General features: G+C 47.6%; 56 protein-coding genes (2 of these 56 running past the window's edge). 12 read left to right on the top strand and 44 right to left on the bottom strand.

All coding sequences use genetic code 11. The features are described 5' to 3' along the window. From secA to ABCW47_RS13160, 6 genes are all read right to left on the bottom strand, one after another. Nucleotides 1–231, bottom strand: the 5' end (the start) of a protein-coding gene (gene secA, locus ABCW47_RS13185) for a preprotein translocase subunit SecA (protein ID WP_343210403.1). It extends 2,337 nt beyond the left edge of the window; 231 of the gene's 2,568 nt are visible here — the first part of the coding sequence; its start codon is at nucleotides 229–231; the stop codon falls past the left edge of the window. Nucleotides 232–505: 274 nt separating this feature from the next. Beyond that, a complete protein-coding gene (gene hpf / locus ABCW47_RS13180) occupies nucleotides 506–1,033 on the bottom strand; it encodes a ribosome hibernation-promoting factor, HPF/YfiA family (protein ID WP_343210402.1) in 528 nt (175 codons plus the stop codon). A gap of 671 nt (nucleotides 1,034–1,704) precedes the next feature. After that, a complete protein-coding gene (locus ABCW47_RS13175) occupies nucleotides 1,705–3,177 on the bottom strand; it encodes a C40 family peptidase (RefSeq protein WP_343210401.1) in 1,473 nt (490 codons plus the stop codon). A 154-nt stretch (nucleotides 3,178–3,331) separates the two neighbouring features. Beyond that, nucleotides 3,332–4,255, bottom strand: a complete 924-nt coding sequence (gene trxB / locus ABCW47_RS13170; protein ID WP_425516087.1) for a thioredoxin-disulfide reductase — start codon at nucleotides 4,253–4,255, stop codon at nucleotides 3,332–3,334. Nucleotides 4,256–4,289: 34 nt separating this feature from the next. Continuing rightward, nucleotides 4,290–5,354: a CPBP family intramembrane glutamic endopeptidase gene (locus ABCW47_RS13165; protein ID WP_343210399.1), complete on the bottom strand. Its 1,065-nt coding sequence runs from the start codon at nucleotides 5,352–5,354 to the stop codon at nucleotides 4,290–4,292. Beyond that, on the bottom strand, nucleotides 5,351–5,731 hold the full coding sequence (locus tag ABCW47_RS13160; protein ID WP_343210398.1) for a RidA family protein: 381 nt from the start codon (nucleotides 5,729–5,731) through the stop codon (nucleotides 5,351–5,353). The genes ABCW47_RS13165 and ABCW47_RS13160 overlap by 4 nt, the downstream gene beginning before the upstream one ends. Nucleotides 5,732–5,950: 219 nt before the next feature. Here ABCW47_RS13160 and ABCW47_RS13155 point away from each other — a divergent pair, with 219 nt between their 5' ends. Both ABCW47_RS13155 and ABCW47_RS13150 read left to right on the top strand, forming a co-directional pair. Beyond that, on the top strand, nucleotides 5,951–6,673 hold the full coding sequence (locus ABCW47_RS13155; protein ID WP_343210397.1) for an acyl-[acyl-carrier-protein] thioesterase: 723 nt from the start codon (nucleotides 5,951–5,953) through the stop codon (nucleotides 6,671–6,673). 1 nt (nucleotide 6,674) lies between these two features. Then, entirely contained in the window at nucleotides 6,675–7,514 is an 840-nt protein-coding gene (locus tag ABCW47_RS13150; RefSeq protein ID WP_343210396.1) for a CvfB family protein, read from the top strand. Between the two features lie 68 nt (nucleotides 7,515–7,582). Here ABCW47_RS13150 and ABCW47_RS13145 read toward each other — a convergent pair whose 3' ends face one another. The 18 genes from ABCW47_RS13145 to ABCW47_RS13060 form a co-directional block, all read right to left on the bottom strand. Further along, nucleotides 7,583–8,029, bottom strand: coding sequence for a YaiI/YqxD family protein (locus ABCW47_RS13145; RefSeq protein ID WP_343210395.1), 447 nt, complete (start codon nucleotides 8,027–8,029; stop codon nucleotides 7,583–7,585). Between the two features lie 12 nt (nucleotides 8,030–8,041). Next, nucleotides 8,042–8,815, bottom strand: coding sequence for a glycerophosphodiester phosphodiesterase (locus tag ABCW47_RS13140; RefSeq protein ID WP_343210394.1), 774 nt, complete (start codon nucleotides 8,813–8,815; stop codon nucleotides 8,042–8,044). Nucleotides 8,816–8,831: 16 nt separating this feature from the next. Continuing rightward, the gene (locus ABCW47_RS13135) at nucleotides 8,832–9,566 is read right to left on the bottom strand and encodes a ComF family protein (protein ID WP_343210393.1); all 735 of its coding nucleotides are present in this window, start codon (nucleotides 9,564–9,566) and stop codon (nucleotides 8,832–8,834) included. A 76-nt stretch (nucleotides 9,567–9,642) separates the two neighbouring features. After that, complete coding sequence (locus ABCW47_RS13130) at nucleotides 9,643–10,569, bottom strand: nucleotidyltransferase family protein (RefSeq protein WP_343210392.1); 927 nt, start codon at nucleotides 10,567–10,569, stop codon at nucleotides 9,643–9,645. A gap of 17 nt (nucleotides 10,570–10,586) precedes the next feature. After that, the gene (gene recD2 / locus ABCW47_RS13125; protein ID WP_343210391.1) at nucleotides 10,587–12,815 is read right to left on the bottom strand and encodes an SF1B family DNA helicase RecD2; all 2,229 of its coding nucleotides are present in this window, start codon (nucleotides 12,813–12,815) and stop codon (nucleotides 10,587–10,589) included. Between the two features lie 256 nt (nucleotides 12,816–13,071). Then, nucleotides 13,072–14,061, bottom strand: coding sequence for a rod shape-determining protein (mreB, locus tag ABCW47_RS13120; RefSeq protein ID WP_343210390.1), 990 nt, complete (start codon nucleotides 14,059–14,061; stop codon nucleotides 13,072–13,074). A gap of 286 nt (nucleotides 14,062–14,347) precedes the next feature. After that, on the bottom strand, nucleotides 14,348–15,232 hold the full coding sequence (locus ABCW47_RS13115) for a ribokinase (RefSeq protein ID WP_343210389.1): 885 nt from the start codon (nucleotides 15,230–15,232) through the stop codon (nucleotides 14,348–14,350). Nucleotides 15,233–15,253: 21 nt separating this feature from the next. Then, on the bottom strand, nucleotides 15,254–15,838 hold the full coding sequence (locus ABCW47_RS13110) for a Maf family protein (RefSeq protein ID WP_343210388.1): 585 nt from the start codon (nucleotides 15,836–15,838) through the stop codon (nucleotides 15,254–15,256). A gap of 16 nt (nucleotides 15,839–15,854) precedes the next feature. Continuing rightward, complete coding sequence (locus ABCW47_RS13105; RefSeq protein WP_343210387.1) at nucleotides 15,855–16,517, bottom strand: histidine phosphatase family protein; 663 nt, start codon at nucleotides 16,515–16,517, stop codon at nucleotides 15,855–15,857. Between the two features lie 68 nt (nucleotides 16,518–16,585). Continuing rightward, nucleotides 16,586–17,530 (bottom strand): nucleoside hydrolase, encoded by a 945-nt coding sequence (locus ABCW47_RS13100; protein WP_343210386.1) that lies wholly within the window; start codon nucleotides 17,528–17,530, stop codon nucleotides 16,586–16,588. A 265-nt stretch (nucleotides 17,531–17,795) separates the two neighbouring features. Next, complete coding sequence (locus ABCW47_RS13095; protein ID WP_343210385.1) at nucleotides 17,796–17,975, bottom strand: hypothetical protein; 180 nt, start codon at nucleotides 17,973–17,975, stop codon at nucleotides 17,796–17,798. 12 nt (nucleotides 17,976–17,987) lie between these two features. After that, nucleotides 17,988–20,450 (bottom strand): InlB B-repeat-containing protein, encoded by a 2,463-nt coding sequence (locus tag ABCW47_RS13090; protein WP_343210384.1) that lies wholly within the window; start codon nucleotides 20,448–20,450, stop codon nucleotides 17,988–17,990. A gap of 179 nt (nucleotides 20,451–20,629) precedes the next feature. Next, nucleotides 20,630–21,181 (bottom strand): NUDIX hydrolase, encoded by a 552-nt coding sequence (locus ABCW47_RS13085; RefSeq protein ID WP_343210383.1) that lies wholly within the window; start codon nucleotides 21,179–21,181, stop codon nucleotides 20,630–20,632. Between the two features lie 13 nt (nucleotides 21,182–21,194). Beyond that, nucleotides 21,195–21,698, bottom strand: a complete 504-nt coding sequence (locus ABCW47_RS13080) for an HD domain-containing protein (RefSeq protein WP_343210382.1) — start codon at nucleotides 21,696–21,698, stop codon at nucleotides 21,195–21,197. Between the two features lie 67 nt (nucleotides 21,699–21,765). Then, nucleotides 21,766–22,452, bottom strand: a complete 687-nt coding sequence (locus ABCW47_RS13075) for a YjjG family noncanonical pyrimidine nucleotidase (protein ID WP_343210381.1) — start codon at nucleotides 22,450–22,452, stop codon at nucleotides 21,766–21,768. 20 nt (nucleotides 22,453–22,472) lie between these two features. After that, nucleotides 22,473–22,955: a 23S rRNA (pseudouridine(1915)-N(3))-methyltransferase RlmH gene (gene rlmH, locus ABCW47_RS13070; RefSeq protein WP_343210380.1), complete on the bottom strand. Its 483-nt coding sequence runs from the start codon at nucleotides 22,953–22,955 to the stop codon at nucleotides 22,473–22,475. A gap of 563 nt (nucleotides 22,956–23,518) precedes the next feature. Then, nucleotides 23,519–25,294 (bottom strand): adenine deaminase, encoded by a 1,776-nt coding sequence (locus ABCW47_RS13065; RefSeq protein WP_343210379.1) that lies wholly within the window; start codon nucleotides 25,292–25,294, stop codon nucleotides 23,519–23,521. Between the two features lie 74 nt (nucleotides 25,295–25,368). Continuing rightward, nucleotides 25,369–27,132 (bottom strand): adenine deaminase, encoded by a 1,764-nt coding sequence (locus ABCW47_RS13060; RefSeq protein WP_343210378.1) that lies wholly within the window; start codon nucleotides 27,130–27,132, stop codon nucleotides 25,369–25,371. Between the two features lie 244 nt (nucleotides 27,133–27,376). Between ABCW47_RS13060 and ABCW47_RS13055 the strand changes: the two genes are divergently transcribed. Beyond that, nucleotides 27,377–28,525 (top strand): immunoglobulin-like domain-containing protein, encoded by a 1,149-nt coding sequence (locus ABCW47_RS13055; protein ID WP_343210377.1) that lies wholly within the window; start codon nucleotides 27,377–27,379, stop codon nucleotides 28,523–28,525. A 618-nt stretch (nucleotides 28,526–29,143) separates the two neighbouring features. Here the strand turns inward: ABCW47_RS13055 and ABCW47_RS13050 are convergent. The 6 genes from ABCW47_RS13050 to ABCW47_RS13025 form a co-directional block, all read right to left on the bottom strand. After that, nucleotides 29,144–30,343 (bottom strand): hemolysin family protein, encoded by a 1,200-nt coding sequence (locus ABCW47_RS13050; protein WP_343210376.1) that lies wholly within the window; start codon nucleotides 30,341–30,343, stop codon nucleotides 29,144–29,146. 17 nt (nucleotides 30,344–30,360) lie between these two features. Next, entirely contained in the window at nucleotides 30,361–30,708 is a 348-nt protein-coding gene (locus ABCW47_RS13045) for a type II toxin-antitoxin system PemK/MazF family toxin (protein ID WP_343210375.1), read from the bottom strand. A gap of 99 nt (nucleotides 30,709–30,807) precedes the next feature. Continuing rightward, a complete protein-coding gene (gene alr, locus ABCW47_RS13040; RefSeq protein ID WP_343210374.1) occupies nucleotides 30,808–31,992 on the bottom strand; it encodes an alanine racemase in 1,185 nt (394 codons plus the stop codon). Beyond that, a complete protein-coding gene (locus ABCW47_RS13035; protein ID WP_343210373.1) occupies nucleotides 31,989–33,473 on the bottom strand; it encodes an NAD(P)H-hydrate dehydratase in 1,485 nt (494 codons plus the stop codon). The genes alr and ABCW47_RS13035 overlap by 4 nt, the downstream gene beginning before the upstream one ends. A gap of 44 nt (nucleotides 33,474–33,517) precedes the next feature. Then, a complete protein-coding gene (acpS, locus tag ABCW47_RS13030; RefSeq protein ID WP_343210372.1) occupies nucleotides 33,518–33,877 on the bottom strand; it encodes a holo-ACP synthase in 360 nt (119 codons plus the stop codon). Nucleotides 33,878–33,906: 29 nt separating this feature from the next. After that, nucleotides 33,907–34,551, bottom strand: coding sequence for a redox-sensing transcriptional repressor Rex (locus tag ABCW47_RS13025; protein WP_343210371.1), 645 nt, complete (start codon nucleotides 34,549–34,551; stop codon nucleotides 33,907–33,909). A gap of 243 nt (nucleotides 34,552–34,794) precedes the next feature. On the opposite strand from ABCW47_RS13025, the gene ABCW47_RS13020 reads away from it, so the two are divergent. Next, complete coding sequence (locus ABCW47_RS13020; protein ID WP_343210370.1) at nucleotides 34,795–36,705, top strand: ABC-F family ATP-binding cassette domain-containing protein; 1,911 nt, start codon at nucleotides 34,795–34,797, stop codon at nucleotides 36,703–36,705. A 37-nt stretch (nucleotides 36,706–36,742) separates the two neighbouring features. Here the strand turns inward: ABCW47_RS13020 and arcC are convergent, their stop codons facing one another. Beyond that, on the bottom strand, nucleotides 36,743–37,684 hold the full coding sequence (gene arcC / locus ABCW47_RS13015) for a carbamate kinase (RefSeq protein WP_343210369.1): 942 nt from the start codon (nucleotides 37,682–37,684) through the stop codon (nucleotides 36,743–36,745). Nucleotides 37,685–38,025: 341 nt separating this feature from the next. Here arcC and ABCW47_RS13010 point away from each other — a divergent pair, with 341 nt between their 5' ends. Further along, nucleotides 38,026–39,417: a beta/alpha barrel domain-containing protein gene (locus ABCW47_RS13010; RefSeq protein WP_343210438.1), complete on the top strand. Its 1,392-nt coding sequence runs from the start codon at nucleotides 38,026–38,028 to the stop codon at nucleotides 39,415–39,417. A gap of 18 nt (nucleotides 39,418–39,435) precedes the next feature. Beyond that, complete coding sequence (locus tag ABCW47_RS13005; protein WP_343210368.1) at nucleotides 39,436–40,131, top strand: GntR family transcriptional regulator; 696 nt, start codon at nucleotides 39,436–39,438, stop codon at nucleotides 40,129–40,131. A gap of 92 nt (nucleotides 40,132–40,223) precedes the next feature. On the opposite strand, the gene ABCW47_RS13000 is transcribed toward ABCW47_RS13005, so the two are convergent. Then, nucleotides 40,224–40,787 (bottom strand): DUF1653 domain-containing protein, encoded by a 564-nt coding sequence (locus tag ABCW47_RS13000; RefSeq protein WP_343210367.1) that lies wholly within the window; start codon nucleotides 40,785–40,787, stop codon nucleotides 40,224–40,226. 146 nt (nucleotides 40,788–40,933) lie between these two features. Between ABCW47_RS13000 and ABCW47_RS12995 the strand changes: the two genes are divergently transcribed. Next, nucleotides 40,934–41,968 (top strand): FAD:protein FMN transferase, encoded by a 1,035-nt coding sequence (locus ABCW47_RS12995; protein WP_343210366.1) that lies wholly within the window; start codon nucleotides 40,934–40,936, stop codon nucleotides 41,966–41,968. Here the strand turns inward: ABCW47_RS12995 and ABCW47_RS12990 are convergent, their stop codons facing one another. Further along, nucleotides 41,969–42,874, bottom strand: a complete 906-nt coding sequence (locus ABCW47_RS12990) for a S8 family peptidase (RefSeq protein ID WP_343210365.1) — start codon at nucleotides 42,872–42,874, stop codon at nucleotides 41,969–41,971. A 276-nt stretch (nucleotides 42,875–43,150) separates the two neighbouring features. Here ABCW47_RS12990 and ABCW47_RS12985 point away from each other — a divergent pair, with 276 nt between their 5' ends. Next, entirely contained in the window at nucleotides 43,151–44,662 is a 1,512-nt protein-coding gene (locus tag ABCW47_RS12985; protein WP_343210364.1) for an IMP dehydrogenase, read from the top strand. 64 nt (nucleotides 44,663–44,726) lie between these two features. On the opposite strand, the gene ABCW47_RS12980 is transcribed toward ABCW47_RS12985, so the two are convergent. Next, entirely contained in the window at nucleotides 44,727–46,181 is a 1,455-nt protein-coding gene (locus ABCW47_RS12980) for a flotillin family protein (protein WP_343210363.1), read from the bottom strand. An 18-nt stretch (nucleotides 46,182–46,199) separates the two neighbouring features. Continuing rightward, the gene (locus ABCW47_RS12975) at nucleotides 46,200–46,856 is read right to left on the bottom strand and encodes an NfeD family protein (protein ID WP_343210362.1); all 657 of its coding nucleotides are present in this window, start codon (nucleotides 46,854–46,856) and stop codon (nucleotides 46,200–46,202) included. A gap of 234 nt (nucleotides 46,857–47,090) precedes the next feature. Between ABCW47_RS12975 and ABCW47_RS12970 the strand changes: the two genes are divergently transcribed. Further along, nucleotides 47,091–47,627 (top strand): helix-turn-helix domain-containing protein, encoded by a 537-nt coding sequence (locus ABCW47_RS12970; RefSeq protein WP_343210361.1) that lies wholly within the window; start codon nucleotides 47,091–47,093, stop codon nucleotides 47,625–47,627. A gap of 93 nt (nucleotides 47,628–47,720) precedes the next feature. Here the strand turns inward: ABCW47_RS12970 and ABCW47_RS12965 are convergent, their stop codons facing one another. After that, a complete protein-coding gene (locus tag ABCW47_RS12965) occupies nucleotides 47,721–48,218 on the bottom strand; it encodes an L-2-amino-thiazoline-4-carboxylic acid hydrolase (RefSeq protein ID WP_343210360.1) in 498 nt (165 codons plus the stop codon). Nucleotides 48,219–48,488: 270 nt separating this feature from the next. Between ABCW47_RS12965 and ABCW47_RS12960 the strand changes: the two genes are divergently transcribed. Together ABCW47_RS12960 and ABCW47_RS12955 are read left to right on the top strand one after the other, a co-directional pair. Next, complete coding sequence (locus ABCW47_RS12960; RefSeq protein WP_343210359.1) at nucleotides 48,489–49,868, top strand: MATE family efflux transporter; 1,380 nt, start codon at nucleotides 48,489–48,491, stop codon at nucleotides 49,866–49,868. A 172-nt stretch (nucleotides 49,869–50,040) separates the two neighbouring features. Continuing rightward, nucleotides 50,041–50,253 (top strand): chorion class high-cysteine HCB protein 13, encoded by a 213-nt coding sequence (locus ABCW47_RS12955; RefSeq protein WP_343210358.1) that lies wholly within the window; start codon nucleotides 50,041–50,043, stop codon nucleotides 50,251–50,253. A gap of 48 nt (nucleotides 50,254–50,301) precedes the next feature. On the opposite strand, the gene ABCW47_RS12950 is transcribed toward ABCW47_RS12955, so the two are convergent. After that, a complete protein-coding gene (locus ABCW47_RS12950; protein WP_343210357.1) occupies nucleotides 50,302–50,478 on the bottom strand; it encodes a hypothetical protein in 177 nt (58 codons plus the stop codon). Nucleotides 50,479–50,643: 165 nt separating this feature from the next. Here ABCW47_RS12950 and aroC point away from each other — a divergent pair, with 165 nt between their 5' ends. Next, nucleotides 50,644–51,747, top strand: coding sequence for a chorismate synthase (gene aroC, locus ABCW47_RS12945; RefSeq protein ID WP_343210356.1), 1,104 nt, complete (start codon nucleotides 50,644–50,646; stop codon nucleotides 51,745–51,747). 56 nt (nucleotides 51,748–51,803) lie between these two features. On the opposite strand, the gene ABCW47_RS12940 is transcribed toward aroC, so the two are convergent. The 7 genes from ABCW47_RS12940 to ABCW47_RS12910 all read right to left on the bottom strand — a co-directional run. Beyond that, nucleotides 51,804–53,336 carry a M56 family metallopeptidase gene (locus ABCW47_RS12940; protein ID WP_343210355.1) on the bottom strand — a complete coding sequence of 511 codons (1,533 nt, stop codon included), beginning with the start codon at nucleotides 53,334–53,336 and terminating at the stop codon, nucleotides 51,804–51,806. Between the two features lie 54 nt (nucleotides 53,337–53,390). Then, nucleotides 53,391–53,750: a BlaI/MecI/CopY family transcriptional regulator gene (locus tag ABCW47_RS12935; protein WP_343210354.1), complete on the bottom strand. Its 360-nt coding sequence runs from the start codon at nucleotides 53,748–53,750 to the stop codon at nucleotides 53,391–53,393. 187 nt (nucleotides 53,751–53,937) lie between these two features. Further along, nucleotides 53,938–54,522 carry an ATP-binding cassette domain-containing protein gene (locus tag ABCW47_RS12930; RefSeq protein ID WP_343210353.1) on the bottom strand — a complete coding sequence of 195 codons (585 nt, stop codon included), beginning with the start codon at nucleotides 54,520–54,522 and terminating at the stop codon, nucleotides 53,938–53,940. 118 nt (nucleotides 54,523–54,640) lie between these two features. Then, the gene (locus ABCW47_RS12925; protein ID WP_343210352.1) at nucleotides 54,641–55,390 is read right to left on the bottom strand and encodes an ABC transporter permease; all 750 of its coding nucleotides are present in this window, start codon (nucleotides 55,388–55,390) and stop codon (nucleotides 54,641–54,643) included. A 39-nt stretch (nucleotides 55,391–55,429) separates the two neighbouring features. Then, the gene (locus ABCW47_RS12920; protein ID WP_343210351.1) at nucleotides 55,430–56,503 is read right to left on the bottom strand and encodes an ABC transporter substrate-binding protein; all 1,074 of its coding nucleotides are present in this window, start codon (nucleotides 56,501–56,503) and stop codon (nucleotides 55,430–55,432) included. Between the two features lie 198 nt (nucleotides 56,504–56,701). After that, the gene (locus ABCW47_RS12915; protein ID WP_343210437.1) at nucleotides 56,702–57,397 is read right to left on the bottom strand and encodes an RluA family pseudouridine synthase; all 696 of its coding nucleotides are present in this window, start codon (nucleotides 57,395–57,397) and stop codon (nucleotides 56,702–56,704) included. A gap of 51 nt (nucleotides 57,398–57,448) precedes the next feature. Beyond that, nucleotides 57,449–57,671, bottom strand: the final stretch of a protein-coding gene (locus ABCW47_RS12910; protein WP_343210350.1) for a response regulator transcription factor. 470 nt of this gene lie beyond the right edge of the window; the window shows 223 of its 693 coding nt (coding positions 471–693); its start codon lies beyond the right edge, outside the window; its stop codon occupies nucleotides 57,449–57,451.

Raw genomic sequence — 57,671 nt, 5'->3', positions numbered from 1 at the left:
CAGTGTACGCTTGGATGCTTCCCTCACGGTTGCAAAGGCTTCTACAAGCAGATCGTCTAATGTTTCTCCATTCTTCAGTCTATTTTTAAACTCAATCGTTTTGCCGCGCAGTTCTTCATCGGATAATTTCTCATATTCCGGCTCCAGTGCCTCAATTTTATCCACAAGAGGCATAATCAGCTTTAATTCTCTCTCGCTGTGCGTGCCAAATATTTTACTAAAAAAACCCATGATTTTTCTCCTATATTTCTCCTAACTGGTTTTTTTGCGTAGGTTCACAGGACTTATTGTATCATTTCTCATATGAGTAAGCAACGTTTTTTTGCCGCTTACAGCCCGCCGCAGGCTTTGGTACCTGCAATACAAGCTTCTCCCATTTGCCCGATTTTATGTTTTACAGTACGAAAAAAGAGGCACGCCTGCAAAGCAGCCGTGCCCCCTGTTATATACTGCCGACCGGCTTTTCTTCCTCTCAGATCGCCATCGGCACTCTTTCCTATACTCTCTAGAACTCCGATTCAATCAAACCGAACGTTCCGTCTTTCCTCTTATAAACCACACTGACCTCATCCGTCTCCGCATTTCTGAACACGTAGAAACTGTGTCCCAGCATGTCCATCTGCACACAGGCTTCCTCCGGGTCCATGGGTTTTACCGCGAATCGTTTGGTTCTGGTAATCCGAATCTCATCATCTGCATCATACTCTTCATCCACAAATGCCTGACTGAAGCTCAGGGCAGAACGCTTCCTCTCCACCAGTTTATTCTTATATTTCTTAATCTGACGTTCAATTATTTCTTCTACCAAATCAATTGTAACATACATATCATCGCTGGCCTGCTCGGCCCTGACAATGTTCCCCTTCATGGGAATCGTTACTTCAACCTTCTGTCTTCCCTTCTCAACAGACATGGTAACGATACACTCCGTTTCAGCTGTAAAGTACTTCTCCAGCTTACCCAGCTTGTTCTGTATCGCGTCCTTCAGGCCTTCTGTAATCTCCAGATTCTTACCACTGATAATAAAACGCATACTCGTCAACTCCTTTACGGGTTATTCTGCGTCCGCAGCACAAGCCGCCCGCAGCAAGCAGGATATGGAACACGGTTGTCACCGGGCCAAATCCATCCTGTCCGGTGTCTCCTGCTTATATAAAATAGTATACCATACATTTGTTATTATTCAATAACAGCACTTGTTTTTTTATACTATTTCCTGTCCATTCCCTATTTTGCTGTTTTCCAAGATAATTCACCCATATTATCTGATATAACTCAATATTATTTGACAACTTAAGAATCCATTTTAAAGTTAAATTTCAACAGAAACACAGGAAATTCTATCATTTATTACAAAACGAACATTCGCTTTGGTCGATTTTATTCGCCCTGTTTCGACTTTATTTTTTGTGGATAATGTGGACAACTCCGTGCATAACTCATTTTCGCTATAAAATCAGTCTTTGAAAATGTGGATAACTTTTCATCCTTTAAACTAAGAATGGTTACCAATTCTACTTTTTATGTCGATTTTGTGTAAAATATACAAGCAAATTTTTGTCAACTGTTTTTGCCAATTTTACTAAAGATTAACACCTTCTTAAATATTCTGAAAAATGTTATCATTTCTTATTACAGCTTTATCTTTACCCTTTGAAGCCAAAAAGGATGTACAGCACACCGTGCCGTACATCCTTAACTATTCTATATTACTCTTCTTGCCCATGCAGGGGTTCTGTAGTACATATTGGAAATCTTAATACCGCTTCGCGGAGAACTTGCATGTACTACCTGTCCGCCTCCGATATAGATTGCCACATGATTGATCCTTCCATTGCTGGAGTAGAATACCAGATCTCCAGGCGCCAGGCTGTTCAGGCTGACACTGCTGCCCGACTGCGACTGAGAACCAGATGTTCTCGGAAGGCCAATTCCAAAATTACTGAATACAGACTGTACAAAACCGGAGCAGTCCGCGCCATTTGTAAGGCTTGTCCCGCCGTACACATAAGCATTCCCGACAAACTTCTGGGCAAAAGCTGCTATCTTCGCACCAAGCGCTGATCCATTGCTGGAGGTATTGCCGGAGTTAGAAGCTGGTTTCGTCGGTGTAGTATCGCTGCTGCCAGAATTATTCTTAGCTGAATTTCCGCTGGAAGATGGCTTCTTGGAGGAAGTGGATGTTGTCTTCTGGCTGGACTGCTGTTTCTGTCTGGCCTCTTCTTCTTTCCTCTTCTTTTCTTCTTCCTGCTGTTTTCTGAGGGCCTCTTCCGCTTCCTTTTCCTGCTGAAGCTTCTTCTGCTCCTCCTCAATTGAAATTGCTTCCTCAAATTCTACGTCAATATCCACATATTCTTTGGAAACATATCCTTCGGTCGTTTCGTCAACTTTGATCTTAACCCAATCTTTATATTCCTTTACAACCTCATACTCTTCATCCAGAGGGATCAGGGTAAGTATCGTGGAGTCTGTACTCTTCTTCTCCCTTACCTTCAATGTTGTAGTATTGACGGTTGCAATCTTCGTACCATATTTATCTACCAGCTCTTCGGCATCGAAACCAATCGCCAGGTACTCAGAATTAATGTAACCCGTTACAGAACCGGATTTAATCTTAACCCATTCGTCCTTCCACTCCAGTATTTCAGCCGCACAGCCCTTATACAGTTTTCCTAAAATCTTAGAATCTGTATCCGGTTTTTTACGGATGTTAACGTAACTGGATGCTGTGGAGATACCGATATTCTCATATTCAGAAACCGGTTCCTTGGCCGGCTCTTCTTCCGGAGCATCTGCCTCCGGCTCTTCCGGTGCAGGTTCGCCGGCTGCTGGTTCATCCCCCGCCTGCTTTGCCGCGGGATCTGCTCCGTCCGTGGTGCCGGAATCCGGCTCAGTTCCTTCATCAACTGGTTCTATATTATCATTCAGGGACAGACCCGCTACGGAAACACCGCTTACGCTTCTTGGTCCGGAAGCCGCCGCGGAGATTCCCATCTCCTGTAAAATGTCTGTCGTGTGTGTGTCATTCTCAGCGAACCTCTCCAGGGATACGGATAACCCGGCAAGAGAAGTTTCCCCACATAGAGTTGCAGAAGATACGGAAGGTGCACATACCGCTCCCACCAGGACAGCAGAAACCGCCACATGCAGGAAAGTCTTCGTCATTTTGGTATTCATAGAACGCCTCCATCTATGTAAATGTTACAAATGTATTAACGATTACTTCATAAGTATAACAACTTATCCACTCTATGTCAATAGGAGAAAAATATACCAGAAATAATAAAACCGCCGATTTTCCTTGTAAATCAGCGGTTTTAAAGGATTTTTCCTATTCTAATTCATTCAAAAAATGTTCTACAGCTGTAATTGCATTTGCTCCATCCGCAGCAGCGGTTACAATCTGCTTTAACGGCTTCGTACGGATATCTCCCGCCACAAAAATGCCTTTTGTACTGGTTTCACAGCTTTCATCCGCGATAATATACCCGGATTGATCTGTTTTCACCCACTCCTTATACAAATCGGAACTGGGGGCTGTTCCCACCGCAATAAAGACTCCGGCTGCCGCAAGCTCTCTCTGTTCACCGGTTTTTATGTTTTTCACAACTAAGCCCGTAACTGCTTCGTCGCCCGTTATCTCCTCCACGACCGTATCCCAGAGAATTTCCACATTCTCCTGCTTCACGAGCTTGGAGCTGAGGCTCTTCGCAGCGCGGAATTCATCTCTCCGGTGAATCACATAGACCTTCTCGCATAATCTGGACAGAAATATGGCATCCTCCACCGCTACATCTCCGCCGCCGACCACAGCCGTCGTTTTACCTTTAAAGAAAGCGCCGTCACAGGTTGCACAGTAGGACACACCCTTGCCGGACAGTTCCTCTTCGCCCTTGACTCCCAGTTTCCGGTTCTTTGCCCCTGTGGCAATGATAACCGCTTTGCTCTCATAGACTTCTCCATTGTTCAGAACGATCTTCTTCGTTCCATCCTTCTCTACGGAAAAACTGGAGACATCACCCTCCACAAACTTTGTTCCCAGCTTATCGCAGTGTTCCCGGAACTTCATTGCCAGGTCGAAACCTCCGATTCCGGGAATTCCAGGATAATTATCCACTTCATACGTATTGATAATCTGACCGCCGCTGAAAGGATTTTTTTCCACTATGACCGTATTTATCTCAGCTCTGGCCGCATAGATTCCCGCGGTCAGTCCGGCCGGTCCGGACCCTACAATAATCAAATCATATAACATAATTTCCTCCATTCCGAAACGCAAACGCATCTTTTTATAAGTATAGCCCTATCTGGGAGAGAATAATCCAAACCGTACAGATGATGATACCCAGGGCCAGCGGCGCAGAGATCAGCTTCTTATCTTCCTGCTCCTTCACACGGCGTAGGGCATTAGAATTCTCTCTATTATAATAAGAAGCAAACATATCATCCCCGTTTGCAGTACCATACTGCGTCAGGCCATCTGCCTCCCAGGTCGTCGCCGGTTCCTGCTGCGGGTGGAATATAGAGTCAAGCTGTGCGCTTCTCCCCGCATTCCTCGCGATTACTTTCAGCACCTTCACCGCCAGGAAGCCGCATACCAGCGCAACCACTCCATAGTAGCCAATCAGCGGGAGCATATCTTCCGTCCCATAAGCAGCATCTGCCGCAGAAGTATCCATCCCCATCTCATTTATAAAACTACTAAGCTTCACCAGCAAAATGCTCAGCATAACAGATGAACCATTAATAAGAAAATGGGCAATCATCGAAGAAAAGAGGGAGCCTGTTGCTTCAATTAATATGCAGAAAACAAATCCCAGCAGGAAGGCATAAGAAAACTGGTTCAGATTCAGATGCAGCAGTCCAAACACCAGACCGCTCATCAGCGCTCCCTTTAAAATCCCCGCATGGCGGTATCCTCCATTATAAAGGACCCCTCTGAAAATAACTTCCTCCACGATAGCCGGAATCAGTGCAATCACAAGCACACTGATAATTGCGGAATTACCTCCTACAATATCTGTAACCGTCCCGCCGATCACATTTTTTGTAAACAGCAGGGAAACCATATTTACAAACGTCATGATGGGCGAAATTAATATGGTAAATCCAATGATCAGCATAATATTGGAAAAACTGATCTTGTTCAGACGCATCACCTGCTTCACAGGGAGGTTCTGTTTTGCCAAATAAATACAGGAAGGAAGCAGTAAAACTGCCTGGTTAACCGACAGCAGCACCGCCTCATTTGTCACATGAAGGTATTTCTCCACTGCCCGTATAACAAAACTGGCCCCAAAAGAGGCCAGTACGGTAAACAAATAGACGAAATTTACCTGTTTGATTCTGCTCATTCCATCACCGCAACCGCTTCAATCTCAATTAATACGTCCTTGGGCAGTCTGGCTACCTCCACGCAGGATCTGGAAGGATAGTTATCCGTAAAATATTTGGCATATACCTCATTGATCTTGGCAAAATCATTCATGTCTTTAATAAATACTGTGGTCTTAACAACATTCTCCAGTTTAGAGCCTGCTTCTTCAATCAAAATCTTCAAATTGCTGAGAGCCTGCTCTGCCTGAACCGTTACCCCTCCCTCAGGGATCTGGCCGTTTGCCGGATCTACCGGGATCATACCTGATGTATAAAGCATCCCGTTTACGATAGTTGCCTGTGAATAAGGTCCAATTGCAGCTGGTGCCTTTGGTGTACTTACAATTTTTTTCATATTTTCCTCCTATGTCTATAGCAATAAACAAAACAGTCCCATGCCATGAAATACAATTTGTAAATATTATATACCATTCCTTCCCATCTGAAAAGGGGTAAGTGTTTCTTCGGACGCCTCCCGCAGGCAGCTTGCTGCGTCAGGCTGAAATCCCTTGTAGTTTTTCCCCAAAACAGGTATACTGCTAATAGAAAAATCAGGAAAAAGGATTGAGTAGAAATGTATAGTATAAATTGTCGTGTACGTTATAGTGAGATTGATGAAAATAAACGCCTGGATCTGGGATCTGTTATTAATTATTTTCAGGACTGTTCCACCTTTCAGTCCGAGGATCTGGGGATTGGCTTGAACTGGCTGTCCTCCAGACATCTGGCCTGGCTGTTAAGTTCCTGGCAGATCGTCGTAAACCGTTTCCCCGGATTGGGAGAAGAGATCACTGTTTCCACCTGGGCCAACGATTTTAAAAGTCTGTATGGGACCAGAAACTTTATGCTGAAGGACAAGGATGGCAATGTATGTGCCTATGCGAATTCCTACTGGATTTACATGGATATGGAGAAACTGCGGCCGGTTCGTATCCCAGCCGAGATTGAGGCGCTTTATCAGCCGGAACCCCGTCTGGATATGGACTATGCCTCCAGAAAAATCACCCTGCCGGATACAGAGCCTGTGATTCAGTCTTCTTTCCCGGTTTCCCATGCCAATATTGATACGAATCATCATGTAAACAACGGGCAGTATATTAAAATGGCGGAAGGTTATCTTCCAAAAGACTTTTCTCTGCGCCAGATGCGGGCAGAATATAAAATGAGTGCGGTGCTGAATGATATTATCGTACCCTATACTTATGAAACTGACAAAGCGTTTTATGTATCGCTGGCCAATGAACAGGGCAAACCTTTTACTGTAGTGGAATTTACACGAAACGGAAATGGAGAATAAAATGTTTGAATTAGGAATCACACAGACACTGGCTGTAGATAAGTTTACTCCCCAGGGAGCCTACTTAAAAGAATCCGAAACCGCTTCGGAGGAACGGGTTCTGCTGCCGGCAAAGCAACTGCCGCAGGACTGTAAGGCAGGAGATCTGATCTCCGTCTTTCTTTATAAAGATTCTGAGGACAGGCTGATTGCCACCACAGCGGTCCCCCCTCTGGAACTTGGACAGACCGCGCTGCTGAAGGTTACGGATGTGACTAAGATCGGGGCTTTTCTGGACTGGGGTCTGGCAAAGGATCTGTTTCTGCCTTTTAAAGAACAATCCTACCGGGTATCGGCAGGCGATGAGGTGCTGGTAAGCCTCTATATTGATAAAAGCAGCCGGCTCTGCGCCACAATGAATGTATATGAGGCGCTCAGAACCGATGCTCCCTATCAGACCGGCGATCAGGTTACGGGGCTGGTCTACGCAGTGATCGACGCATTCGGCGCCTATGTTGCGGTGGACAATCGCTATTCCGCCCTGATCCCGAAGAAAGAATTATTCACCAGGCTGATACCGGGCACAAAGATTCAGGCCAGAGTCACAAAGGTGCTGGAGGACGGCCGTTTGAACTTAAGTCTCCGGGAGAAGGCCTACCTTCAGCTGGATACCGATGCAGAGCTGGTCTATCAAAAACTGGTTGAGGCCGGCGGCTCCCTTCCATTTCACGATAAATCGGATGCCGGAGAAATCAAAGACTATTTCCACCTGAGCAAAAATGCCTTCAAGCGTGCGCTCGGTCATCTGATGAAAGAGGGACGGATTCTCCTGGATGATACCCACTTTGAATGTAAAAAATAACAGGAAAAGCAGCTGTCAGAATGGCAGCTGCTTTTTTGCACCGCCCGCAGCGCGGTCAGATCTCTATATTATTCTGTTACGGACTTCTCCAGCAGAGCCCGCAGCGCCCGCTCAAATCTTCGGTCATCCTCTTCGGTCCGTTTCGCCGGTCCTCTGCCCCGATTTTTTCCGCTTCGTCTGGCCTTGCCCGAGAGATGACGTTCCAGCAGCAGCTGGTCTATCGTCCCATCTGTGTATATCATACCATTCTGATGAACCGCAGAGCATTTCTTGCCAAGGGCCATTGCCGCAAGCCCATAGTCCTGTGTAATCACAATATCACCCGCCGCGGCGTTTTGAAGCAGAGCAAAATCAACGGAGTCTCTCCCCCGCTCCACTGTGATCACCTCGCCATAGTCGGTCTGAATTTCATGGCTGGTATCACAGAATATTACAATCTTGATACTTTTTTCTTTGGCCGCTCTCACCGCAATCCGCACCACCGGGCATCCATCCGCATCCACCAGTATTCTCATAGGCTGACTTACCTACAGTTCCGGTCCGCCGATCATGTCGGCAGGAGCCAGATACTTCATAACCGTCTTTTTCGCAAGCTCCGGTTCATCCGTGATCAGACCGTCCACACCCAGCTCCAGCATCCTCATCATGGCTTCCTCATTATTTACCTCCCACACATTGATGGGCACTTCATGCTTTCTGCAGTTCTTTATAACCCGCTCCACCATATAGGTACTCTCCGGATGAAGATAATCCACTCCGCAGGCTTTTACATATTCCCCCACATTCACCAGCGGTTTCTTACACAGAATTCCCATCGGCACCTCCGGCAGCAGTTTCTTGAGCCGGGACAGGGAGACGTGATTAAAGGAAGAGAAGATAACCTTTTTCGTCAATCCAAACCGTTTCACCATACCGGCAGCCAGTTCCTCCAGGCCGCCATAGTAGGTTTTGTTATTTTTTAATTCTATATTGGTATAAATATTTTTATCTTTCGCCCACATCAGATATTCGCTCAGTGTGGGAATACCCGCATAATCCACACCGGTAAAGTTTGCCGCTGCGTTCAAATCTTTCAGCTCTGCCAGAGTGTGGGTGTTAATGGTACCTGTTCCGTCTGTTGTCCGGTCCAGGGATTCGTCATGAATGATAACCAGTTCTCCGTCCTTGGTCACATGGACGTCCAGCTCGATCCCGTCCGCTCCGGCCTCCAGTGCCTTTTCGAACGCAAGCATCGTGTTCTCCGGATATTTTGCCGAATACCCTCTGTGTGCCATAACTGTGATTGCTCTTTTCTTTGCCATAACCATTCCCTCTCCATCATATTCCGCTGCCGATACATAAACTGACATAATAGACATGAGCAACTCCGGCCTGCCGGAGTACTCTGGTACAGGCTTCGATTGTACTGCCTGTCGTATAGATATCATCCACCAGTATCACCCGTTTCAGATCCTTAAATCTCTTTTGTTTATCTCCATCCACAGCAAAAGCCTGCAGCAGGTTCCTCAGCCTTTCCCTGTCATTAAGCCCCTTCTGGGGTTCTGTCTTCTTCTGCCTGTACAGATAGTCACTGACCACAGGAATATCTAATCGCTTCCCCAGGGCGTCGGCCAGTAATCCGGCCTGATTATATCCGCGGCTCTTAAGTCTGGACGTATGAACCGGCACCGGAATAAAGGCCTGTGCGCCGGTCTTTCGAAGCTGCGGTCCAAACTGTCTTACCAGCTCATCGGCAAAGAACTCCGCAAATTCCTGCTTCCCCCTGTATTTGAATGCAGCGATTGCCTCTCTCGCAGTACAGTCATAGCGCCAAAGTGCAAATCCCCGCTCATAAGAGTGTCCTTTTCTCAGACAGTCATAGCAGTATTCCTGCTCCTGTCTTTCCAGCGGCTTGCCGCATTTGCAACAGCTGGGTTCGCCTACGGGAATAAGCCGTCCCTGACATTCCGTATGTATCCTGCCCTCCATAACCGGAACAATTTCACCGCATACCGGGCAGATTCTCGGATAGATCCAATTTATTATACTTAAATTCCGAAGCCTGTCAACCAAAGAAATCTTTATGGAATCCCCCGGAATCCGTAATACTTCATTATTTTGTCTTATATTGAACGTCTGCACCTCCCTGTTAAGGCTGTTTAAACAGCGGCACCGGATAAATCCCTTCCTGTGAAAGCCGCAGGAACTCCTGCGCCACATAGTCTTTATCCTCACGATACGTTACGCCAAACCACTGATCCTTCGACCGGAGTACCTCTACTCTGGCAGTTCCGGCTTTAATTAATTTATCAATCAAAGTCGGGAGCAGATATTCAGACTTCATAGCCCTGCCCTCCGGACCCATCAGGAATATCTTGAATTCCCGATCCAGCTCATCGAAAAAATCAGGGGTAAAGCCCCACATATTCATGGATACAGGCTGGTTAAGGGGCAGCGTGATCCGGGATACGCCTCCGTCCCTCGTTCCCGTCACCTGGCCGTTTTCCTCTTTTAATTCAAATGTCTCCACCACGTCGATAAGTTCATTCTGATCATTTACTTCACAGACACCTCTTGTCACAGTACCATTTTCGCTCAGAGTATTCCCCAGTTCAAATCCCACCATGCAGAAATTATATTTTTTATCTCCGGGTTCTGCGCGCATCAGAAACTCATGCGCCGTCTCAAATGCTTCCCTCCCGTAATAATCATCAGCATTGATAACCAGAAACGGGGTATTAACCGCCCCCCGGCAGCTAAGTACCGCCTGACCGGTTCCCCAGGGTTTCGTTCTCCCATCCGGGCACCGGTATCCTGCCGGCAGATCGTCAAGCTCCTGGAATACATACTCCACATCTGCGTACTGGGAAAGTCTGTCCCCTACAATTTCCCTGAAGTCTTTTTCCAGGTCTTTTCTTATTATAAATACCACTTTATCAAAACCGGCGCGGACAGCATCATATACCGAATAGTCCATAATGATTTCTCCGCCCGGTCCCACCGGCGTCAACTGCTTGATACCGCCGAAACGGCTTCCCAATCCCGCTGCCATAATCACTAATGTTGTCTTCATCATCCTGTTTTCCTTTCCTGCTAAAAGTTTTCCTTTTTCAGTTCCCGAATTCTAACATCCAGCCCGGAATAGCGGCTCTGGTCTCCTGCGTTGTGAATCATATCCAGCACTTTCTGCCGGCTTCCCACAATCGTCACACATTTCTTTGCCCGGGTCACCGCTGTATACAGCAGATTCCTGTAAAACAGCATGCGCGGACCGGTCAGGATAGGAATCACCACCGCGGGATACTCGCTGCCCTGCGCCTTGTGTATGGTGATAGCGTAGGCCAGCTCCAGTTCGTCTGCGCCGGCATAAGGATAATCTACCAGCTTTCCATCATCAAATTCTACCGTGATGCTTTCAGCAAATGTATTGATCTCCTTTACAATTCCCATATCTCCGTTGAAAATACCGGTTCCGGTGTCCACCGGTATGCCGAATGTACTTCTGACTTCCCATTCCAGCTGATAATTATTCTTGGTCTGCATTACCTTATCCCCCTCCCGGAGAATCATTTCCCCGAACAGGGCTTCCTTTTTATCCGTTGACGGAGGATTCAGGTAGTACTGCAGTACTTTATTTAAGGATTCTACGCCCAGTTCTCCCTTACGCATAGGGGTGAGAACCTGAATATCCTTCTGGTTCGCATCCACATATTTGGGCATCTTTTTCGTCACCAGCGTCACAATCACACCCAGTATATTGCGCACATTATCTCTTTGCAGCAGGAAGAAATCCCTGCTTTGATTATCCAGAGAAATCTCTTCCCCCCGATTAATCTTATGCGCATTGACGATAATATCACTCTGTGCAGACTGGCGGAATATTTTATTCAGCTTAACCACCGGAAATGCCTCAGAAGAAATAATATCCCCCAGCACACTGCCCGGCCCCACAGAGGGCAGCTGATTCACATCACCCACCAGGATCAGCCGGGTTCCCACGCTCACGGCCCGCAGCATGGAATGCATCAGGACAATATCTACCATGGACATCTCATCTACAATAATAACGTCGGCCTCCAGTGGATTTTCTTCATTTCTCTCGAAATGAAGTTTGCTTTCTTCCTCCATCACCGCGCCATTCAGTTCCAGAAGGCGGTGTATGGTCTGGGCTTCACAGCCGGTGGTTTCCGACATACGCTTAGCCGCTCTTCCGGTAGGAGCCGCCAGTAAAATATCCATTCCCTCCCGTTCAAAGAACCGGATGAGAGTATTGATCAAAGTTGTCTTTCCTGTACCCGGGCCGCCGGTTACTACCAAAAGGCCGTTTCTTACCGCCTCTCTCACGGCCTCACGCTGCATTTCATCCAGCACCAGACTGGCCGCATCCTCCACCTGTTTCAGCCGCCGCTCAATCTGATTATCTGTTACCTCATAGTGAATACTTAAATCCAGCAGCATTCTGGCCACATTTAATTCCATATAATAAAAATGACTGGAATAAATTATTTTCTTTCCATCTAGTTCCTTTATTACAATACGCCGGTCAACCGCCATATCCATGATCTGCTTTTCGATCGGTTCCCCAGTCAGCCCCAGCATAAGAGCCGTCTTGCCGACCAGCTCTTCCTCCGGCAGATACACATTGCCGTTGGAATTTTCCTGAGTGAGAGTATACAGAAGCCCTGCCTGGATGCGAAAGGCGGCATCCTGGCCAATCCCCACCCTTGCGGCAATTTCATCGGCGATCTTAAAGCCCACGCCAGTGATATCCTCCGCAAGCCGATAGGGATTTTCCCGAATCACCTCATACATTTTCTCTTTGTATTTCTCATATATCTTCACCGCAAGCCGGTTGGATATCCCGTACTCCTGCAAAAACAGCATGGCGTTGCGCATCTCCCGCTTTTCTTCAAACTGCAGGCCGATCTCTCTGGCCATACGCTCGCTGATGCCCTTGACTTCTGCAAGTCTCTCCGGCTCCTCTTCTATCACACGGAATGTATCATCCTTGAATTTTCTGATAATCCGTGAGGAGAGCGCCGCCCCGATTCCCTTAATCGCACCGGAGCCCAGATAACGCTCCATTGCCGCCATATCCTCCGGCTCCTTGATCTGGTGCTGTTCCACCTTGATCTGTTCCCCATACAGAGGATGCAGGGAAGTGGTTCCCTCTACTTCCAGATAAGTTCCTTCCTCCATCACTGGAAAAACGCCTACACAGGTAATCTCATCTTCCTCTGTGGAAAGACTGAGCACCGTATAGCCGTTCTCGCTGTTCCGATATACTATTTTTTCTACGTACCCTTCCCATTTATCTGCCATAACCGCTCCCGTACCGTATAAAATTCAAGTACGCCTCGGCGTACTTGCTGCAATCCGCCGGAGGCTTTATCTTGGAAGGAGACTGGGCTCCCACCATGACGAATTTATTATTTACTCATCACCTATTGAGGTGGCAGTCTTATCTACTTCCATGATAAAACGGTAAAACGAAAATTACCTGATCAAACAACGAAGAATGAACAATCTGGACATTACCCCAAATTATCCATTCTTCCGGTATTCGCATCTTTATAGGTCAGTCTTTTCTTCCGCCCAGAAATTCCACAAATTTGCCTGTGCCGATCGCTACGGCAGTCATCGGATCTTCTGCAGTCATTGTAGTAATTCCCGTCTTTTCCTCAATCAGACTGTCCAGGCCGTACAGGAGAGCTCCGCCGCCGGTCAGAACAATCCCTCTGTCCGCAATATCCGCAGCCAGTTCAGGCGGTGTTTTTTCCAGTACTGCGTGAACCGCTTCCACAATCTGCGAGGTAGTTTCCTTTAACGCTTCCAGCGTCTCATCCGATGTAACCGTTACCGTCTTGGGAAGTCCTGTTACCAGGTTACGCCCGCGGACGTCAATCGTGCCGACTTCCGGTCTCGCATAAGCACTGCCTATCTTGATTTTAATCTCTTCCGCGGTTCTCTCGCCGATTAAAAGACTGTGTTTCTTCCGCATATAGCGTACGATCGCCTCGTCAAAATCATCTCCTGCGACCTTAACGGAAGTGCTGACAACCGTCCCTCCCAGAGAGATTACGGCAATATCAGAAGTACCGCCTCCGATGTCTACGATCATATTGCCGCAGGGTCTGGAAATATCAATACCCGCTCCGATCGCCGCAGCAATGGGCTCCTCTATAATAGCAACCTCTCTGGCGCCTGCCTGATAAGTCGCATCCTCAACTGCTTTTTTCTCTACCTCAGTTACTCCGCTGGGGACACAAACAGCAACTCGGGGTTTCCGGAATGTTTTCTTTCCAACAGCCTTCTGTATAAAATATTTCAACATCTTCTCTGTAACGGTGTAATCGGAAATAACGCCCTGTCTCAGCGGACGGACTGCCACAATATTGCCCGGAGTCCTGCCCAGCATCAGCCTGGCCTCTTCTCCTATTTCCTTAATTTTATTCGTATCTCTGTCAATTGCAACGACAGAGGGCTCTTTTAAAATTACACCTTTGCCCCTTACATACACCAGGATGTTGGCTGTCCCCAAATCAATTCCAATATCACTACCTGACATAGTAGTTTCTCCTTTCCTTCTGTTCATGTCTGCCCTATACTCTCCTTCAATATATCTTTATCGGTATCACAGTACTTTATCCGGCAGTTTTCCAATATACCGGCATATTTCAGACAAAGTCCGCCATTTTGAGCTATCCAGTCCATTGATTATATTATAGTTTGGGAAAAATTTCAAGGTATTTCCCCGGTAAAATACCGCCTTGTGCCTTCTGCATACAAAGGGTACATCCGGCGAAGCATCTTTATGATATAGGGAATGCCGTTTCCTATATCAGGACGAATATTTAAAACTCGGCCTTCTCAACCTCTTCAAAGGTGGGAATCGAACTTGCCGCCCCTTCCCTGGTAACTGCGATTGCGGAGGCCTTACAGCTTCTTCTCAGAGCGGTAGGCACATCCTCACCCTTTAAGACGGCTCCCAGAAAATAACCGGTAAAGGTATCGCCTGCCGCGGTGGTATCCACTGCCTTAACGAGGAAACTGCTCTGTTCATAATATCCGTCTTTATCCTTATAAACCACGCCGTCCTTGCCCAGTGTTAACACAATGCGTGCCGCCGGGTACATCGCCAGAACTGCATCCAGAATTTCCGCCGGCTCTGTTTTGCCGGTTATCTGTCCGCCTTCGATCTCATTCATAAGGAAATAGGTCACCTTAGACAGATCACAGGCCTCCATAGCACTGTTATAGGGCGAAGGATTTAAGGCAATCACAAGTCCTTTTTCATAGGCCCTGTCAATAATGTAATCCATCAGGTTCACCTCATTCTGCAGAAGAATCAGGTCTCCCTCCTCAAACCGTCCAATCACCTGGTCAATATAGTCTTTGGTCAGGCTTGTATTGCTGCCGCCGAACAGTATAATACAGTTCTGCCCGTTTTTATCCACCTGAATAACAGAATGTCCCTGCCGAACCGCTGCCGTCTGAATCAGGCTGGTATCCACGCCATTTTCCGTAAATACGCTTAACAGCGGACCGCCGTCCTCGCCCATAATGCAGGCATGATAAACCTCCGCTCCGGCCCTGGCCAGTGAAATCGACTGGTTCAGTCCCTTGCCGCCAGGAAATACTTCCACCTGCAGGGAGGAAAGTGTCTCCCCCGGCTGTACCATATGGTCAACAGAATATACATTATCAAAGTTGACAGATCCCAGATTTAAAATTTTCATTATGCATTGACTCCCTTCTTATTATTTCAGTAAATCCACATCATATTCCAAAAGTTTCCGATATATTTTTGAAACCGGAAGCCCTACCACATTGTAATAGTCCCCCTCTATCTCGTCCACGAATATGCCGAAACGGCCCTGAATGGCATACGCCCCTGCCTTATCCATAGGCTCCCCTGTTTCCACATACGCTCTGATCTGACTCTCACTCACCGGCCCGACCTTCACCCTGGATGCCTCATAGAAGCTTATAATCTGTTCCTCGCCTGCTCTTCGCAGTACGACGGCAACTCCGGTGTAGACCTGGTGTTCCCTTCCCTGCAGACTTTCTAACATCCTGACTGCATCTTCCTGATCCACCGGTTTTCCAAGTATTTTTCCGTCCAGAGCCACGACCGTATCGGCTCCCAGCACAATCACATCCCCGGATGTTTTCTCTGCAATATCTTCCGCCTTCTGCAAAGCCAGCCGTCTCACTGCCTCGCAGGGCTCTTTTTCTGTTATTACTTCCTCCCGCGTGCTGGGCATTATCTCAAATGCAATCCCCATCCGCTCCAAGATCTCTCTTCTTCTGGGGGAAGCTGACGCCAGTATAATCCGTCTCATAGTAATCTCCATTTGCTCAGGTCTCTTTCAGATCCTTTCTCCAGCTTCTTCGAAGCAGCTCCGGCCTGCGTTCCAGATGTGCATAGTCGTTCAGCCGTTCCAGATAAAATACCTGATTCTCTTCATTGTAGCGCAGTTCTGTAATTCCAGTATTCTCCATATTCCTGCAGAATAACAGCTTGCGGTCTTCGTCTCCGAAAAAAATCCCGGCCAATACCGCCCGGATAGCACCGCCATGGGTAGCCACAGCTACATTTTGAAAGCCGCTTCGGGCGATCTCCAGCAGCACCGGATAGAAACGGTCAAATACATCCTGTCCGCTTTCGCCTCCCGGATAGGGGACATCCCGGAACAGTTCTCTCTCTTCCAGAAAGCCGCCGTACTTCTCCTGCTGTTCTTCGATCGTCAGCCCTTCCATATCGCCGCAGTAGTATTCTCTTATATCATGACGAATTTCAAAAGGAAGGTTCCTGCCGTAAACGGCCTCCAGTTCTCCTTTTATCAGCTCGGCAGTCTCCACGGCCCGCAGCATATCGCTTGTATAAATGCAGTCGATATCGTAAGCGGCCAGCCTTCTCCCAGCCAGTTTGGCCTGCTCCCTTCCCTCAGCGGAAAGAGAAACATCCACATTGCATAATGTCGATGACTGTCTGCCATGCCGCACCAGATATATGTTCATATCTTTGATCCTTTCTCCATCATTGTACGGGCAGTTCGATTCTGCCACTCCCGGCTTGTATTCCGGTATTAAAGAAATGCGGCCAGCAGTTCGGCCACTGCTTTATCCCCATCCACTTCTATGCAGAATTCCACAAACTCCGCCTTAAAGGTATGCTCCCTCCGGTCAGTGACAATCATGCCTCTGCACAGGCCGTCCGTACACTCCACTCTTGCCTTCCACTTCCGTGTCGTCACAAGCGCAGGGTTCACCGCAACCAGCATAGCCAGCGGGTCATGCATGGGGCAGCTCTCCAGGGTATTTACAGTATCTGTATAAAAACTCATATAAAAACCCAGGCAGTCTTTTAAATACCGGACAATGGGCTGATTTTCTTCCCGGCAGTGCCTCTCCAGTTTAAGTACATCATCATAAGTAAGTATTGTCTTCTTCGTGACATCTAATCCCACGATTGTCACATCCATACCGGATGTGAGAACCAGATCAGCAGCTTCCGGATCACCGTATATATTGGCTTCCGCTACCGGGCTTACATTACCCGGAGCAAATACAGTTCCTCCCATAATCACTGCTTTCTTCACATTTTTAACAAAGGACGCATCCTTCTGAATCGCCAGTGCCAGATTAGTAAGGCGGCCTGTTGCGACAATCACCAGCTCTCCGGCATACTTTCTGGCCTGTTCGATCATGAAGTCCACACCACCCCGCTCAATCGGTTTCTGCTCAGCCGGGGGCAGCTCCGCATCTCCGATGCCATTTTTGCCGTGTACGTGGGTATCTGACTTTGTTACAACACCTTTTAGCGTCTGCCCTGCGCCGATTGCCACCGGCACCTCATAATCCGGCTTCGCAAGAGCTATCAGCGCCAGACTGTTTTTCGCAGCCTGCACCGGGTCGGTATTGCCCAGTACGGTTGTCACTCCCACCAGCTGAACGTCAGGATTTTTCAGCGCATACAATAATGCAATCGAATCGTCCACTCCAGTATCCGCATCCAATAAAATTTTAATCATTTCCTACATTCCTTTCTCTGCAACGTTCTTTCGATCCGTTTTATTTTTTATACTACTTCCGCTTATCCTCCCGCTGCTAAGGAATTCCTGTAGTTTTTCCATTTATGCAGCCAACCATAGCTCTATCTTATAATATTTTACCATTAGTTGACAAGTTAATCCGCAGATCTTTATCTAAAACAAAAAGGCCGGGGCAGTAATCCGTAATCTGTCCCCGGCCTTTCGCTTATTTTCTATCAGGTTTTTAACTGCAGCTTAAATATATCTACTTATAGCTTTCATCCACCGCCTGATCCGCCATGTTTTGCGCGAGTAATTCGCTGAGTTCCTGTTCTTTCTTTTTCATCTGGCGATTGTATACGATAAATACGGTGATTGCCAGCAATAAAACAACGAGAGCCGGAATATCCCACATACAAAAACCAAGTGATACTATATTCAACATATGTCCATCCTCCTATCTGTTATATTCCATTGCTTTCAGCAGTTCTTCCAGCTTCTTTATCTTTTTTTCCCTGATGTGCAGATTCAATGAATTTGCACCAAGCACCAGAAAAGCGGCCAGAATCAGTATAAAATGCAGGATGCAGGCAGGTTGGCTCTCTTCCATTCCCTCCGGGCCCGCTCCGAGCGGTATCGGTCCATCCTCCAGTTTCTCCAGATTATTTACATTCAGATCATAGCCAGTGTTATTGGACTGGCCGGCGACCTGAAGTTCATCGGCTGCCGGAGAATTGCCAAGGGGCACTTCGTTATCCGGAATTGTCACTGTTTCCGGCAAAGCCGGTGTCTGATTGGTAACCGTCACACCTGCCACACCAACGGGACGAGTCACTGCCGGCTGATTAACAGGCTGATCCGCGCCTTCGATTATATCGGTTGCAGGAGTATCAATACTGACTGGATTCTCCTCGTTTGACGGTGTATCAGACGGCTCTCCGCCGGATGGCTCCTGCCCTGGCTGTTGCGGATCTGTTGGACTTGTGTCCGGTGTATCCGGCACATTCGGGATGTTTGGTGTATTTGGTGTGTCCGGCGTATTCGACGTATCTGGTCCGGGGACGACAGGAACCGGGCCTGCGGAACCGGAATCGTCTTCCTTATCTTCATAAACCGCATGAATATCCGTGTCCTTTAAGACCTTTTCATAATCTCTGGAATCCCAGTCTTTAAATTTCTTTCCCTCTTTCTCCGGTGCATCCGGTGCAGCAGCAGTACCGCCGTGGAGTACATTCTGAGACTTCAGAACCGTCTCTCCGTCATAAAACTTCACCGTATGGGAAACTGCTTTGACCAATATCTGAATTACAGTTCCCTCTTTAAAATATACATGGCCAAAATTAATATCATAGTTTACTTTTGCATCACCGCGTTCGTTATCTGCGTTAACCGATACAATCGTGCCTTTTTCATAGTGATACTCTTTCCCGTCCTTCGTTCCTGCCACATCATTTTGCAGCTCCATGGATACGGCAAAGAAATTCTTATCTGTTTCCTTATCCCTCAGAAATACATTGAATGAAGTGATTCTATCAGAGGTTTTCTTTTTCTGTGTGCAGGTTATTCCATCTGTTCCGGCAGAGAGAACATAGCGGTCCCTCAGCTCTTCATCCAGCACATATTCCACCTTATAAGCATTTGTATGAAGCGCGGTTACCATGATTCGGACGGTAGTTCCCTCTTCAAACAGAGTGTGGCCAAAGCCGGTAGTATAATCGACCATGGCGTCCTCCTGGGCATTTGATGCATTTACGGACAGTACCTGGCCCGCGTCAAACGTAATCGGGCTGCCGCTCTTCGTCCCGCTTACCGTTTCCAACAGAGTCATAGAGACGGCGTAGGTCGGGATCTTTTTCGTCTCTTTGTCAAAAAGCCAGACTCCAAAAGCCGTCATTCTGTCTCCGACCTTTTTCTGCTCCGCATATCTGGTACCTTCACTGCCCTTGGTCAGGACATACTCATCCGCCAGCTCCGGGTCCAGAATGTATTCGACAGTATAATAAGCCTCTTCTTTTTTACAGTCCGCCTCATTGTTGCCGTCGGCATCCTTATGATAAACCACCGTTCTGACTACATCTTCCGTTCCCATCTCTCCAATGACCATATTTTCCGGATCACTGATATATCCGTCAATGGACTGAACTGACACAAAATACCTCGAACCTTCTTTTTCATAGGAAATATGTTCGATTGGAAGGAGAGTTTCATCCCCTCTGCATTCCGGGCAGAATTCATATCGTATGGTCAGCTGATGGGTAGGCTTATTGCTGATAATCTCAAATACAGCCGTGAAGGTATAGTCCTGGTCAGCCGTCATTTCACGAAGTACTGCCAGAAGCTCATCATTGCTGCCTGCGATCCTGCTGCCTTCCAGATACCAGCCGGAAAATCCAAAAAACTCATCAGGGCTGGGCACCGGCACTGAAGTCACCGCTTCACTCAGCACAGAGCCCGGCTCTGCCTGATAGGATAATTCTTCCACCGATCCGCCCGCACCTGCCGCAAACCGGACCGTATAATAAACAGGGTCCGTCCCGCCTTCGTCATTGTCTTTTATAAATACCGGGTATAATGTCAGATTCCCGTACATTTCATACGATTCCCCCGGAACGTATTCCACATCCTGACTGCCAGGTGATGCGGTCCAGCCGGCAAACGAAAACTTATCATTCCCCTTATTGTGGACCAGGCCTCCTATATTATCCTGTATCACTGCCGATTCGCCCTCTGTATACAGGGTTTCATCAACAGGCGCCTCTCCATCTGCCGCAGTCCCCTGCTTATAGGTAACCGTATAGGTAACCTCAGGACCAGGTTCCGGCTCCAGTTCATCTGCCTTCGCAGAAACCGGCGGCAACACGGCCCCGCTGACCAGAAACAGGACAAGAAACAGGGATAATCCTTTCATAAATTTTCTCACAGCAATTCCTCCTCTTAGAAGAACGACGCAATCCGTCATATAACCATTTACAATTCTCTCTTTATAAATTAAGACGTCACTTATCTTCAAAAAGGCTCACTTTTTTAACGTTTGCATAAATAAAAAAAAGAACCTTCCGAGCATCACGCTCCGTAAAGGTTCCAGCTATAAGCATATAGTTATTTCAAATATTCCATCAGGCGGAAAAATTCTTCTTCAGAAACACAATAGTCCGGATTTCCCGTCTTAATCTCCCGCTCCAGTTCGGTGCAGGCCATCCATTTCACTGCGGAAACCTCTTCTTCCTGAAGCTTTAATTCCGCTGGATTCACATCCAGTTCCAACAGATAAACGTAGGACCATTCCAGATTTACGAACGGCTTTCCATGAAAAAAAGTATTGATATAGTCCTCATATACGAATACCAGCCGCAGTTCTTCCGGCGAAGCTACAATTCCCAGCTCTTCCTCAAGCTCTCTCAGGGCTGACGGCAGCGGTTCGTCTCCCGCCTGGATATGACCGGCAGATGAAATATCATAACATCCTGGGAATGCATCTTTCTCACTGCTTCGTTTCTGCAGCAGAAGTTCATGCCTTCCTGTATCCTGATTTCTCCGGGTTAACCAGATATGTACCGTACCATGCCGGTCTCCGTCCCGGTGCACCGCTTCCCGCTCCTTTTTATATCCTGTCTTAGCGCCACGCTCATCCAGCAGGTCAAACAATTCCATCAAAAGTCTCCCCTCAATTTGTACGAGGTTTCAGGTACATTTCATCCAGCAGAAAAATCCCGGCCTGCGTACGGAAAATGTTGCTTCTTACATTTCGTATCGTCGTTTCAGGCATTTCATCCTCATAAATATTTACCAGGAAGTCCGCTTCTACCAAAATCTGATAGTCCATTCCTTTGATATTGGAGTAAGTGTGATGGTGCCCGATCAGATAACATACTCTGCCAATGATCTCATCTCCATAACCCAGCCTTTCCAGCATAGGCCGTGCGGCAGGCGGACCTTCCAGCTCCTGATAGCTGCCCGTACTGCAGTGATATTTCTTTTCACTGATCCGGATTCCAATGTCATGAACGATCGCTGCTGTCTCCAGAATCTCCTGTTCTTCCTCCGGAATATTTTCCAGTATGCCGATGGTTCGGGCAAAGGAATACACCTTCATAAAATGCTGGATTCTCTTCGGATCACGGTTGTAATACATTATCATTTCCCGGATCAATTCTTCTTTTCTTGCCATCTTTATACCCATCCCTTCCGTCTCTTTCCTGACCGTTTCACAGGCAGCCCGGTTTATATACCCGCGGCTACAGGAATTCCATCAACTCTCTCAGATTCTTTATTTCAAAATCGGCCTTTATTCCATCTTCGATTGGCTGCCCCTCCGGATTCATCCAGCAGGTTGAAATCCCCGCCCGGTTTCCTCCCAGAATATCGGAAGAGAGCGAGTCTCCCACGATCAGGGCCCTGGAGCCGTCAAAGTCCGGAATACGCACAAAACAATAATCGAAATACTCTTTCTGCGGCTTTTGATAACCGGTATCGGAAGAAACAAACACCTCCTTCATATAGGGCATAAGGCCGGAGTCAGAAAGTCTCTGTATCTGGGTCTGTGTAACGCCGTTTGTTACCACATATAAATCATAACGCTTTGAGAGATAATCCACGACCTCCAGCGCTCCGTCCATCAGGACGTGGCTTTCGCCCAGCAGCTCCTGATAATCATCCTCAAAAGCAATACCGTCTCCGTCCACGCCGGTCAGTTCAAAAAGCCGGCCAAACCGGGTATAAATCACCGTATCACGGTCAATCTCTCCCTTTTCATATCTGCCCCAGAGTTCATTATTTATTTCATGATAGGTCTTCCTGACTTCCTCAGTAAGGGCAATGCCGTATTTTTTAAAAACCTGCTCCAGCGCCGCCTTTTCACAGGCTTTAAAATCCAGCAGTGTTCCATCCACATCCAACAGTAATGTTCTGAACTTATGCTCCACGATTTTCCTCCTCAATCTGTCTATTTATGGTAGGGCTCCCCTTTTATAATCCGATAGCCCCGATAGATCTGTTCCAGCAGAATCACCCGCATCAGCTGATGGGGAAATGTCATATTGGAAAAACTTAATTTCTCGTCCGCCCGTGCAAGCACCGCCTCGTCAAGCCCCAGCGAACCTCCTATGATAAACACCAGATGGCTGACACCTCTGATTCCCAGCTCATCTATAAGCCTTGCAAACTCCAGAGAATCCCTCTGTTTCCCCTCGATAGCAAGCGCTATCACATAGGCGTTCTCATCCTTAAGCTGCTTTAACAGGCGTTCTCCCTCTTTTCTTCTGATCGCAGTCTCCTGGGCCTCACTCGCTCCATCCGGAGTTTTCTCATCTGCTACCTCGATAATATCCAGTTTGCAGTAACGGCTCAGCCTCTTTTCATATTCCCGGATTCCTCCTGTAAAGTAAGCTTCTTTTATCTTCCCCACACACAATATGGTAATTTTCATCTGGCGCCGTCCTCCGGTTCTTTCTCTTGTCTGTCTTTTGAATTATCATACCCTAAACTGGTTCTGTCTGCAAGAATGAACCAGGAAAGAGGCATTTTCCAATAGGAACAGGGCGGCAAAAGCGCCTGCGGCGCTACGCTCTATACCATATGTTGATATATAATCTCGCTCACATATCAACATATGGTATGCTCCCAGTGCAAAGCTCTGTTTTTCCACCCTATTCCTATTGCGTCTATAGTACAATTTATGAACTCAATTGTTCACAAATTGTATTCAATGAAGTCATATTTTCCTCATATTTGTTGTTTACAATATAACTAGCTTGTTAGATAAGATGATTTTTTGTTTTTTATTTCTTCTCCCCATTTTAATACATTAATTTGGAAAAGGATTCTGCCGTATCCGCGGCAGAATCCTTTTTTCCCGTAACAAAGCGGGCAACATAGGAAAGTTTGGAGAACTTTCTATGTAATAAAAACAGGTTCCCGCAAAGCACAGTGTCTGTCTCCGGGAACCTGTCAGCTTCATTCATTATTCCGAATATTGTCGAATTCTATGTTTTATTGAAACAACTCATAGAATTTCTGGGTCCGACCATCGACTAATCCCCTGTCTGTAATAACCGCCATCGGGATACAGGCCAGGGAAAGAATGGCCGCCTTCATCAATTTTCCCTTTCGGTCGCACAGCTGATCTACCGCTGCCTCCGCCGCCCCGATCTCCGGAACCAGTTTCTCGCATGGAAGCGTACTCATCAGGCCGGCTACCGGAAGCTTCAGCAGACCCTTCACCTCACCCTGATGTACCGCGCAGATACCTCCTCCACATTCGGCCAGAGCTCTGGCGGCCAGATGCGCATCCTCCCTGTCCCGGTAAGCCAAGACCAGATTATGGCAGTCATGGGCTATTGTGCTGCCCATAGCTCCCTTTAAAAGTCCGAAGTTCCTGCAGAGAGTAATGGTGTGATCCGTACTTTTATGGCGGTTCCATACACTCATATAGTGCAGTTCATCTTTGCCGCTGATATCTACATATCCGTCCCGGACAGGCACTTCCTCATACACAACTTCTGTTTTCCCGGTGCCGTTATAATCATAGTCCATCACAGCTGCCCGTACGGTGCCATTTTCTACCGGCGCTTTCAGGCGGAACATGTCAGGCCCTGTAATGTAGTCTATATGCACCGTATTTTCCGGCTGGAACGCGGAACCTTCGTCTTCTTTGTATTCGCCGACAAGTACTCCATGCTCGGCAGCCAGTTTTCCTGCCACAAAGACTGCCTCCGGATTTCTTCCGTCCAGCTCCCCTAGCAGCTGGATATCCGCGACATACCCTGGCGCAATTGCTCCCAGATCCCTAAAGCCGGAATCCCGGCCCGAATTATAGGTAGCCCAGCGGATTGCTTCTACAGGATCAATTCCCTCCATAAGTACAGACTTGATCAGTCTGTTGACATGACCTGTCTCCATAAGGTCCTTGGCATGGACATCATCCGTACAGAGCGTTACATGATCGTGCCATCTGTGGTTTTTGATCCCCTTTAAAAGTTCCGGCATTCTTCTGGCAGAGAGGGAGCTTTCCTGGAAGTTGGCGTAGAGCCCCGCCCGCAGATCCTGGCAGGCTTCCTCCGCCGTGCTCAGACTGTGGTTATCGGTAGGCCCGGCCAGTATATAAGCCGCCAGTTCTTTGCCCAGCACGCCCGGCGCGTGGCCCTGGATCAGACAGTCTCTCTTAAGCCCTTCTTCCACGATATCATGCATTCTAGGCGCATCCTGCACCACATTGACAAAATCCATTACCTCCGCAATGCCGTAAACTCCATCCATACCCAGCAAATCAGCGATCTCTCCCGCATTAAATTCGGCCCCCGCCCCTTCTACTCCGGGAACAGAAGGCACACAGGATGGAGCCAAATTGAACTGGCGGACCGGAGATTTCCTTGCATTCTCCACCATAAATCTTACACCGGGAATACCCATTACATTGCCAATCTCGTGCGGATCAACAAACACACTTGTCGTTCCGCACAGAATTGCAGCCCGGCCAAAGTTTTCCGGTATCATCATTGTACTCTCAATATGCATATGAATATCAATAAATCCCGGCACCAGATAATTTCCTTTGCCGTCATAAATCTCGTTACTGGGCTTCTTCGTCATTTCCCCTTCTGTGCGCACCCGGATGACAATGCCGTCCAGGATATCCACGCTGGCGGGATAAATTTCACCCGTAATCACATTCACAAACTTTACGTTTTCAATGGTCAGATCACAGGGTATTTTCTGCATAGCCGCCGCAATCAGACGGCTTCGGTCTCTATTTTCAATTACTCTCATAGCGCAGTCCCCTCCTCCTTTGTATTTTTAAATAAATACAGGCACCGGCTCATAAGTCCGATGCCTGTTCTATTTTAAAACTGGCTGACAAATTCCTGGGTCAGACCGTCAACAATGCCTATATCCGTCATAATCAGGCCTGGTCTTACCGGCAGGGCAAGGCAGGCAATCATCAGAATAGAGGACTCGTCCGGACACAGAGACAGCATTGCCTTCTCCATCGTCTCAATCTCCTTTGCCAGAGGCTCACAGGGAAGGGTGGACATAAGCCCCGCTACCGGCAGAGGAAGGGTATATAAGATCTTGCCTTCCTTTACTGCGCACATACCGCCGCCGGTACGTTTCAGTTCCTGAGCCGCCGCAAGGGCATCCTCAGCGTCCTTATATATAACCGTAAAGTTATGGCTGTCATGGGATACGGTAGAAGCAACCGCCCCTTCTTTCAGCCCATAATTTCTCATTACAACTATACTCTTGGTTCCGGTACCATAACGATTTGCTATGCACACAAACTGCAGGTCATCATGATCTCCCAGAGTAACATAGCCATTGACAACAGGCAGTTCTTCCATGGAACCCTTCATTACAATACCCTTTGTCACCGGCTCCATAATCAGGGTCTTTACTTTATCCCCGCAGCCTTCCGGTGCTTTCAGGCGGAAATCATCCGCTGTCTGAAGCTGCTCCATATTGACCGTATTCGGGAAATCATATTTTTTCTCAGCAGGATCTTTTGCTATGTAGTTTCCGTTCTCAGCAACCAGCTGTCCTTTGATAAATACCGCGTTCGGACGGCGGCCGTCCAGCTCATCCACCAGCTGCATATCCGCAAGATAGCCAGGCGCAATTGCTCCCAGATCATCAAAACCATACTCTCTTGCCGCGTTCAGCGTTGCCATCTTGATAATATCCAGAGGTTCAATACCTTTCTTGATTGCCTTGCCGATCACACTGTTAAGATGCCCCTTCTCCAGGATATCCTTCGCATGGACATCATCGGTGCAGACCGATACGAAATCATAGAATTTGTGGTTTTTCAGGCCGCCCAGAAGAGTTCCCAGATTATCCACAATCGAACTTGCACGCAGGTTAACATGAATACCCATGCGCAGCTTCTCATTGATTTCCTCTGCCGTGTTGCTCTCGTGATCCGTTACAGGTCCGCCGATCCGGTACGCTGCCAGCTCTTTGCCTGTCACGCTGGGAGCATGTCCCTGAAGCAGAAGATTTCTCTTTATTCCTTCGTCGATAATGGTATGCATACGGTCCGTATCATTATATACACCAACATAATCCATAATTTCCGCGATACCAACCACGTCGTCCATATCCAGCAGTTCACCCACTTCTTTTGCAAAGAAATCGGCACCGGTGCTCTCAAGCCCCGGAACAGCAGGCACACAGGAAGGAGCCAGAACCAGATGACGAAGCGCCGCCTGACGGCCGCTCTCCAGCATAAATTTCACACCCGGAATTCCCATGACATTGCCGATTTCATGAGGATCTGTACACACCGTAGTTGTGCCCCAGGGAACCGCTACCCTTGCGAAATTCTCCGGTATCATCATTGTGCTTTCCACATGCATATGAGCGTCAATAAATCCGGGCATTAAATAAGCGCCCTTACCATCATAAACAGTCCTGGAAGGGACTTCAGTAGTCTCTCCCTCTTCTCTGACTCTTACAATGGTTCCATCCAGTACATCCACACTGGCCGGATAAATCTCTCCGGTAATCACGTTAACCAGCTTGACGTTTTCAACGGTTAAATCACATGGAATTTTCTGCATCGCTGCCGCAATCAGCCTGCTGCGGTCTGCTTTTTCTGAAACTCTCATCCTGTTTTCTCCTTTGATTGATCACATTTTTCGGGATTTTTCCCTCTATTTCATTGCTACTGTTCATTATAGACAAGGGTGGTGGTTTTTGCAAGATAATGTGGCGGAGGAAAAGGAGGGGAACAGGAGGATATTTAGAACTTTATTTGCTGTTTTTTCTGCTGTATTATAAAAGAAAAGGCCTTCGTACCTGAGTTAAAAGATTCCTGATTATCAATATTGAATTAGCGGGAGGCTGCAATTTATGAAGAAAACAAAAGTTATATCCGTGTTTATCTTATTCATGGTATTTATCTCCTCATGTTCTGTGTCTTATAACCAGCCAGGGGAAGCCTCTTTACCGGAGCCAGATCCAGACTTGCTGGGCCGGCTGCAGCAGACGTTTGACATGGCGCTTCAATCCTATGACAAATCCCATCCACTGGATGTGTCATACCCTGTTAAGGAAGAAAGCAGGTATCGGTATCCCCTCTCGGGTTCCTTTTCAGAAGAAGCCTATGGAATCCTGAGTCAGAACATTGCCATGCTCCCCATTCAGTACGAGGAAGCATCCGGACTCTATATTCTGCCGGTGTTCTCTCTGAATAAAGAACGTGAACAGTGGATAAAAGAAACTATACTTTCGGACGCCGTTTTCTCACATTCAGATTTTCAGATAAGACAGATCCCGGAGTCCGGGATACAGTATCCATTGTACGTAAGACAGAATCCGCCTTCTCCGGCCCTTATGTCTCTTTACGAAGGACTGCGCCGTTACGAATCGGAACATCCCGGCGCTGTCTCCCTCGCCTGGAATGGACCGGTACGTATCCAGACATTTGGTCTTGACGGGGTGGATGAAATTTCGGCTTATATCAATGATGCTCCTGACCACTGTACCTTAGCTGTTTGTTATATGAATGAGGAAATGGAGCGTTGGCTGAGTGAAACGATATGTAATCCAGGCAAAGATTTTTCCTATGAATGTCTGGGCATACCAGGTATCGCTTCCAGTATTGCCGATCCGGATCTTCACCTGGAGATCTCCGATATCCCGGCAGATGCGGCAGGCAATCCGAATATTTCCTGTCAGACAGATAAACAAGTGTATTCCATTGAGGATAAAGAAATAATCTTGTACCTGAAGAACCAAACCAGCAATACATATAATTACAGCAGAGAAATCATTCTGGATTATCGGAACGATGGCAGCTGGTACCGGGTTCCCAGGCGGTTTGCCAACGTGGAGTATGAGACTTCAAAAACTTTTATTCTCTATCCTTTGGAAGGGAATAAAAGGCAGACATTTTATCTGAACCTGGCGGAATACGCCAGGTTGGTACCCGGGACATATAGGGTATCAAAACATTTCTTTGGTGAAGAGACGGTCTCCATTGTAGTGAATTTTCAATAGGACAGTGCTGTAAGTCGCCATAGCAAGGCTTACCGCCCCGCTAAGCTACGCATCCCTGACGGGATGCTCGCTTCGTGGCTTCGCCAATGTTAAACGGGCTTCGCCTCTGTTTTGCGGGCTTTCCGCCTCGCTAAGCTACGCATCCCTGACGGGATGCTCGCTTCGTGGCTTCGCCACATATAATCAAAAGCGAAAGATGTCTGGAAAGCTAGCTTTCCGACCATCTTCCGCTTCCGATTATGCGGGGCTCAGTTTAGAAAATGTTCATATTTTAGTCACAGGGAGAACACATTTGGGGGCTATATTTAAGTTTAGATAGTGGATAAACACTTTCTACTCCCACCCTATTATACACTTTGGTATTTAGTTACCAGGAAAAAAGCAGCGGCCCCTACCGCTGCTTTTTTTCTGGCTTTTTTATTACGTTCGTTCCTCACTTCATAAAAAAAAACGGGGCCCTTCTCAAACGCTTCGCTTTTTGAGAAGTAGCGAATAGCTTCACTCTGCTTAGCTATTCTTTATTACGTTCGTTCCTCACTTCATAAAAAGATCGGGCCCCTTCTCAAACGCTTCGCTTTTTGAGAAGTAGCGAATAGCTTCGCTCTGCTTAGCTATTCTTTATTCTTCGTCGTCCAGTCCTTCCTTTGTCACTCTGACGAACCGGATCGTCTTATCTCTCACATCCATGATCTGAAAACGGTAACCCTGATAGTCTATTACGGCTTTTTCTCCCTCCGCAGGTATGCGGCCCAGAAGTGATACCAGAAGGCCGTTTAAGGTATCGTACTCTTCTTCCTCTACCGAGATATCCAGCGTTTCTTCTACATCTTCCAGATTTGCCAGGCCTCTCATGATATACCGGCCATCACCCAGATCTATTATAAATTTCTCATCTACATCGTATTCATCCAGAATATTCCCGACGATTTCCTCCAGAATATCTTCCATGGCAACCAGTCCGGCCGTCTGTCCGTATTCGTCAATTGCGATTGCCATATGTATCTTCTTCATCTGCATCTGATGAAACAGATCGTTGATATCCTGTGTATCTGGTACAAAAAATGGTTTCCGGGCTATATCTCTGAGTGACCGTTTCGTATCCTGCCCCATGACATACCATTTTGTCAGGTCCTTCAGATGCAGGATTCCCACGATATTGTCTATATCTTCCTCATAAAGCGGATAGCGGGAATAGCTTTTGCCCAGTATAAATTTTAATGCCTCTTCAATACTCATATCCGCGTCGATTCCGATAATCTTCTTGCGGTGAGTCATGATATCTTTTACTTCTTTATCGTCCAACTCCATTATATTGGAGATCATTTCCGCTTCGCTGTCTTCCAGCACACCCTGCTCGTATCCCTCATTCACCATGGAGATAATCTCTTCTTCTGTCACGTTGTCTTCCAATTCTTCCGGATTAATCCTGGCAATCAGATAAATCAGCCTGAGCAGCTTTTTGCCTATGAAATGAAACGGAGAGGCCAGTACATTTAACAGTTTAACCAACCCGCGGGTTCGCTCCACTATTCTCCCAGGATCACGCAGTGCCAGTTTCTGAGGCAGCGCATTACAGAAAAATAGTGCAACAAACAAAACAAGGAGGCCGATTCCAATACCTGCCGCCAGCTCAAACTGCTGCGCCAGCAGCACAATGCAGACTCCCAGTGCAACATTCAGTGAAATCAGCCAGCCGGTTATAATACCTATGTACCGGCTCTCACTGGTTTCCTCGCAGCCCTCCCGGGCGCTGTTTAATACCGCCGTCAAAATAAGAATCACTATAATTAATACGCCGTATAGCAACGGGTCTTCCATGTTCAACTTCCTTTCTCTTATGTATCAAGGGAAAAACTAATCATCAGCGCCCTGTCGATCTTTTTCAGGATTTGATCGTCCAGATGGCACACCTTTTCCTTCAGCCTTGATTTATCAATTGTACGTACTTGTTCTAATAATATAACAGAATCTTTTACGATACCATACTTTTCTGCGCTGATCTCCACATGAGTCGGCAGTTTTGCCTTATTCATCCTGGATGTAATCGCCGCACAGATTACAGTGGGGCTGTGTTTGTTGCCGGTATCATTCTGAACAATCAGAACCGGCCTTACCCCTCCCTGCTCCGAACCGATTACCGGACGCAGATCTGCATAAAATATATCACCTCGTCGAATGACCACTTTTTTCACACTCCATTTTATAGCTACGATCTAGCATTTTGCTAGTAACAGTATTCCCTGTTTTTTCTCACGTATTCTATAAAATGCCGGTTTTCTTTTCTACTTGGAGTACGACAAGGGGCTGTATTCATAGTGATCGTACGTCGCCACCTTCTCTCCATGCCTGTAGTAAGCTCTCGGGACCCTCTTTCCCACATCACATACAACCTCATAATTAAAGGAATGTGTCATGGAACCTATTTCTTCGGCAGTAATTATTTCATCTTGGTCCCGCCCCATCAGAGTAGCCGTATCCCCCTCCTTCACATCAGGAATATCGGTCACATCCACCATAAACTGATCCATACATACCCTTCCGATAATGGGAGCGGATTTCCCATGAATCAGTACACGGCCCTGATTGGACAGCTGTCTGGAATAGCCGTCCGCATACCCCACCGGAATCGTTGCCACCACCGTATCCCGGCCGGTGATAAAGGTACTCCCGTAGCTGACTCCCACTCCTTCCGGCAGCGTCTTAACATAAGATACATACGCGTGCACCGACATGGCCGGACACAATTTAAGTCTGCCTTGATCCACTTCATCGGACGGATACATACCATAAGTGGAGATACCGCTGCGCACCATCTCCAGCTGTGACTCAGGCATCTCCATAATCGCCGCACTGTTGGCCGCATGCCGGACAGGAATCCTGATTCCCTTGTTCTCAAGATCTGCCGTAAAATCCAGAAATTTTCTGAGCTGCTCTCTGGCCTGTGTCTTGTCTGCAGAGTCTGAACTTGCAAAATGCGTAAATATTCCTTCCAGAATCAGTCCCGGCAGCTTCTGAATCTGCCCGATTATCCTGAGGCTTTCTTCCGCCGGCATAAATCCGATCCGGCTCATCCCGGTATCCACCTTAATGTGTATCTTAATCGGCTTTCCTACTTTTATAGCCGCCTCAGATAATTTACAGGCCATTTCATACTGAAATACAGTCTGGGAAATATCCTGCTCTGCCAGCTCTTCATAAAAAGGCGCCGGCGTATATCCCAAGATCAATACCGGTTTGCGTATGCCTGCGCTGCGCAGTTCCAGCGCTTCCTCCGCAATAGCCACGCCAAAACTGTCCGTAATCCGCTCCAGCATCCCGGCCACAGGAACCGCCCCGTGCCCATAGGCATCCGCCTTGATCACCGCCATTATCTGTGTTTGTGGATTCAGTCGTTTTCTTGTCTCTTCTATATTGTCATAAATGGCATCCAGATCGATGTCGGCACATACCCGGTAATATTCTTTCATTGGTTTATGCTCTCCTTTATTATCCTCGGCAATAATTCGATGATATCACTTGCCATCATACAGTATTCCGTCTTTTGCCCGGCTGCCGCCTCTCCTGCACTGCCATGCAGATATACTCCCAGGCAGGCCGCGTCAAAAGGTTCCATTCCCTGGGCCAGAAGTCCGGCCAGAATCCCGGTCAGAACGTCTCCCGAGCCTCCCGTCGCCATGCCGCTGCACCCGGACTTATTGATATACATCCGTTGGCCGTTGGCAACCAGTGTGGCCGCGTCTTTCAGAACCAGAATTCCCCCATTATTTTTTGTGAATCTCCAGGCTGTTCCTCTTAAGTCTCCCGCGATATCCTGCACGCTTGTGCCTGCCAGTGCAGCCATCTCTTTCAGGTGGGGAGTCAGGATTGCCTGATCAGGGATCGGCCCGTTCAGAAAATAAAGGGCGTCCGCATCAATCACGATCGGTACTAAAACCCGGCTTATGACAAGCTCCACCAGATCCTCCGCTGTCTGATCCCTGCCTATGCCAGGCCCGATTACAACCGCACTTGCCCAGGACAGTGCATCCAGGATCTTTTGCTCCTCCAGCACGGGATTTTCATAGGTGTCCAGCAAAGCTTCCGGCAGCAGCGTGCCCAGAATTGTTCTGTTTTCCGGTCTGGTCAGCACCCGTACCAGTCCCGCTCCCATCCGGTAAGCGCCGGCAGCAGATAAATAGGCGGCGCCGGATATAGTTTTGCTTCCGGCAATGACCAGCACCCGCCCGAATGTCCCTTTGTTTGAATAGGCCGGACGGGCCGGCAGTCTGCTGATATCTTCCCTGCCATAAGTAAAACAGGCAGGATTTACCCGCTTCTCTCCTTCCGGCGAGAATCCAATATCCGCAACGGTCACTTTTCCAGCGTACTCTCTCCCCGGATATAGAACCAGTCCGGTCTTCTCGTAACCAAATGTTATGGTCTCCGTTGCCCTGATCGCTGTGCCAAGCGTTAAACCGCTTCCTCCGTGAATACCGGAAGGGATATCCACAGCAAAAACCGGCAGTCCCGAGCCATTAATCTGCTCTGCCAACTCCCGGTATTTTCCTTCCAGCGGTCTTGAGAGCCCGATGCCAAAAACAGCATCCACAATTACAGTATATTCTTCCAGAGCAATATTGTCATAGATGGCAACCCCTGAAAGTTCTGCCCTTCGGATCTGTTCTCTGTTCTCCGCGCTGGCATGCTCTCTGCTGCCGCAATAAAGTACATCCGCCTGATAACCCCGGTTCTTTAAAATTCTGGCCGCCGCAACGCCGTCTCCGCCGTTGTTTCCCGACCCGCAGACAGCAAGTATCCGGTCCTGTACATGAATGCTCTGTTCAACACAGTCGGCAACTGCTGCCGCCGCCCGCTCCATCAGCTCCAGCGAGGGAATACCCGCCGTATGGATGGAGTAGGAATCAATATCTTTCATTTCTTTTTCATCGACTAAAATGTTCATTTCCATAATCCCTGCTTCTATGTCAGAGGGAAATGCATGCCTGCATTTCCCTAATCTTCAAGTATCACCACCGCCACCGCATAGAGCGCGGTATCAGAAATCGAAACATGTATCTTCCGGACTCCCATCCTTTCAGCAATCTTAGCCGCTTCGCCGCGGAATGTGACGAAGGGTTTGCCAAGCTCATCCCTGAGCACCTCCACATGAATGGGTGAAAATGTGCGGAATCCCGTCCCCAGAGCCTTCGCCGCCGCTTCCTTCACGGCAAAGTTTCCCGCGGCACTTGCCCTCCTATATTGAAGAAGAACCATTTCCTGTTCCGTGTAATACTTCGCAAGAAACCGTTCTTTTTCACAAGCCTTTTCAATTCTGCCGTTCTCAATCAAATCTGTTCCAAGTCCCAGAATCATAATTTCTCCAAATCCGGCTATTCCCGGGCTTATACTCTCTTCTCTTCCTCCAGTGCCTTCAGACTGTAGGACAAACGCATCAGACTGTCCAGCAGATGGACATTCTCTACCAGTACATCTGACGGCAGTTTCAAATCCACGGGCGCAAAATTCCAGATTGACTTAACGCCCCATTTCACAATGTCAGAAGCCACCTTCGGCGCATGATTCTTCGGAATCGTAAGAGCCGCCATATGGACCTCATTGCTCTTGATAAATTCCTCCAGCTCGTCCACGTCTCTGATCTCAACCCCTCTTATCGTCATTCCGATAAATTTAGGATTCACATCAAAAATACCGATTATTTTAAAGTTCCTTTTCTCAAAAGTTGTATAATTTGCAAGCGCCTGGCCCAGGTTTCCGGCTCCAATAATGATCATATTGTGCGGCTGATCCACGCCCAGGATTTTTCCAATCTCGTTATATAAATTTTCTACATTATAACCATATCCCTGCTGGCCAAACCCGCCAAAATTATTCAGATCCTGACGGATCTGGGAAGCAGTCATCTGCAGTTCCTCGCTCAGTTCCTTGGAGGAAATCCGTTCCACATTATTCTCCATTAATCTGCCCAGATACCTATAATAGGTGGGCAGTCTCCGAATCACTGCCAAAGAAATATATTTACTGCTCATGTTTCCCTCCCGTACAAACGCTCCGGCTTTCTTCTCTTCTTACACCGTACAGATCACAGGCCAGCCTCTATTGCCCCTGAATACTATGTTTCATTATATAAGAAAGGAATACTGTTGTCAATTTGACAGCCTGTATTTTTGCCAGTATAATCAAGTACGAATGCACAGAACAGCGGCTGTTTCGGACGGAGGAAACCTGCATCCGGGCCGGCCGCGCGTAAATTAAGAATAACAGGTGACGATATGATACTTGCATGCCAGGGGATATGTAAATCGTTTGGAACAGACAAAATTTTAGAGAATATATCTTTTCATATAAATGAACGGGAAAAGGCCGCCGTTATCGGAATGAACGGGGCCGGCAAATCGACTCTTCTTAAAATCATCATGGGCGAACTGGCTGCGGATGCAGGGGAAGTGATTTTAGCCAAGGATACCACCATCGGTTATCTGGCCCAGCATCAGGATCTGACATCAGAACGGTCCATCTATGAGGAACTTCTTTCCGTTAAGGCGGACGTTATTGCATTGAATGACCGTATCCGCACATTGGAAAACGAGATGGCCTCCCTCTCCGGGCCGGAACTTAAGGATGCGCTGGATCGGTACGCCAGATTGAACCATGAATTTGAACAGCAGAACGGTTATGCGTATAAAAGTGAAGTAACCGGGGTTCTTAAAGGACTGGGGTTTGAGGAAGAGGAATTTACCAAATCTGTTTCTACTCTTTCCGGCGGTCAGAAAACCAGGGTTTTCCTGGGTAAGCTTCTCCTTTCCAGGCCGGATATCATCCTTCTGGACGAGCCGACCAACCATCTGGATCTCGTGTCCATCGCCTGGCTGGAAAATTATCTTCTGAATTATAAAGGTACGGTTGTCATTGTATCTCATGACCGGTATTTTCTGGATAAGGTAGTTGGCAAGGTTGTGGAAATTGAGCGGTGCAGTGCTTCCTGTTATATAGGAAATTACACCGACTACGCCAAAAAGAAAGCGATGCTTCGGGACGCTCAGATTAAACAATACCTGAATCAGCAGAGGGAAATCCGCCATCAGGAGGAAGTGATAGCAAAGCTGCGCTCCTTCAACCGGGAAAAATCCATCCGGCGGGCGGAAAGCCGCGAAAAGCTGCTGAACAAAATGGACGTGCTGGATAAGCCCGTTACCGAGGAAGCGCAGATATCCATAGAGCTGACTCCATCCATCGTCAGCGGAACCGATGTTCTGGATGTGGAAGGGCTGGCAAAAGCTTTCGGCAGTCAGACCTTGTTCTGGGACTTATCATTCTCCATTAAACGCGAGGAAAAGGTAGCGATCATCGGTAAAAACGGCACCGGCAAAACCACAATATTAAAAATAATAAATGGTCTGCTGCCCGCGGATGCAGGGGATATCCGCCTGGGTTCCAAGGTTAAAATCGGTTATTACGATCAGGAGCATCACGTTCTCAATATGGATAAGACTGTCTTTGATGAAATTCAGGACGAGTATCCCTGGCTTGATAATACAAAGATCCGCAATCTGCTGGCCTCATTTCTCTTTACCGGCGACGATGTATTCAAGCGGATCGGAGATTTAAGCGGCGGGGAGAGAGGGCGCGTATCTCTGGCCAAGCTGATGCTTTCCGAGGCAAACCTGCTCATTCTGGATGAGCCGACCAACCATCTGGATATCACGTCAAAGGAAATACTGGAGAATGCGCTGAATCACTATACCGGTACGGTTCTCTATGTATCCCACGACAGGTATTTTATCAATAAAACGGCCACCCGCATCCTGGATCTGACACAGACGCAGCTGATTAATTATCTGGGTAACTATGACTACTATCTGGAAAAGAAAGAGGAGCTGGAGGCAAGACTGCTTAATCAGGAAGCCTCGTGCAGGACAGATGCCAGGGAGCCGGACGGAAAGCTGACCTGGCAGCAGAAAAAGGAAGAGCAGGCCGCAAGACGGAGAATCGAAAACCGGCTGAAAAAAATTGAAGAGGAAATTCAGGCTCTGGAAGAGGAAAACGAAAAGCTGGACGCGGCGCTGTCACTGGAAGAAAATTATACGAATCCTGCCAGGCTAATCGAACTAAATAACCGGAAAGAAGAAATCACTTCCACGCTGGAGACGCTTTTCTCAGAGTGGGAAGAACTGGAAGGATAAAAAAAGGGGATGCTGCCCTGCCGCAGCATCCCCTTTTTTATGCCTCCGTAATTACTGTACCCGTTCTGCCCTTAAGGGCTTCCAGCGCCTGGTCAAGATGGGCAACAATTGCCTTTCTGTCCGGATGTTCCTTTACGAACCGGATACCTGCCTCTATCTTCGGCAGCATCGCTCCCGGCATGAACTGGTTCTGCGCCTTATATTCTTCTGCCTGCGCCGCAGTCATCCGCTCCAGCGGCTCCTGCGCTGCCGACCCAAAGTTCAGTGAAACCCGTTCCACTCCAGTTAAGAACAGCAGGACATCCGCGTCCAGGTCCTCCGCCAGCTTTCCTCCGGTAAGATCTTTTTCAATCACCGCGCTGGCACCCTTTAACCTGGAACCCTGTTCCAGCACAGGAATGCCCCCTCCGCCGGCAGCAATTACCACCTGTCCGGCATCCGTCAAAGCTTTAATCGCGTCTATTTCATATATTTCCAGCGGCTCCGGCGCTGCAACCAACCGGCGGTACTGCCCTTCTCCCACATTCGTAACGTAATTGCCCTTCTTCTCCTCTTCCTTTGCTTCTTCCGCCGACATCAGCCTTCCTATCAGCTTGGTCGGATTGGCAAAAGCCTTGTCAAACGCATCCACCTTAACCTGGGTAATCACGGTGGAAACCGGACAGAACAGCCCTCTGTCAATCAACTCAGTCCGAATGGCATTCTGAAGATCGTAGCCGATATAGCCCTGGCTCATAGCAGCGCAGACGGACATGGGCGCCACCGGATAGGAGGTGTCCAAACGATGAAACTCTGTCATCGCAGTATGAATCATGCCTACCTGGGGGCCATTGCTGTGAGTGACGACAACCCGGAAACCTTCCTCCACCAGGTCGGCTATAGCTGCCGCCGCATGCTTTACCGCCTTTTTCTGATCTGGAAATATCGTGCCAAATGCTCCCCGTCCCAATGCCACTACAATTTTTCTTCCCCTGTTCATAACACTTCCTCCTTCTATCCTGTCTGCCGTCACGCATCCGGAATATTTAATTAACCTATAATATATATGAAAGATATCTGCTTTTCCTATATATCTTACCATGATATGATACATGCAACTCTTAAATAGTTTTGTCTATTTTAACATACTTCATGGGTATGCAAAAGAAAGAGTTAGTGAAATAAACGAAACTACAGAATTTTCCAAAAAACGCCGGTTCTGTTATTGACAGAAAACGTATAATTGTATACAATAATACAAAATCATTATTTGAAATAAACTGACTGGATAATCCCGGCGGCATTTATTGAAACCGCTGTATTCAAAAGGGAGGAATTATGATGCAAGACAGAAAAGTAACATTAAATCCCAATACACATCTCCTTACGCTGGAAGAACATATTTATCCACTGGTAGATGTTGAACTGCCAAACGTTTTCAGGAACCTGTTCCCTTATGATGAGATTCCGAAAATTGCTTTCAATGACAGAATTGTTCCCCATAATATGCCGGAGGATATCTGGATCACCGATACTACATTCCGGGACGGGCAGCAGTCCAGAACCCCTTATACCACGGAACAGATCGTGACCATTTTCGATTACCTGCACCGTCTGGGCGGCCCGAAGGGCCTGATTCGCCAGAGTGAATTTTTCCTTTACAGCAAGAAAGACCGGGATGCGGTTTATAAATGTATGGAACGAGGTTATGAGTTCCCTGAGGTTACTTCCTGGATTCGTGCCAACAAGAAGGATTTTGAGCTGGTCAAAGAGATCGGGATGAAACAGACCGGTATTCTGGTCAGCTGTTCCGACTATCATATTTTCTATAAAATGAAAATGACCAGAAAACAGGCGATGGAACACTATCTCAGCGTAGTGAAGGAATGTCTGGAGACCGGCATTTCAGCCAGATGTCATCTGGAAGATATTACCCGGGCCGACATCTATGGCTTTGTCATTCCATTTTGTCTGGAACTGATGAAATTAAGCAAAGAATATGGTATTCCGGTTAAAATCCGTGCCTGCGATACCATGGGCTACGGCGTCAACTTATCAGGAGCCGTTATCCCCCGTTCTGTTCAGGGTATTATTTATGGTCTTTTGACCCATGCCGGCGTTCCTTCCTCTCAGTTGGAGTGGCATGGACACAACGATTTCTACAAGGCGGTTGTCAACTCTACTACCGCATGGCTCTATGGAGCATCCGGCGTTAACTGTTCTTTATTCGGCATCGGAGAACGTACCGGCAATACCCCTCTGGAGGCAATGGTATTTGAGTACGCTCAGTTAAAGGGCACTCTGGACGGAATGGACACTACAGTCATCACAGAGCTGGCAGAGTATTATCAGAAGGAGCTGAACTACAGAGTGCCTTCCAGAACTCCGTTTGTGGGCAGCAACTTTAATGTGACCCGTGCGGGTATCCACGCGGATGGCCTCTTAAAGAACGAAGAAATTTATAATATTTTTGATACGGCAAAATTCCTGAACCGTCCTGTAAGAGTGGCTGTTTCCAATACATCCGGCCTGGCCGGCATCGCTCACTGGATTAACTCCTATTACAGCCTGACGGGAGAGAAAGCTCTCGATAAGGCGCATCCTTTGATTGCAAAGGTAAAAGAATGGGTGGACCGCCAGTATGAGGACGGCAGAATAACAGTTATTACGGATGCCGAACTGACAACAATTATTGATGAATACTGCTCAACACTTGGAGTAACTCTGCAATAAAATACAGGAGGCAGCAGGATGGTTGAAGACGGCAGAGATTCCGCCGATAAGTATTCCCTCCGTGGCAGGGTTTTCGCACGGATACGGGATGATATTCTGGATGGGAAATACCAGGAAAATGAAGAATTAAAAGAATCTGCAATCGGGAAAGAACTGGGAGTAAGCCGGACTCCGGTCCGGGAAGCCCTGCGGCAGCTGGAGCTGGAGGGTCTCGTTACCATCATTCCCAATAAAGGTGCCTATGTCACCGGTATTACAGAGCGGGATATCAATGATATCTATGCGATCCGTTCTTATCTGGAAGGGCTGTGCTGCCGGTGGGCGTGTGAGAAAATCACGCCGGAACAGCTGACAGAGCTGGATGAAATAATCTATCTGGCCAAATTTCATGCGGATAAGAAAAATACGGAGCAGCTGGTGGAGCTGGATGATAAATTCCACAACATTATCTATGAAGCCTCCGGGAGCAAAATGCTCCGGCGGGTTCTGACTGATTTTCACAGCTACGTACACCGCATCCGGACACATACCTTATCATCCACCACAAGGTCCCGGGACTGCATCAGTGAACATGCGGCTATCGTGGAGGCATTTCGCTCCGGAAATCCGGACCGCGCCGAGGAGTTAGCTCATGAACACATTCAGAACAGCCTGGACAATATAACCAGAAAAGGAATCAAAAATATACTTTCCGGCAATGTGCCGGGTGAATAGCAAACGCCTACTGGCTTATTGCACTAAACGCCTACTGGTATATTAAAAAAGAATCGCTCTGACCATCCATCAGGGCGATTCTTTTTAATATGCTATTCCCTGTCTCTTCTCCTGATCTCGTACCGGTTTCGGATGTCCAGGTTTCTCTTGATCTGCCGGAATGTTTCCTCCGCAGAATCACTTATCTCCACCTCCAGGGAGGCGGCCATAGCGTTCAGAATCTTTTCATCGTAGGGCTCTTTCATCCTGTTCTGCAAAATTTCCCTTTTCTCTTTCAAGTCGTCGGTCTCAAGAAACGCAAGGAGGACCGGATCAATGTCCTCTCTCTCCTCCGTATCCACCTGAACCGTACTGGCAGGCTCTCCCGAAGGTTCGACTTTTTGGCCAGTTTTCAGAGTCTGATCCCAAGGCTTAAGTTCATCTTTATCGATCCTGCTGAAACGATACCTGGCTTTCACCCCGGGATATTTCTCCCGATCCACCGGCTCCATAAACATGGAAAGAGGCCGTGCATAGACAGAAAAAGGCGGATAAAGGGCCTGATAAATAATCAATGTTTCCCCTGTCTCGCTGTGCTCTGCAATTGTCATAATCTGATATAATTTATTTTTAAAATGTCTGTATACTTCTCCCGGTCTCGGTATCTGTCTCTCCATCCGTGTCATCCTTTCCTGGAATTCTTGTCTTATTTTATCTCAAACCGGCCGGGATTACAACATGGCCTTTTCAAGCTCCTGCTTTACAGCACTGATCCTATCATATAAAATATAGCTCATACATTAAAAGACAGGAGGGAAAATATTTGAAAGCACGGTTCAAAAAGAATTTTCCACTCTATATAGCAATCCTTCTCCTGTTCGTCTCCCTGTTTTATCTGGGAATTCGAAAAATAGTATACCCTGATCCGGTAACCGGCAATGCCTTTGTGCTGAATACAGCCTGTTCCATTACGCTCTATGCCTCGGAAAACCACCGTCTTGACGAACAGCTGATTGAACAGAGCTTTGATCTGTGCCGTTATTATGAGAGGATTTTTTCCCGCACTATGGAGGGCAGCGAACTGTTTCAGGTCAATAACCGCAAGTCAGACTCTGTCCGCCTGAGCGCAGACCTTGAACCCCTTTTATCCGATGCGCTTGCCTATGCCCGGCTGTCCGGCGGAGCGTTTAATCCTGCCATTGGAAGCGTCAGTTCTCTGTGGGACTTTACTTCCTCATCGCCTCATGTGCCCAGCCAGGATCAGCTGCGGGAAGGCTTAAAGCATGTTGATTACCAGTCTCTTACAATAAAAGACGAAAAGCTTACCTTCTCCGACCCGGACACGAAACTGGATCTGGGGGCCATTGCAAAGGGTTATATTGCAGATCGGATCAAGGAATTTCTCATTGAACATGGAATCACCTCGGCCGTAATCAATCTGGGCGGCAATGTACTGTGCATCGGAGACAAAAAAGGGGAGCCCTTCCAGATCGGAATACAGGCCCCCTTTCAGAATAGAAACGAGACAATCGCTCTGATGGATTTAAGTGATTGTTCTGTGGTTTCCTCCGGGATTTATGAACGGTGCTTTACCCAGGATGGTACGTTTTACCACCATATATTAGATCCGGCCACAGGTTATCCCACAGATAATAATCTGGTATCCGTAACAATAATTTCTGAAAAGTCGGTGGATGGTGATGCGCTCAGTACCGCCTGTTTTGTTCTCGGAATGGAAAAAGGAATGGCGCTGATCGACTCTCTGCCTGATATCTACGCGGTTTTTATCACCGAGGATTATGAGCTTCACTGTTCAGCCGGCTTTGAGCAGGCAGTTACCGTCACAGATACCAGATAATCAGGAGCCGAACACCAGCCGTCCTGCGTCAAGCTGTCCCCAGCCCTGCTGGTTTCCTGGAAGTCCCAGATCGACCGCGCTTTCTTTTAGCCGAATTTTCACTTCTCTGGTTGTCATCTCCGGATACCGGGACAAAAGAAGGGCAATTGCCCCCGAAACCACAGGCGTGGCCATAGAGGTTCCGCTCTTTACCGCATAGAGATTCCGATTCGCGGAATTGGGTACATTGCAGGAGATCATCTTTGCTCCCGGCGCCACAATATCCGGTTTTCGGATGCAGGACGCCGTGGGTCCTCTTCCGGAGTAATTTTTCAATTTCCTTCCTCTGGACTCGATGGGAACATAGTCGTTGGAAGCTCCTACGGTTATAATCTTCCGGCTGATGCCCGGAGAGCCGATTGAACCGGGCAGCGGACCGTTATTAGCCGCTGCGGCCACCACTACAATTCCAGCGTTCCACACCTCTTCTACTGCCTTTACCAGCACGGAATCTTCGTCTGCCAGTGTATCTCCTTTAGTTCCTACTGAAATATTTAATATCCGGATATTATATTTGGTTTTGTTTTCCAATATCCAGTTGAGTCCGATTAATACGTCGGGTATCATACCGTTTCCCTGGTGATTTAATACCTTGACGCCGATCAGGGAGCAGGCCGGAGCCGCTCCGATATATCTGCCGCCGGAGGCTGAACCGTCTCCGCCGATCAGTCCCGCCACATGTGTTCCGTGGGATGCATCATCATAGGGGCTGTCTTTTTTCTTCAATGCATCGTAAAAAGCCGTGATCCGATTCCCAAAATCCGGATGGGGATAGAGCCCCGTATCCAGAACGGCAACTCCGACTCCGGCTCCATAAACGCCCCTTCGGTGAACCTCATCAAGGCCCACCTCCTGAAACCAACTCATGTCATATTACATCCGCCTTTTTTCTATTATCATATTCGCGGCTGCCCGGTTGCGGAACACTCTTCTCCGTCTGCGGCGGACAAGTTGTCCTTTCTTTTCACTCCGAACATAGGGGTAGAAGGAAAATTCTTGGTCAGAAGTGCGAAAAATCACAGGATAAGCTGCGCTGCCAGGGACAATGTGATGAAAATTTACCGGAAAGAGAAATAAACCTTGCCTTTATGACAAAAAAGTCTTACGATATAAATTAAAATCATATGAAGGAGAGTAGATGAAATGGCATTCTATTACGAAGAACCATCCCATACGTTTAGTGAGTATTTATTGGTACCCGGCTATTCTTCCGCCGATTGTATTCCTGCAAATGCTACACTGAAAACCCCTCTTACAAAGTACAGAAAAGGAACCGAAGAACCCGCAATTTCTATCAATATTCCGCTCGTTTCTGCAATTATGCAATCCGTATCTGATGATAAGATGGCGATTGCTCTTGCAAAAGAGGGCGGTCTTTCCTTTATCTACGGTTCCCAGACCGTGGAACAGCAGGCGGCGATGGTAGGCCGTGTAAAGAGCTATAAGGCAGGCTTTGTTTCCAGCGATTCCAATGTCCGTCCTGATCAGACACTGGCCGATATTCTGGAATTAAAAGCACAAACCGGACATTCCACGGTAGCCGTAACAGATGACGGGACCCCGAACGGAAAGCTTGTAGGTATCGTGACAAGCAGGGATTACCGTGTCAGCCGTATGGACCCGTCTACTTTGATCAGTGAGTTTATGACCCCGATCGAGAAGATGATCTACGCAAAAGAAGGTATCACACTAAAGGAAGCCAACAATGTAATCTGGGATCACAAGCTGAACGCGCTGCCGATTCTGGATGATAATCAGAGACTGGTATCCTTTGTATTCCGAAAAGACTATGATTCTCATAAAGATAATCCGACAGAACTTCTGGATTCCTCCAAACGCTATATGGTGGGCGCAGGTATTAATACCAGAGATTTCGCAGAACGGGTACCTGCTCTTGTAGAAGCGGGCGCGGACGTGCTGTGCATCGATTCTTCCGAAGGCTATACAGAATGGCAGAGAATTACCATTCAGTGGATTCGGGAACACTATGGAGAGACAGTAAAGGTGGGCGCCGGCAATGTGGTTGACCGGGACGGATTCCGTTTCCTGGCTGAAGCAGGCGCTGATTTTGTTAAAGTCGGTATCGGCGGGGGCTCCATCTGTATCACCCGTGAGACGAAGGGCATCGGCCGCGGCCAGGCCACAGCAGTGATTGAAGTGGCCAAAGCCAGAGATGAGTATTTTGAAGAAACCGGTATCTATGTTCCGATCTGCGCGGACGGCGGTATCGTATATGATTATCATATCACTCTTGCGCTGGCTATGGGCTCTGACTTCTGCATGCTGGGCAGATACTTCTCCCGGTTTGATGAAAGCCCCACCAACAAGGTAATGTTAAACGGCAATTATATGAAGGAGTACTGGGGAGAAGGTTCCGCCAGAGCCAGAAACTGGCAGCGTTATGATATGGGCAGATCTAAAAAACTATCCTTTGAAGAAGGCGTGGATTCCTATGTTCCCTATGCCGGAAGTCTCCATGACAATTTAAATATCACCTTAAGCAAGATTCGTTCCACCATGTGCAACTGCGGTGCGTTAAGTATACCGGAATTCCAGGATAAAGCCAGACTTACTCTGGTTTCCTCTGTAAGTATTGTGGAGGGCGGCGCTCACGATGTAGTTGTGAAGGATAACAATATTGCTCAGATGAATTAATAGATTCTATAATATGAAAACCCCGGAGAAACACATCTCCGGGGTTTTTTCTATACCTGTCTTTTTAAAAATCGAATTTATTCTCTTCGTCTTCATCCTTCGGCCGTTCCGCCTGAATTTCCTCGGCTTCCGTTTTCTCAGCCTCCTGCTCTCTGGCCAAAGTCTCCAGATCTTTGCCCAGAAAAGCCGGAAGTTCCATCCCCGCCTGCTTAAACAGTTCGTTTAACGGAGGAACCGACTTTAACATGCCGGACAGGAAGTTGGCAGTTGTGGGGGAATTATCCTTTCCGCCCATGGAATCCCAAACTGTAACCTTATCAATCTTAATGTTCTTGATGGCTTCCACCTGAATCTGCATCAGATCCTGCAGCTTATCGGCCACGATCAGCTTAACTGCATCATCCGGCCTGCCGCCTGCCGCATCCACCAGTTCTTTCATACCAAGCGCCTGTTTGGACAGCATCTCCTGAATACCGCGGGCCTGGGCTTCCATCTTGGCAAAGATCGCGTCAGCCTCACCTTTTGCTTTCCTGCGGATTACTTCAGCCTCTGCCTCCGCCTCAATCTGTACCCGTTCCTTCTCCGTCTTGGCCTTAGTCAGAATATCAGCCTGCTGTGTGGCAAGTTCCAGCTGGGCACGGGCTGTCTCCGCCTGCTTCTGCGCTTCATAAGCTTCTTCTTTAGCCTTGGCAGCCTGTACTGCCTCTGCAGCAGTGGCAATACGCAGGGCTTCCGCCTCCTTCTCACGTCTGGCGGCATCCGACTGAGCAATCTCAATCTTAGAAGTATTCTCACCCTGGATCGCATCCGCATTTGCGGCCGATACCTGAATACGCTGATCTCTTCTTGCGTTCGCCTGACCGATCTCACCGTCTCTGTCCTTCTCAGCCACGCTCTTCTTGGCATCATTGATCGCCTTTGCGGCCGCTTCTTTTCCAAGTGCTTCAATATAGCCGGATTCATCGTTAATGTCCGTCACGTTTACGTTAATCAGACGCAGACCAATCTTCTTCAGCTCTATCTCCACATTGTTAGAGACCGCCAGAAGGAATTTATCACGGTCCGAGTTAATCTCCTCAATGTCCATGGTTGCAATAACCAGACGCAGCTGACCCAGGATAATATCGCTGGCAAGCTCCTGAATCTCACTCAATTTCAGCCCCAGAAGACGCTCCGCCGCGTTTTGCATGACTCCGTCTTCCGTGGAAATACCTACCGTGAACCGGGAAGGAACGTCCACACGGATATTCTGTTTGGACAGGGCCTTCTTCAAATCCACATTGATGGATATAGGGGTCAGGTCCATATACTGATAGGATTGCAGCACCGGCACAATAAATGCCGCCCCGCCGTGAATACATTTTGCCGACCGGCTCCCATCCTTGTCGTTTCCCACCTTACCATAAATAACCAGAACCTTGTCGGACGGACACTTCCGATATCTGGACAGGATGCCGATCAGGCAAACAAATAAAACGACAACACCCACACATATCGCAATTAACACCTCAAGTTCCATACTTCTCCTCCTTCTCTCTTATATATCTCTCTCCACAACCAGACAATCACCGCGGATATCAGTAACCCGGATCGCTTCTCCCGTGGGAATCGGTTCACTGCTCTCCGTTATAGCATCAAACTCCATAAACTGTCCCTGGATATTCAGATTTACTTTGCCATGGCCGCCGCCTTTTCCCGGAATACGCAGATAAACGGTACCGCTTAATCCCAGCGCATTTTTCGTATTTACCGTTCCATTGGATGTAAGTCTTGAAAATACCTGGAACAGCTTCGCAATGATATACATAAACAAAAATCCGAGGACCAAACCGGAAATAAGAGACATACCGGTGTTTATCCCGTTTTTTACCATAGCGATTGAAGTCCAGCCGAACACACTGAATAAAGCCACAAACCCCTGAAATGTAAACAATTTCAGAGTAGCAAAATCCCCCGGATTGCTTCCCTCGGAAGAAAACGCATCCGGATCTGCATCGACATCAAAGTCTGCATCCAGGTCCACATCCGTATCCAGATCCAGGCCGGATGTATCACTGGTTTCCACTCCCTCCCCGCCGTCTCCCAGTCCAAACAGAATCAATACAGTCTGTATGATCAACAGCAGAGTCGCCGGAATCGCAATACAATACAACACTCTGAGCAACATATCCAGACTATCCCACCACGCAGCCATACAATCACCTCCCCCGGTCATTGCAGATGAATAAGTCTCATCTATAAGTAAATTTTATTTACCTTCATTATAACAGGTTCCCTGTTTCTGTCAAGATATCCCCAGTAAATCTTTTGTAAATTTGTTGAACGGTGTTGCTTTTTTTCCTTTATTCTGCTAGACTTTCTGTAAGGTAAATATTATTTACGCACGAATATCCTGTTTCAGACAGGCTGCAGATTGGGAAGTGATAACATGGACTCCAGAGAATTGGGGAAACGGATTAAGGAGCTTCGGCTTTCAAAAAGAATGACACAGAGTGAAGTGGTAGGAGATTTTATTACAAGAAATATGTTGAGCCAGATTGAAAGCGGTACTGCTCTTCCATCTATTAATACTCTGGAATATATCGCAGGGAAGCTCGGTGTTCCGGTTGCTTCGCTGGTATCTCCTGAAGATCTGGCATGGTATGAGGGCAAACCCGGTCCCTCCCCTTCCGGCCTGGCCGCAGAATTGCTGAGGGCAAAAGAACACTATCATTTCGGACGGTTTGAACAGGTGATATCCCTGATGGAGCCCCATCTGTCCGATGATGATCCACTGTATGATGAGGCCTGCGCCCTGTCGGCCCACAGCCACCTGGCACTTGCGAAGAAAAAGAAAGAACTGGGGAACCAGGACGCGGCTGCCGGACATGCAAAAGCAGTTATCCGCCTGTCCCAGAATGGGATATACTCCAGCCGGGAACTGAAGATGGAAGCCTTCCTGATGCTGGATGAAAAAATTCAATGAATTAAGCCATATTTGAGACAGTTTTTTCTATAATTGAAGCCCCCTGCGTTTTTAACGCAGAGGGCTTTCGATCAATTTATCACTTCGGTTCTTTTATTTATGGAAATGCAGTTTGCAGGTTGGACATCCCTTCGCAATCGTATCGGTCAGATCCAGCTTTAAGCCGTTCTCTGCCGCGATCCCTCTATCGCCGTCCATAGCCATATCACAAAGCTTTGCACAGGTCTCATCGTCAAAGCCCAGCTTCTGCCATGCACTTACCAGCGGGCAGTAATGGAATTCGATCTTTAAGTCGTCTTTTGTGCACTCTGTAACGTCCATCTGGAAGGTTGTCTTTCCAAGATCGTCCAGGAAAGCTGCACAGAACTGGCTGCAATCTGTGGAATCCTGACAGGCTGCTTTAAAGTTAGCTCCGTGTACATGGCCGGTACGGGTAATTGCTTTTCTTGCAATCGCTTCCGCATCCACACCTGCTTTGATTCCCTCGTCATAGGTAAGGCCCATCCAGGTTGCTCTGTGCTCAATTGCCTTTCTGTTGATTGCTACCTTTTCATCGCTGAATACCAGTGATAAATTTTTAATGTCTGACATATGTATCTCCTCCTGAAATAATTTATAGGCCACGGCGGCTGTTAGCTGCCGGACTGTTCCTTTTAGCAAAATTCGCCAAAACGACTCAATTTCTGACAAATATACTATTATTGATTATACAATTAACTCCTCTTCTGTGTCAATGAACCTTGACAGCTTCTTTACTTTCCCTTAAAATAGCCTTATTTCCTTACTAATCGACAAAAAGTGCGGGAGAATACGAAAAGTGCTGATTTTATAATTGGCTGCTGGGACATGGAGGGGTAACAAATGGCGGGGAACACCGTACAACAAGAAAACAAAATGGGCATTATGCCTGTTAAAAAGCTGCTGGTAACAATGGCCGCACCGATGATAATCTCGATGCTGGTACAGGCAATGTATAACGTAGTGGATTCAGTCTTTGTCTCACATTTCAGTGAAGACGCCCTCACGGCAGTATCTTTATCTTTCCCCATACAAAATTTAATGATAGCTGTCGGCGTGGGAACCGCAGTGGGCGTCAATGCACTCCTGTCCAGAAGCCTGGGAGAGAAAAAGCAGAAAGAGGCAAACCTGGCGGCTGTGAACGGACTCTTTTTAGCGGTGCTCAGCTATATCGCATTTGCCATATTTGGCATCTTCTTTGTCAGGATGTATTTTCAGTCCCAGACCAGTGATGTGGAGATTATACGTCACGGTGTCGACTATCTGTCCATCTGTACGATCGCATCCTTTGGTATTTTTATGCAGATCACCAGTGAACGTCTGATGCAGTCCACCGGTAAAACTTTTTATAATATGCTGACCCAGGGAGCCGGAGCGATTACGAATATTATTCTGGACCCTATCCTTATATTCGGTTTCTTCGGATTTCCCCGCATGGGAGCGGCGGGTGCGGCTTTGGCCACTGTCATAGGCCAGCTTCTGGGAATGTCACTTTCCCTGATGTTTAATGTTACCAAGAATAAAGAGATCTCCCTGTCTCTGAAGGGATTCAGGCCCCACGGCCGTACGATACGGCAAATTTACTCAGTGGGACTTCCTTCTATTATTATGCAGTCAATAGGGTCGGTTATGACTTATGGAATGAATCGTATCCTCTTGATGTTTTCCACAACTGCCGTATCTGTATTCGGCGTATATTTTAAGCTGCAGAGCTTTATCTTCATGCCGGTATTCGGATTAAATAATGGTATGGTTCCTATTGTCGCTTATAATTATGGTGCGAAAAACAAAAAAAGGATTACCGACACGATCAAATACAGTGTCATCGGTGCTACTGCTATTATGGTCGTTGGTTTGGCAGTGTTTCAGTTATTGCCCGATGTGCTTCTGGGATTTTTCAAGGCTTCCGAAGAAATGATGACCATCGGGATCACGGCTCTGAGGATTATCAGTGTCCATTTTGTCCTGGCCGGGGTCTCCATTGTGCTCAGTTCTGTCTTTCAGGCTCTGGGCAACGGCGTCTTAAGTCTCATCATGTCCCTGTGCAGACAGCTTTTTGTGCTCCTGCCTGTTGCATGGGTGTTTGCTCAAACCTTGGGGCTTGACATGATATGGTGGTGCTTCCCGATCGCCGAAGTGGTATCCCTTCTGCTCAGCCTGCTCTTCCTGAAACGTATTTTTCACCAGATGATCAAACCGCTCTCCCAGCCGTCGCAGGTTTAAGGAGATCCGCAGTTCATTTTAAATCATTCCTATTAAAGATGCCGGAAAATCCATGTTTTCCGGCATCTTTTTCTGTATTTCAGAGAAGTTTTTATTTTCTTCTGATATTTTGCGAAATTAGTCAAGCCAAGGTACATATGATGAAGTGTAATGAAAATTAGGAGGATTTAACATGAGTGATTTAGCAGCAACAAACTGCGGCAGCGGATGTGGATGTGGATGTGAAGGGGGCAACAGCTGTATTTGGCTGATTCTGATCCTTCTGTGCTGCTGCGGCGGCAACGGTTTTGGTTGTGGCAATTCCGGCTGTGGCGGCAATGACTGCGGTTCCATCATCTGGATTATACTTATCCTCTGCTGCTGTGGCGGCAACGGCTTCTGCTAAGAAATTGGAATTTACGGCACCGGCGTAAGCCGGTGTCGTATTTCTGCTCTAATTCGGGACACGCCCCGCATGCCGATCCGTATCGGCCGCCGGACAGCCGCACATAGCTTCTTCCCTTGCTTTCTGGTGCTCTCTGCACCACAGACAGTTCAAATCTATTTCATAGATGGTGTTATCTTCTACCACCAGCTGAGTCGCATCATCATCCTGTTTCCACAGTTCCATATGGTACCTCCTACGTTTTCCTGGTCGAAAGGATTTTTGTCCTTCTGCTTTATAATATGCAAAAATAAGTACAAGGTGCCAAAGAATATGGTTGTACTCTTTTTTCTTTTCATCTATAATGACAAAAGAATAAATTGATATCAGGAAGAGAAATGAGGTGCTGTTTTGTCGGGTTCAGTATATGGAAGATTATTTACCATCACCAGCTGGGGAGAATCCCACGGTCAGGGTATCGGCGTAGTCGTGGACGGGGTGCCGGCCGGCCTTGCGTTAAATGAAGATATGATTCAGAATTATTTAGATAGAAGAAAGCCCGGAACTTCCCGGTTCACTACAAAACGTCAGGAAGGGGATAAGGCTCATATTTTATCCGGTGTCTTTGAAGGCCGTGCTACCGGCACGCCTGTCTCCATAGCGGTTTGGAATGAAGATCAGCGTTCCAGGGATTATTCCGAGATAGCAGGCTGCTATCGTCCGGGACACGCCGACTATACCTTCGATGCGAAATATGGATTTCGGGATTATCGGGGAGGCGGCCGTTCTTCCGGCCGGGAGACCATTGCCCGGGTCGCAGCCGGCGCAATCGCCGCCGAGATCTTAAAAGAGCTTCATATAACCGTCAGAGCCTATACCCGTTCCATCGGCCCTGTGGCTGTCGACTATAGCAAATTTGACTGGGATGAGATTTCTAGAAATCCCTTCTCCATGCCGGATTCTCTGGCAGCGGAGCGGACGGATGCCTATCTTCGTGAGAAAATGAATGAGATGGATTCCGCCGGCGGTGTAATTGAATGTATTGTGACCGGCATGCCGCCGGGAATAGGAGAGCCGGTATTTGACAAACTGGATTCCTGTCTGGCCAGGGCAGTGATGTCGATCGGTGCAGTCAAGGGAGTGGAAATCGGAGATGGGTTCCAGGTCTCACAGAGAACCGGCTCTGAAAACAACGACAGTTTTTATTTTGATAAGGATGAAAAATTGCAGAAGCGTACAAACCATGCGGGCGGTATTCTGGGCGGAATGAGCGATGGTTCCCCTCTTATCCTCCGGGCGGCCATAAAGCCCACCCCTTCCATTGCCCGTACGCAGGAAACTGTAAATAAACAGGGTGAAAACATTACGGTTAATATCAAAGGCCGTCATGATCCGGTTATTGTCCCCCGTGCTGTTGTAGTGGTGGAATCTATGGTTGCCGTCACTCTTGTGGACCAGCTGTTTTTAAACATGCACAGCAGGCTGGATCGCCTGAAAGACTTCTATGTATCATAAATAAAACACACCGGGCGGCTGTTAGCCGCCCGGTGTGTTTTAAGCTCCAATTAATTTTACTGTGTTACCGCATATTCCCTGGGGTAATAATTTTGCAGAAATGAAACTTCTGCTTTTTTCCCCGTATAAGTATCTTTCCAGTTCTCAAAGTCCGGATTCACCCACTTGCTTCCGTCCTTAAATGTAATCTGACTGATGCAGTACATAGAGTAAACCACTCTGGCAGATCCTTCCTCCTTCTTTTCCTCCCTAGTCAGTTCCGCCCAGTCCCCGCTCGGATACAGAGACCAGCCTCCCCTCACATCATAGGTCTTGCCCGGCTTTAGGTTCAGTTCCTCGTCTGTCATATAGCTATAGGCAATCCGGAAGGATGAATCCATCGGGAACCATTTGATTTTCAGCGGCTGGCCATCCTTATCAAAGGCCAGCATACTATATTGAATCTTTGTTACAGTTTGATCTGTTCTGTTGGTATAGACCGGATGAAGATAAGGATATCCAGGTTCATAGCTGCGAAGTTCTACGCTGTCAACAGAAAAAATCTGCCCGGATTCCGTCTCCGCCTTTGAACCAGGTTTCCATTTGCCGATATGGGAAAGCGGCTGGCTCATCTTCTGCCCCAGCTGTAAAACAGGTTCATTTGCAGCGACAGCGGACGTGGCAAACACTGCAGATACTGCAATGATCAGTCCGGCTGCAGCCAAAACGGCTGACAATGATTTCTTTTTTATTTTCATAATTGCGGTTATCCTTTCTTTAATGGCAGGCCTGCTGAAATTACTGCAAAGCGGCTGAATACTGCTTTTCTTTTCTTCCATGCTGATCAGTGTAAAGGCATAAGCAGATCTGGTTCCCTGTCCAAACATCCGGACCACGGCCTCATCACAGCACAGTTCAATATCCCTGTTAGCCAGATAATACATAAGCCAGACCACCGGATTGAACCAATGAACGCACAGAGCCGCTGTAAGCGCAAGTTTCCTTATCCCATCCATTTTCCTGATATGGGTATATTCATGTGCCAGAACATATTCCATCTGCCCGGTATCTGTCCAATCCGTTGATTTCGGCATCAGAATAACCGGATGGATGATCCCGTAAGTAAGCGGAGCTGCTACGCAGCCGGACTGCCGGATGGAAATCATTCTGCGGAGAGAATGCTCTTTCAGCCATCTGTCCGCATATTCATGATTGACCGGAAGAGAAGTGCGGAAATCAAGCCGGCACCGGATATAAGACAAGACAAAGAACAAGGCGCTGAGAACGGCTCCGGCCGCCCAAATAAATGTCCAAAGAGGAAATCGATTCCGCTCCGGGATCGGCTGCTCCGGCTGCGAAACGGTCTCTGCCTCCTGAAAAATCGGCAGGTATCTCTCCGCCGGGGTATCCTTTACCGCATCCATCGCCGGGGTAAACGAATAAATACTGAAAGTTGACGGCAGTGAAACGGGAATCATCAGCCGCAGCAGTACAATACCCCATAAAATAACAAAGGTCTTCTTTGGCAGCTTATGAAGGAACAGCGCACGTATCACGGCAACCGCCAGTATCATCACCCCGCCGGCAATACTCATTTGCAGAAGATTCATATTTCCCTCCATTCCGAAGCATTTACGCTGTCCGTTTTAACCAGCCTTGTCCTCTTATTCCAGACCGTCAACAATCTGTTTCAGTTTCTCAATCTGTTCCGGTGAGAGTTTCTTTCTCCCCAGCAGCGCCGCAAATAATTTATCAGCAGATCCATCATACACCTTGTTAATCAGTTCATTCGTCTCCGCCTCCTGTACCGCTTCCTTGGGCACCAGCGCATGACACATGAAATTAGGCTCGCTGCGGCTGATTGCCCCCTTCTTAATGCATCTTTTAATCAGTGTATAGGTCGTATTCATATTCCAGCCTGTCTCCTCTTTCAGCACATCAGAAATATGCTTGGCGGTAGTGTCTCCCTCATTCCAGAGCACAGACATAACTTTTAATTCAGAATCAAACAGCTTAATATCCATCTCATTCTCCTTTACACGACTCCAGTAGTTTATCTATCTCTACACTACCACAGTCGTGTGCATCTGTCAATAAAAGAAGTACGCATCCCCACCAGGTCTTTTTGTTACTAAGTTAAGTTTAGAATCTTCCTAAGCAAAGAAAAAGACACAGAGTGTTTTTATCACTCTGTGTCCAATAGCCTTTTTCTTATTCCAGGGTAAGTATCTGCTCCGCCAATTTCTCCGCCTCTTCCCGCTGATGGGTTACCATTATGACCGTTTTCCCCTGTACTTTTGCCGCGACATAGTCCATTACCAGTTCCTTTAAGTTCTTATCCAGCCCCTGAAACGGCTCATCCAGAATCACCAGATCACCTGGTGCAAGCATTGCCCGCACAATAGCCACCCGGCGTTTCATTCCTCCGGACAGGCTGCTGACCGGTTTTTTCTCATAGTCCTTCAAGTCAACCCGTTCAAACTCTTTCCGGATCATCTCGTCAGACCGGTCAAATCCGCATCCCAGCTTCACATTCACAAAGGCATCCTCTTCCTCACAGAGCCTGTCTTCCTGAAATACTGCCGTCATCCGCCGGCCGGCCATCCCGGTAATCCGGCCGCTGTCCGGCTTTTCCAGACCCATCAGAATGCGCAGAAGCGTCGTCTTGCCGATTCCGGACGCTCCCATCAGAGCAGTTATCTTTCCGCCGGGAATAGTCAGATTCAGGTCCCGAAAAACGGTCAGCTGGCCATATGCTTTCTTTATATGTTCAAGAACAATCTCATTCTGTTTCATATCTCTTCCCCTGCCTTTCCCGTTTTGAGCTGCTTCCAAAACGGGAACAGACCCTAATACGCAGAGTTGAAAGATCTCTTTCAACCCTTATTCTCCCTGCATATCGCCCCGTATGCACCTACACATTTTTCACTCTGTTCCCGGATATACGTCTGATCAGATACATCACCAGTTTTTCAAATCCCATACTCAGCAGTATAATCACAAACGTCCAGGCAAACAGCTCCGGCGTCAGCAGATACAGCTTAGCATCGTATAATTCTGCTCCGATGGAATTCGCAGGCAGGCCGATCACCTCAGCCGCCACACCCGCCTTCCAGCATAAACCTAACCCTACAGAAATCGCGGAGATCAGATAGGGCCGCACAGAGGGCAGAAAAATATAGCGCATTTTTAAGAAGAACGGGATGTTAAATACTCTGGCCATCTCCAGAAGTTTCCTGTCAGTTTCCAGAAATCCCCGGAGGACATTAGAATACACTACAGGAAGCACAATTAGAAATGAAATCAGCACCGCCAGATTTTTGGAATTAATCCATATTAACGCCAGAATAATAAACGATGCAACCGGAGTAGCCTGTATCACCTTCATAACCGGGCTCATCAGCTCTCTAACCAGCCGGCTGTAATAAGAAAATGCCGCCAGTAAAATCCCCGCCAGAAGCGCGAGAAAAAAGCCTCCTGTAATGCGGAGAAATGAGCTGGCAATAACCTTCCAGAAATCTGACTGCGCCAGAAGGCGAAACAATGTCTTTATTGTGATAAGAGGAGATGCAAAAAGCATCTCCTCCTGAATAACCACACTTAAAATCTGCCACACGGCCAGCCAGAAGCAGACCGTAATGATCTTATAATGATACTTTTTCATGGTCACTCCTGTCCTTTAGCTTTTCATTAAGTCCTCACTTTATTTAAGATAGAAATCATCCGCCGGCAATTTCCCGCCAACGGCCTGAGGATTCTGTTCAAATAAAACTTCCAGGTAACCATTTAGTTTTGTTTTCATTTCATCACCGCGGATAAAGGTAATATTACACATAGGTATTGCCTTCTTCGCCACACCGGCTTTAAAAATATCATACTGCTCTAAAAGTGCAGCTGTTTCATCTATATTCTCATTTGCATATTTAGCAGAAGCTTCATATTCGGTCAGAAACTGTTCCACGGCCTCCGGATGCTCTTCCAGGAATTTAGCATTCACCGCAATTACACCGGTCGTTATCGTACTGCCGTTTTCTGCTTTCGCCTCCCACTCTTTGGTGACATCCAGCGCGACTCTGAGCTTCTCATTCTGGCTCATGGCAATGGTCACCTGGGGCTGGGGCAGCATAGCGATTGCATTCTCTGTCCCGGCCAGCAGGGATACAACCTCTGCTGCCTCTGACTTAAATTCAATCGTCACATCCTTCTCCGGATCAAGCCCATAGGATGTGAGCAGATAATTCAATGTATATTCCGGCGTCGTTCCCTTACCGGTCGTATAAATCGTCTTGCCCTTTAAATCTTCCACTGACTGGATGGAGTCTCCTGTTTCCAGAATATAGAGAACTCCCAGGGTATTAATCGCCGCAACCTTAACTTTTCCCTCGGATTTGTTATACAAAACCGATGCCAGATTGCTGGGAATCGCGGCAATACTGATATCACCTTTCATAAGGCCCGCAGTTACCTCATCCGCTGCTCCTGCAACCGTAACATTGTAGTTATTTGCAGTTGTGCCGTCGTCACTGTCTTTCATCAGCTTAACCATACCCATGATAGTCGGCCCTTTTAATGCAGCTACGTTAATATCCAGCTTTTCTTTTTCTTCGTCCTCAACCTTCGGTTCCGGTGTCTGATCACCGTCATCCTGATTTGTTTGAGACTCAGATGGAGTGTTCTCAGGTTGGTTTTCCTCCTTCTTGCCGCAGCCGGTTAACATAGCCATTGCCATCGCGCACACAAGGATCAGTGCCAGTAGTCTTTTCATGTTGCTTTTCATAGTTATCTCTTCCTTTCTTTCTTCCCGGTAGCCTCCTGGGCGTCCGGTCAGATCTATCGAGCTTATTATATCTTAACAGCACACGGCCGTCAACAGTTCGGGGAGAAAATTAGTAATTATTACTAATTTTCTCCCCGATAGATCTTCTCTCTCATGCATTTTTCAATCCATCTGTACCGCATCATAGTCTATCCGCCATCATACGCCCGCCGTAAAATCACGGAATATTCCGTACTCCGGCTTCTGTCTGAACTTTAATTCTCTTCCGGTCTTTGGGTGCCTGAATTTCAGTTCATATGCAAACAGGGCAAGCTGATTTTTCCCTCTGTAGGCCTGAAAGGACGAGTTATATTTTGTATCACCGTAAATGGGAATTCCTGCGTTTGCAAGCTGTACCCTTATCTGATGATGCCGGCCGGTAAGCAGCGTCACCTCCAGCAGGGAACAGCCATCCTGTACCTGCCTGACCTGATAATAGAGCTTTGCCTCTTTTGCTTCCGGAGTATCCGCGGACACCACCCTTGACATATTCCTGGCCCCGTCTCTGACGAGCCAGTCAATCAGCAGTACGGGATTTTCTCCCTGCCTGCTGCTCAGATCCTGTCCCACAACAGCCAGATACTTCTTTTTCATTCCTTCCCCGGCCGCCTGCCGGCTCAGTTCCCTGGCGCCAAACGGAGTCTTGGCATATACCATTACTCCTCCCACCGGGCGGTCCAGCCGGTGTACCGGATAAATCTCAGGAATGCCGTCTGAGTTTTCATTCTCCATTCTATAATTGCGAAGAAGGCTGATCATGTCCAGAGCTCCGGACCGGTCCCCCTGAGACGGCACTCCCGGCGGTTTCTCACACACGATAAAATGGGTATCTTCCATTACTATTTTCAAGTTCATCTTCAATCCCGGAGGTAATCTCCCCGCCCTCCCGTCCCTTTCTTATCTTTCCTACACTTTGAACCGGTATCCCACACCCCAGATCGTCTCTATATACTGAGGCTTTGAAGTGTCCACCTCAATCTTTTCCCGAATCTTCTTAATATGAACCGTCACCGTGGCCGTATCGTTGCCGATCGCCTCCATGTCCCAGATCTTTTCAAATAACTCTTCCTTCGTAAAAACGTGGTTGGGATTCTGTGCCAGAAATGTAATCAAATCAAATTCTTTCGTG

Origin of the sequence: Anaerolentibacter hominis (assembly GCF_032380675.1) — a bacterium.
GTDB lineage: Bacteria > Bacillota > Clostridia > Lachnospirales > Lachnospiraceae > Anaerolentibacter > Anaerolentibacter hominis.
The sequence above is the reverse complement of the archived record's forward strand: the minus strand, read 5'-3'. Positions and strand labels throughout refer to the sequence as shown.

Bases quoted from the DNA above. Each gene is read 5' to 3' on its own strand.
- ABCW47_RS13095 (WP_343210385.1), bottom strand. From the start codon at position 17,975: ATGTTGAATATAGTATCACTTGGTTTTTGTATGTGGGATATTCCGGCT.
- ABCW47_RS13105 (WP_343210387.1), bottom strand. From the start codon at position 16,517: ATGAACATATATCTGGTGCGGCATGGCAGACAGTCATCGACATTATGC.
- ABCW47_RS13000 (WP_343210367.1), bottom strand. From the start codon at position 40,787: ATGGAGAGACAGATACCGAGACCGGGAGAAGTATACAGACATTTTAAA.
- ABCW47_RS13110 (WP_343210388.1), bottom strand. From the start codon at position 15,838: ATGAGACGGATTATACTGGCGTCAGCTTCCCCCAGAAGAAGAGAGATC.
- ABCW47_RS13150 (WP_343210396.1), top strand. From the start codon at position 6,675: ATGTTTGAATTAGGAATCACACAGACACTGGCTGTAGATAAGTTTACT.
- ABCW47_RS12915 (WP_343210437.1), bottom strand. From the start codon at position 57,397: ATGAACTTGAAAATAGTAATGGAAGATACCCATTTTATCGTGTGTGAG.
- ABCW47_RS12925 (WP_343210352.1), bottom strand. From the start codon at position 55,390: ATGAAAAAGTATCATTATAAGATCATTACGGTCTGCTTCTGGCTGGCC.
- ABCW47_RS12965 (WP_343210360.1), bottom strand. From the start codon at position 48,218: ATGTCAGACATTAAAAATTTATCACTGGTATTCAGCGATGAAAAGGTA.
- rlmH (WP_343210380.1), bottom strand. From the start codon at position 22,955: ATGAAAATTACCATATTGTGTGTGGGGAAGATAAAAGAAGCTTACTTT.
- ABCW47_RS13145 (WP_343210395.1), bottom strand. From the start codon at position 8,029: ATGAGAATACTGGTGGATGCGGATGGATGCCCGGTGGTGCGGATTGCG.
- ABCW47_RS13080 (WP_343210382.1), bottom strand. From the start codon at position 21,698: ATGGCAAGAAAAGAAGAATTGATCCGGGAAATGATAATGTATTACAAC.
- acpS (WP_343210372.1), bottom strand. From the start codon at position 33,877: ATGATTCTGGGACTTGGAACAGATTTGATTGAGAACGGCAGAATTGAA.
- ABCW47_RS13160 (WP_343210398.1), bottom strand. From the start codon at position 5,731: ATGAAAAAAATTGTAAGTACACCAAAGGCACCAGCTGCAATTGGACCT.
- ABCW47_RS13175 (WP_343210401.1), bottom strand. From the start codon at position 3,177: ATGAATACCAAAATGACGAAGACTTTCCTGCATGTGGCGGTTTCTGCT.
- ABCW47_RS12950 (WP_343210357.1), bottom strand. From the start codon at position 50,478: ATGGAACTGTGGAAACAGGATGATGATGCGACTCAGCTGGTGGTAGAA.
- ABCW47_RS13115 (WP_343210389.1), bottom strand. From the start codon at position 15,232: ATGAAAATTTTAAATCTGGGATCTGTCAACTTTGATAATGTATATTCT.
- alr (WP_343210374.1), bottom strand. From the start codon at position 31,992: ATGAAAGAATATTACCGGGTATGTGCCGACATCGATCTGGATGCCATT.
- ABCW47_RS13055 (WP_343210377.1), top strand. From the start codon at position 27,377: ATGAAGAAAACAAAAGTTATATCCGTGTTTATCTTATTCATGGTATTT.
- recD2 (WP_343210391.1), bottom strand. From the start codon at position 12,815: ATGGCAGATAAATGGGAAGGGTACGTAGAAAAAATAGTATATCGGAAC.
- ABCW47_RS12980 (WP_343210363.1), bottom strand. From the start codon at position 46,181: ATGGAACTTGAGGTGTTAATTGCGATATGTGTGGGTGTTGTCGTTTTA.
- mreB (WP_343210390.1), bottom strand. From the start codon at position 14,061: ATGTCAGGTAGTGATATTGGAATTGATTTGGGGACAGCCAACATCCTG.
- trxB (WP_425516087.1), bottom strand. From the start codon at position 4,255: ATGTTATATGATTTGATTATTGTAGGGTCCGGACCGGCCGGACTGACC.
- ABCW47_RS13130 (WP_343210392.1), bottom strand. From the start codon at position 10,569: ATGATGAAGACAACATTAGTGATTATGGCAGCGGGATTGGGAAGCCGT.
- ABCW47_RS12975 (WP_343210362.1), bottom strand. From the start codon at position 46,856: ATGGCTGCGTGGTGGGATAGTCTGGATATGTTGCTCAGAGTGTTGTAT.
- ABCW47_RS13085 (WP_343210383.1), bottom strand. From the start codon at position 21,181: ATGGAATTGTTTGACCTGCTGGATGAGCGTGGCGCTAAGACAGGATAT.
- ABCW47_RS12990 (WP_343210365.1), bottom strand. From the start codon at position 42,874: ATGAGTTGGTTTCAGGAGGTGGGCCTTGATGAGGTTCACCGAAGGGGC.
- ABCW47_RS13005 (WP_343210368.1), top strand. From the start codon at position 39,436: ATGGTTGAAGACGGCAGAGATTCCGCCGATAAGTATTCCCTCCGTGGC.
- ABCW47_RS12955 (WP_343210358.1), top strand. From the start codon at position 50,041: ATGAGTGATTTAGCAGCAACAAACTGCGGCAGCGGATGTGGATGTGGA.
- ABCW47_RS13035 (WP_343210373.1), bottom strand. From the start codon at position 33,473: ATGGAAATGAACATTTTAGTCGATGAAAAAGAAATGAAAGATATTGAT.
- ABCW47_RS12970 (WP_343210361.1), top strand. From the start codon at position 47,091: ATGGACTCCAGAGAATTGGGGAAACGGATTAAGGAGCTTCGGCTTTCA.
- ABCW47_RS13140 (WP_343210394.1), bottom strand. From the start codon at position 8,815: ATGGCAAAGAAAAGAGCAATCACAGTTATGGCACACAGAGGGTATTCG.
- arcC (WP_343210369.1), bottom strand. From the start codon at position 37,684: ATGAACAGGGGAAGAAAAATTGTAGTGGCATTGGGACGGGGAGCATTT.
- hpf (WP_343210402.1), bottom strand. From the start codon at position 1,033: ATGCGTTTTATTATCAGTGGTAAGAATCTGGAGATTACAGAAGGCCTG.
- ABCW47_RS12985 (WP_343210364.1), top strand. From the start codon at position 43,151: ATGGCATTCTATTACGAAGAACCATCCCATACGTTTAGTGAGTATTTA.
- ABCW47_RS12930 (WP_343210353.1), bottom strand. From the start codon at position 54,522: ATGAAACAGAATGAGATTGTTCTTGAACATATAAAGAAAGCATATGGC.
- ABCW47_RS13060 (WP_343210378.1), bottom strand. From the start codon at position 27,132: ATGAGAGTTTCAGAAAAAGCAGACCGCAGCAGGCTGATTGCGGCAGCG.
- ABCW47_RS12935 (WP_343210354.1), bottom strand. From the start codon at position 53,750: ATGGATATTAAGCTGTTTGATTCTGAATTAAAAGTTATGTCTGTGCTC.
- ABCW47_RS12940 (WP_343210355.1), bottom strand. From the start codon at position 53,336: ATGAATCTTCTGCAAATGAGTATTGCCGGCGGGGTGATGATACTGGCG.
- ABCW47_RS13165 (WP_343210399.1), bottom strand. From the start codon at position 5,354: ATGAGCAGAATCAAACAGGTAAATTTCGTCTATTTGTTTACCGTACTG.
- ABCW47_RS13065 (WP_343210379.1), bottom strand. From the start codon at position 25,294: ATGAGAGTAATTGAAAATAGAGACCGAAGCCGTCTGATTGCGGCGGCT.
- ABCW47_RS13025 (WP_343210371.1), bottom strand. From the start codon at position 34,551: ATGAGCAGTAAATATATTTCTTTGGCAGTGATTCGGAGACTGCCCACC.
- ABCW47_RS13010 (WP_343210438.1), top strand. From the start codon at position 38,026: ATGCAAGACAGAAAAGTAACATTAAATCCCAATACACATCTCCTTACG.
- ABCW47_RS12920 (WP_343210351.1), bottom strand. From the start codon at position 56,503: ATGAAAAGCAACATGAAAAGACTACTGGCACTGATCCTTGTGTGCGCG.
- ABCW47_RS13020 (WP_343210370.1), top strand. From the start codon at position 34,795: ATGATACTTGCATGCCAGGGGATATGTAAATCGTTTGGAACAGACAAA.
- ABCW47_RS13100 (WP_343210386.1), bottom strand. From the start codon at position 17,530: ATGATTAAAATTTTATTGGATGCGGATACTGGAGTGGACGATTCGATT.
- ABCW47_RS13155 (WP_343210397.1), top strand. From the start codon at position 5,951: ATGTATAGTATAAATTGTCGTGTACGTTATAGTGAGATTGATGAAAAT.
- ABCW47_RS12960 (WP_343210359.1), top strand. From the start codon at position 48,489: ATGGCGGGGAACACCGTACAACAAGAAAACAAAATGGGCATTATGCCT.
- ABCW47_RS13050 (WP_343210376.1), bottom strand. From the start codon at position 30,343: ATGGAAGACCCGTTGCTATACGGCGTATTAATTATAGTGATTCTTATT.